The following is a 46,509-nucleotide window of genomic DNA, read 5'->3' on the forward strand; positions in this document are numbered from 1 at the left end:
AGTATTAGGCCCACCGACGACCCGCCGCAATGCTGCCTCATCGATCACCAGCCGCGCGTCGGCGGGCTTCCGCTTTCGCAAGATCAAGGACTGCCGCCGAATCCGCAATTGGACGCGGCGCTCGACCGCCTCGGGCGACTCGTATGAGAAGTACGTGTGGTCCAACGCCCGCGCGTACTCCGGTGTCTGAAACAGACCAGACACCATGTCAGGCCGATAGATGGTCAGCCGCTCGGCCGCAGACTCCAGACCGACGTAGACGTTGAACCCGGCCGGAATCAGATCCCCGTACTCGTGCCACCAAGATTTCGCATTGGCCTGCTGCGCCAGCCCTTTCAGCGGCTCGACATAGTCCGGCGCATCGTAGATCCGGCACAACTCCTCGATATCCCGCAACTGGACCCGATCGGTGGCACCACTCTCGAGCCGCTGCAAGCTGCCAGACCCGCGCTCGGCCAACTTGGCCGCCTGCACGATCGTCAGCCCGCATTGCTGCCGCAACTCCCGCAAGTACCGCCCGAGTTGGCGGCGAGGCAGATTCGTGGAGCGCTTCGACATAACCATCTCCTGGCGTCGGCTCCGAGACCGAATAAATTGTGCGCCGAAATCGGGTGGCGTGCTGGGCAAACGCGCAGATTTCCTACGCGCGCAAAAAATCCGGTTCCCAACCTGCGACCAGCGATGTCCGATAGGCATTACCCCAGTTCCCCGCCACTCCTCCGAGACCACCGCCGGGACCCGGGCCCAGCAACCGACACCACATCGGAAGGCCCCGTAATGCCTTGGGACACCTGGCCCCTACTGACCATCGCCATCCTCTGCGGCAGCACCATCCTCTGGTCGTGGTGGGGCTTCCACACCCAATCCCGCCCACCGCAGCCCACCCACCTACGCCCCTCCATCATCGGCGGCGGCTACCTCGAACTCCCCTGCCAAACCGCCCACACCTCCGGCCGCCACCGCCGCACATCCCCCGAACCCACCACAGCACAAGACATCTCCATCCCCTCACCAGAAGGCCCCTCACATGACCCCCGCCGAGGTAGCGGTTCTGTCCGCCCTCACCCCTGACCACACCCTCACTGCCACCCAAATCCAGCAGTTCGCCACCCTCACCAGCTGGCGCACCCGAAACGCCCTCGCCCAGCTGGAATCTCAGGGCCTGATCATCCCGACCCAACCTCGCGGCCGGTGGCGAATCACGCCGCGCGGACGCACGGCACTCACGATGAAAGCTCGCAGATTCGGCTGATGCGCCACCACACACGGATCCTGCACGTCGCGCAGGTTGCCGGAAAACCCGTTGACGGGTGCGGTGGCTGCTGCTAATTTTCGTGAGGCCGTGACAGAGAACGAGGAGGTGGTATCCGTGAACGCAGTATCGACATGGGTGCTCCCCTTTGGGGTCATGGTCGGGCGGTAGGTCGCCCGGGAGCGCCGTTTTGAGCACTCCCGAAAGGCACTATCGTGCAAATCATTTCTGAAAAGCGTTTCGATAACGGCGTTCTCGAGCGTGAATTCACCCTTGGCGAGATTCCCGGCATCCTGTGGACGCCCGAATCCGTATCCACTCCGGCACCGCTGATCCTGCTCGGGCATCCCGGTGGTCTCCAGAAGATGTATCCCCGGCTGGCTGGCCGGGGCTCGGCAAGCTGCGGCGGAGGGGTTCGCGTCCGCCACCATCGAACTCCCCTGGAACGGTGTCCGACCCGGTTCGGCTCCGTTCGAGCAGGCTCGCACTGACTTGCACAAGGTACTGGGTGCTGGTGAGCCGGTGACCGACGACATCATCGACCGGCTGGTCCTCCCGTTGGTCGACGCGTCGGTCCCGGAATGGCGGGCCGCCCTCGACGCCCTGCTCGAGCTGCCCGAGATCGGCGGTCCGGTCGGGTTCTCGGGCGGGATCATCTCGATCGGGGTCCGGCTGGCGGTGGTCGAGCCACGCATCTCGGCCGCCCTGCTCTTCGCCGGAAGTTACGTCCCCCAAGCCATTTTCGAGGATGCCAGGCAGTTCAGCATTCCATTGCAGGTCCTGCTGCAGTGGGACGACGAAGGCAACGACCGACAGATGGCGCTGGACCTGTTCGACGCCTTCGGTTCGAAGGAGAAGACCCTGCACGCCAATATGGGCGGGCACACCGGCGTCCCGCACTGGGAAGGGGACGCGGGCAACCGGTTCTTCGCCCGGCATCTGCGTCAGTGAACGTATCAGCCGGTTCAACCTGCCCGCCCTGACCACCGCCTGATTACCGTCTCGTTCTTCGGTTTTTGTCCCTAGAAGGTGATCCGTGCAGTCCGGGGGCCGGAACGCAAGTTCCGGCCCCCAAGTCGCGTCAGCTCAGGTCCGGCAGGGCACCCAACGCAACCACACTTCAGGTACATCCCTTTGCAAGCAATCCCGTTGCCAGTGATCGACCCGAGTAGTCTTCCCCCGAGTTACACGGCCTCGAGCATCTGTATCACATGTTGTGCCGAGCCCGCCGCCCAGAACGAAACGTCTTGCGCTGCGCAGGCGTGGTGTAGGCCATCAGCATTGACGTCAACTCCATCACCACCGCCCCCGGATCCAACAACGACCCGACCGCCTCGACCTCGGGTACCCCGGCCGCGGTGACCGGCGGCACGAAGGTGCTCGGGAAGAGAAACTCGACGCCTTCGGGAGTCGTGGTAACCGAATCACCAGTAGGCGTGCGCCATTCGACCTCCCGCTCCGGGTGGTGAATGACCTGCCAACCATTGGCGTTGTTGTCGGCCAGAGTCTTGAGCCGGTGATGCCGCCGACACCGCGCCCCCAGATTGTCTTCGGTGGTATGCCCGCCGGACTCGGGATCGGTGTGATCGAACCGGTCCTGATGGTCGAGATCGGTGACCGCGGCCGGGACGTGGCAGCCCGGGGCCCGGCAGATCCCATCCAGGGCACGCACACGCCGGACAACCTCGGCCCCCGGCCGGTACCGCAATTCCATTCCCGTTTCCGGCTTTTCAATCTTCTCTGTGATGATGTCGAAGCGGGCGTGACGGGCAACCCTGCGCGCCAGGTCGGCATCGATGGCCCCCAACCCCGCCAGCAGCGCCGGGTTGTCACGCAGACCGGCCAGCGTCTCTGCCGAAACACCCACCTGCACAAGGGCCTTACGCGCCTCCGGCACATCGCCATCGCCGACGGCGCGCGGACAATCGGGCCGCCCACACTGGCAGACCAGACGCCCCGTCCCATCGGCGAGAGCGACCAGGGCGGCGGCGCGACGCTGCCGGGTGTTGCGCGGATCCCCACTGCACACCTGCGTGGACGCCATCTCCCGCAGACGCTCGTAGAGGGTCTGCCCACCCACAGCCGGCAAGACCGCGTCCACAACCGCGGTGCCGTTGTCGGCGGCGGTAATGCTCACATACCGCTCCGCCTCGGCCCCTCGCGCCGCACGGCTTGCCCCTCGGGGTCGGCCTCCAGCAGCCATCGGCGCGCAGTGCGGCGAACCCGCTGCGGGACAGCGCCTTCCGCATACGCCACAATCTTGGGCTCCAGCTCGGCGAGCAGTTCTTCGGAGACATTGGTGAGCGTTTCACTGATCGCCCGCACACGAGCCAAGTCGATGCGCCCGGCCGCGAACGCTTCGCGGGTGGCCGGGTAACGGTGCTCCAGCCCGAGACCGAGCCCGATCAGATTGTCGGCCGACCGCTGCGACATCTTCAACGCGACCCCGATCTCGGTGGCCGTGCCCTCCCCCGCGTACAGCTGCCCGACCCCCAGATCGAGCTGCTCCTCACGCCGCATCCGATACAGCTCCGTCATCAACGCGGCCTCTTCGGCCTGCAGCACAGCTATTTCCGAGTGGACCGCGCGCAGCCGCTCCACCACCCCAAGGGCAGCGAAGGCGTCATCAGCGATTTCACTCATACCATCGATCATAGTTTCGAAAACCACGACACGGCAGCATGATCAGCGAGACATGCCGGGTAAATCACCGGCTACCAACATGATTCAATCATTGCTTAGTCACCGGAATATCGGACAGGTGCACATCGTGCGCGACGGCGGTCGCTTCCAGGCCATTCGAAGTGGGCTTGATGGTGGTCAGCTTCGCGCCCAGCGGCAGCTGTTGCAAAGGCACGGTGAAGGTGAGGGATTGACGGAGCGGGGCCAGTGGAATCGCCGGTCCGCCCGATCTGGGCTTGGCCGAGACCGGTGTGATCTCGATGCCGTTGTCGGTCGGCGTGACGGTGATGATGACCGTGGCGGGCACCGAAACCCCCGCCACCGAGAACTTCCCGGTCGCGCTCAATCCGTCCGGGCCGTCGGAGATCGACTCGAGTTCCTTCGGCGCGTAATGCTGCACCACGTCGTAGGGAACCAGCGCCGTCGCGGTCGCCGTCGCCGCGATGATGTTCGACGCGTGATTCTGCGTCAGGTCACTGATCGACGCGGTCACATCACTCAGCTTGACATCCACATCCTTGACCGACACCTGCTGCTGAGTCGTGTCCCCGATCCGAATATCGACCTCGCCGTACTTCCCCTCGACGGCCTGCGTCAGAAACGGAAACCCACCGATCCCGACCCCCGGCTGATTCGGCAGGTCGTACCGGGTCTTGATCTGCCGCGCAATCTCGTTCTGCGCCACCGTCACCGCCACCCGATCACCCACGACCAGCGCAATCGCCAGCACAACAACGGTTATCAGCAGTGCGCGCATGCGCTCATCCTCTCCGGCATCCCACCATCATGCTGTGAATCGCAGCCGAGGGTCACGCGTGTTAGCTCGCGGCGACCGTTCCACTGGGCAGCAGGTGGCGATCCACAAGCTTGTGCCAACGCCGGTGACGGTAGTGGTAGATCGCTGACGCCACGCGAGTGACCACGGGAGTCCAACGACCGGCATCGATCTCGACGGTGTCGGTGTAGCGGCAACGACCGGTGGACAACGGCTCGACGTGCAGGGTGTGGTTCCAGGTGGTGATGACACCCCCATGCTCGTGTGTGCGGATCGTTTTCGTGGCCTGGTCCACATCGATCACCTCGATGGTATGGCGATAGGCGGGAAAGACATGAAACGCGAACAGCCATCCCGTGCCACGTTCCCCGACGCGAAACGGCTCCACCCGCCCCCGCAGCGCAGGCACGCCGAACAGCCCGCGGCAGACGTACAGAAAAGTGGCCGGAGACTGCATCGCCACCCAGACGCGTTGCGCGTCGATCGGCAGTTCGGTGTGAATCTCGATGGTGCGCATGAACATTCCTCATTCCAGAATTAGGATCACCTAAATTCTGTGGAATGATTCGAGCACCGACTACTCGCATTCCGACGGGAGGCCACGGTGGCGCCAACCGATCGCTTTCGGCCACGTAGACAGCCGAAACAAGAGCGATCTACCGACACCCGCCGCTGGATCCTCGACGCGGCTGCTCAGGTTTTCGGCGAGTTCGGCTACGGCGCGGGCACGACCAATCGCATTGCCGAGCGCGCGGGAATCTCGATCGGCTCGCTGTATCGGTACTTCCCGAACAAGGACGCGATCCTGCGGGCGCTCATGGAGGAGCACGTGGACGCGGGAGCGGCGCTCTATCAGGAGCGACTCGCCGTGGGGCTACCTCTCGAACTGGAAGACTGCCTGCGGCTGATCATCAAGGCCACCATCGACAATCACCGCGACAACCCACGCCTGCATCGCGTGCTGTTCGAGGAAGCTCCCCGCGCCCCCGCCCTGCTCGCACGGCTACACGAATCCGAACAATTCGCTGTCACGTTGGTGACCGCACTCCTCGAACAGCATCCTCAGGTCACGGTCCCGGACGCCGCACTCAGTGCGCGCATGGTCGTCGTAACGGTCGAGTCGATGGTCCATCGCCTCATCACCGCGCCGAATCCCGTACCCGCACAACAGTTGGAGGACGAAACCGTCATCCTGCTGACGCGCTATCTCCGTCGATAACCCCGACCGCAGCTACATCAACGCGCCGCCGTCGACGCGGAGTTCCGTGCCGGTCATGTAGCGGCCGTCGTCGGAGGCGGCCATGGCTACGACACCCGCGATGTCTTCGGGCTTGCCCAGCGCGCCGCCCTCGATCCAGCCGGGGAGGCGGGCCATGAGGGACCAGTCGGCGGCGGCGGGGAGTTCGAGGCCGGAGGTGATGCCGGTGCTGATGCCGCCGGGGACGATATTGACTGCGCGGAGGCCCTTTTTGACGTATTCGAGGGCGATGGAGTGGGTCAACGCGTTCACGCCCGCCTTCGAGGCGGAGTAGGCGGCCATGTACGGGTTGGAGCCGAAGGCCGCGGTGGAGGAGAAGTTCACGATCACGCCGTGGCCGGAGTCGATGAGGGCGGGGAGGTTGGCCTGGATCATGAGGAAGGTGCCGGTCAGGTTGACCGCGATGACCTTGTTCCAGGATTCGAGGGGCATTTCGTGGGTGTGGGCGGCGCGCAGGATGCCCGCGGCGTTCACGAGAACGTCCAGGCCGCCGAGGAATTCGTGGGCCGCGGCGGTGGCGGTGCGGACGGCCTCCGGATCGGAGATGTCGAGGGTCAGGGTGCGCAGCCGCTCGCGCTGGTCGGCGGGGACGGCGTCGACGGTGGCGGCCAGTCCGGCCGCGTTCGCGTCGGCGGCGACCAATCGCGCCCCCTCTTCGAGCAATCGCAGGGCCACGCCCTGGCCGATGCCCGATCCCGCTCCGGTGACAAGTACTCGACGGCCTTCGTATCTGCGCGACATGGCGAGAAATTAGAACAAGTTTCACAGCCCGTCAATGGGTGGCGCGCGAGCATCGGGATAGCTAATTGCCATAGTGTTCTCATACTGGTCCGTCGTCCAAATGGCTAGACTCGTGCCCCGTATATGACTGGCAATTCGGTCGGGAAAACCTGATGGAGGATTCATGCGGTTGGCTGGTTGGCGGACGCGGGCATTCACCGCGGCCGTAGCGTCGACGGGTGCGCTGTTGGCTATGCCGGGCACTCCGGCCCACGCCGAAACTGCGGGCACGACGATCTCGGCCACCCCTGCTCCCGACGGCTTCCGCGGCCTGAGCAACGGCACCATCATCGACTACTGGACCACCCGCTCCAATGGCGAACCGGTGAAAGCCAGTGGCGCGCTGTTCGTTCCGCCCGGCCCCGCCCCCGCGGGCGGCTGGCCGATCATGGCCTACGACCACGGCACCTCCGGCATGGGACCGGGCTGCGGCGGGCAGACCGACACCACGAAGATGAGCCGCCCCAAGGAGGACCAGGTCCTCCAGTACTTCGTGAACAAGGGCTTCGCCGTGGTCGCCCCCGACTACCTCGGGCTGGGCCGCTTCGACACCGGCCCGCACCCGTACCTGGAGATCAGCACCGAGGCCGGTTCCACCGTCGACCTGCTGAAGGCCGCCCGCGCGACCGATCCGTCACTGGGGCGCACGTGGGCGGTGACCGGGTTCTCACAGGGCGGGCAGGCGGCGCTGGGCACCGCGCATCTGCAGGCGGCGGCCACTCCCGACCTCGACTTCCGCGGCACCATCGCGGTGGATCCGGAATCGGATCTGGAGAAGGTGACCCCCTTCGTCGGCCCGTGGGTGCCCGAGATTCCGGGCCAGGCGGGGACCGCGGTGAACGGCTTCGTGGTCAGCATGCTGGCCGGGCTGCGGGACACCCACCCCGAGGTCGATGTCGACAGCTACCTCACCCCGCGCGGCAAGCAGGCCCTGGACGAGTCGCAGAGCCTGTGCTTCCTCGACATCATGAAGGTGGTCGACGGCATGGGCATCGGCGACATGCTGTCGCGGCCGCTCAACGATCCGGTCTTCCAGACGGCCATGAACGAGTACATGACCGTGCCGGTCAACGGCTATGACGCGCCGATCCTGTTGCTGCTCAACGCCACCGACACCACCGTGCCCTCGCCGTTGCACGCCGCGCTGGCCGCGCAGTTCGCCGCCAACGGGGTGGACTTCCAGACCGTGGTCGGCACCGGCACGCACACCCAGCTGAACCCGCAGATGTGGGATGCCATCGGGGCGTTCACCGATCGGATCCTGGCGACGCCCGCGAAGTAGGCGCGAATTACCGCGGGAACCAGGAGAAGTCGGGCTCGCAGGTGATATCCCCGGCGGGCCGCGCACCGGTGGCCAGGTAGGTGTTCACGGCGTCGATCACGCACGGGCTCAGTCCCGGACGGAAGGCGCCGTGAACCCTGGTGTCCGCCAACGTGACCAGGCGTGAGTCGCTCAGATCCCGGTGCAGCGCAAGACCTTCCGGGTACGCGGTGCGGGTGTCGTGGACGGTCGCGATGATCAGAACCGGTGTCGCGTTGTGGATCTCGGTGGGCGGCTCGACCGGTTCGGGCCAGAACGCGCACGCGGTGATGTTGTTGGCGAACGCGCCGAACACCGGCTGCGTGCGGCGCGCGGCGTCGACATTCGCGTAGTACCAGGCCGGATCGCGCGGCGCGGCCTTGTCACCGCACATGATCGCGGCCAGTGCCGAGGCGTCCAGCGGCACCGCGGCGACGATCTTCGCCTTCAGGGCGTCCATATCGATGGGCCCGCCCGCCACACCGACGTCCAGCATGTGCACCACCTCGGCGAGGTTGGTGTTCAACTGCGGATTCACCAGCAGGGCCAGCAGCATCATGGGAATGGTGTGCTCGTCGACCAGGTAACCGCTGCCGTAGATCTCGTGCCCGACCGAGCGCCGGATGAGATCCTCGACGAAGGCTCGAACCTGCCCGGGGGTCGCGCCGAAGTGGTATTCGTCGTCGTGCCGGGCCGCCCAGCTCGCCCAGTCGTCGAGCGCGTATTCATTGAGCGCGCCCATGTCCTGGTACAGGCCGACGTAGTAGCGGTCCGGATCGATGGGACTGTCCAGGATCATGCGGTCGACGTGCTCGCCGAACATCTGCGTGTAGACCGACCCCAGGTAGGTCCCGTACGACGCGCCATAGAAGTTGAGTTTCGATTCACCGAAAGCGCTTCGGATGACATCCATATCGCGCGCGGTATTGCGAGTCGTCGTGTGCCGCGCCTTGTCCGGATCGGTGCCCACGCACGCGGCGGCCAGCGCCGCGCCCACGGCGGTGTCGCGCGCGAAGCCGAAAACATCGAATCCGGCCGAGAACAGCATCGACGGCACGGGAATCGTGCAGCTGACCGCATCCGAGCGTCCGACTCCGCGCGGGTCCATGCCCACCAGGTCGTACTGCGCGCGCACGTCCGGGGTGAGCATCCCCGCGATCGCGGCCGTATAGCGCAGCCCCTGGCCGCCCGGACCGCCCGGATTCGACAGCAGGATGCCGCGGCGGCGGCTCGGATCGGTGGCGGCGATGCGGGAAACGGCGACCGTCAGCGTGCGGCCGCCCGGATTGTCGTAATCCATCGGCACCCGCACGCCCGCGCACTGCGCGCCCTCGGCATCGAGTTTCGCGTCATTGCACGGCTGCCAGTCCAGGCTCTGGTGGTAGAACCGGTCCAGGCCGGGTGCGGTGTCGGCGTTCGCAGGTCCCGCCGGTAGCGCGACCGCGGCGGTGAGCAGGGTCGCTCCCAGGACGAGCCGTCGAATCCGCTGAGCCGGCATGCACTCTCCTTCGAGGTCGGGTTCCCGTTGGGCGACGCTACCCGGACCGACCATGAAAGACGGTGCGAGATGGCGGATTTGGTTCGACACACCCCCACCGCCACGCCAGCATTCGAAGGCTGGCAAATCATCAGCGAATGCGCTCGACAGACTTCGGCGATCAGGCCCCGCCGCCCCGTCGCTGGAGGAATCATGCCGATCACAGGTGCGTTCGCTCGCACCCTGGCCGCGACACTGGCCGCGGGAACACTGCTCAGCATCCCGGCAGCGCACGCCGCCCCCGCCGAATCCGGCTCGGGCGCGGGCACTCTGATCACCGCCACCACCGAACCCGACGGCTGGCACAACCTGTGGGGCGGCTCGGCGGTGGAGTACCGGACCACCCGCTCCAACGGCGAACCGGTGAAGGCCAGCGGGGCCGTGTTCGTTCCCTCCGGTCAGCCGCCCGCCGGGGGCTGGCCCGTCATGGCCTGGGACCACGGCACTACCGGACTGGGCCCGGGCTGCGGCTGCCAGGCCGATCCGGAGCGCGAAGTACTGCCCTACCGCCGCCGCGAGGAGGACGCGATCATGCGGTTCTTCCTGGCCAAGGGCTATGCCATGGTCGCGCCGGACTACCTGGGGCTCGGCCTGTTCGACACCGGCCCGCACCCGTATCTGGAGCTGAGCACCGAGGCGGGCGCGACCATCGACATGGTCAAGGCCGCCCGCGCCGCCCGGCCGGAACTCTCGCGCACCTGGGCGGTGAGCGGGGCGTCACAGGGCGGGCATGCGGTGCTGGGCAGTTCGAGCTATCAGGTGCGGACCACGCCGGAACTGGATTTCCGCGGCACCGTCGCCATCGACCCGGCCTCGGATGCGGAGAAGGTGCTGCCCATCGCCGGGCCGTGGGTGCCCGGTCCGTCCGGGCAGGACACCGACGCCTTCTTCGTGTCGATTCTGATCGGCATGCGGGCGGCCCGGCCCGACGCGCAGGTCGACAGCTACCTCACCGACTACGGTCGGCAACTGCTCGACAGCGTCCAGTACGAGTGCCTCGGCGAGCTCACCGATCGCATGGCGGGCGTGGTGCCCGGGGCCATCCTGTCGCGGCCGCTGTCGGAGGGACCGTTCCAGGCCGTGCTGCGCGACTACATGACCGTGGCCACCCGCGGCCATGACGCGCCGATCCTGTTGCTGATCAACGCGACCGACACCACCGTCCCCTCCCCGCTGCACGCCGCCCTGATGGCGCAGTTCGCCGCGAACGGGGTCGACTTCGGCTCGGTGCTCGGGACTGGCGGCCACACCGAGCTCAATCCGGCGATGTGGGCGGCCATGGACGCCTTCACCAACCGCATCTTCGCCGCACCCACGGTGTCTTGATAGGTTTTCCAGAATGTCCGAACCCGAGATCGCCGGTCGTGGAAAAGCGGCCCTGCTGGGCCCCGCCGAAGTGCGTGAGCTGGCCGAGCGCTTCGGCGTCCGCCCGACCAAGCAACTCGGACAGAATTTCGTCCACGACGCCAACACCATGCGCCGCATCGTGGCCACCGCGGGCGTCGGCCGCGACGACACCGTCCTCGAGGTCGGTCCCGGCCTGGGCTCGCTGACCCTGGCCCTGCTCGATGTGGTCGACCGCGTCATCGCCGTCGAGATCGACCCGACGCTGGCGGCCCATCTGCCGGAAACGGTCGCCGCCCGCGCTCCCGAGCTGGCGGACCGTCTGACGGTCGTTCCCATGGACGCCATGAAGGTCACCCACGCCGACCTCCCCGCCGAGCCGACCGCGCTGGTCGCGAATCTCCCCTACAACGTGGCGGTCCCGGTCCTGCTCTCCCTGCTGGCCGAATTCCCCAGCATCCGAACCACTCTCGTCATGGTGCAACTGGAGGTGGCCGATCGCCTCTCCGCCACCCCCGGCGGCCGCATCTACGGCGTCCCCAGCGTCAAGGCGGGCTTCTACGGCACCGTCCGCCGCGCCGGAACCGTTGGCCGCCAGATCTTCTGGCCGGTCCCCCAGGTCGAATCCGGCCTGGTCCGCATCGACCGCTTCCCCGAATCCCCATGGCCCCAGGACGATTCCTTCCGCCAGCGCGTGTTCGCCGTGGCCGACGCCGCCTTCGCCCAGCGCCGCAAGACCCTCCGCGCGGCCCTCGCCACCTGGGCCGGTTCCCCCGCCGAAGCCGAAAAACGCCTCACCGCAGCCGGAATCGACCCCACCGCCCGCGGCGAAACCCTCGACACCGCCGCCTACGTCCGCCTCGCCCAGCAGGGCTGAGCCCGCTAGCTGATGCCCAGGCGGGAGGTGCAGGCGGGCCAGGCACCCCAGCCCTGGCGGGCTCGGGTCACCTCGGCGATGGCGATTTGTTCTTCGCGGGTGGCCAGGTCGGCGCGCGGGGCGTACCGGGTGCCGCCCTGGCGTTCCCAGGTGCTCTGGTCGAATTGGATGCCGCCGTAGTAGCCGTTGCCGGTGTTGACGGCCCAGTTGCCGCCGGATTCGCATTTGGCCAGGGCGTCCCAGGTGCCGCCGTCGTGGACCTCGGGGACCTCGGTGCCGGGCTTGGCGCCCTTGCGGATGGTCTTGGGCTGGGCGGGGACGATGACGGTGGACTTGAGCGGATCCTTGCCCGCCTCACGGCCGTTCACGATGGAGACCGCGAAAGTCACGTCCTGGGTGCCGGGTACGCCGGGATTCTCGACGACCGTGCGGCTCATATTGAGCGTCGGGTCCTCGATGATGTTCTCCTGCGGGTCCAGCGGGACACGCTCGGTGCGGTTCTCGACGATCTTGCGGGTGACGGTGATCTTCATGCCGTCGCGCAGCGGGGTGGTGGCCACCGGTTCCACGAAGTCCTGATTGATCAGCGGGCGGCCCTGCACCTGGAGCAGTTCGCCGACGGTGGGGGCGGCGAGGCGGACCAGGGAGGCGGGAACGCCGTTGTCGGACAGCTCGACCGTGCGCGGGTTGGTGATGAGCAGCTGCGCGCCCTCGAGCGGCAGCGGGCTGGGGCGCGCGGGCGAGGTGAAGACATCGCCGGGCAGGTTCAGCTTGGTGACGGCCTCGGCGACGGTGAGCGCGGTGGTCCACGCCTTGGACGGCGAGCCGTCGATGATGAGCGAGACCTCGCGGGCCCGGTTCAGGGTGATAGTGGTGCCGTCGCCGATATGCGCTCCGGCCGAAGGCGATACGTCGTCGCGGTTGGTGAGTGCGTACCCGGCGTCCTCGAGCGCCCCGCGCACATCCCCGCGCATGGTGGATTCGACGAACTTCTCGCCGTCGACGACGAAGGTCACCTGTTTCTTGCTCATGATGGCCACCCCCGCGCCGACGATGAGCGTGACGAGCATCGCCGCGATGGCCCCGTACAGCATCGGGGAACGCGACGAGTTGATCTTCGTCAAAGCGTGCATCGGAAATCCCGGCATGGTCACAGTACGATAACGAGGGGGGCAGGGATTGACAACCACTACCGGCGGAACTGCGGGGGCGAAAATTACGACCCGATATCGAACCGCAGGTAAATCACGATCGGGCAAGATCATAGTGAGCCGCGACACACCATCACAACTCGTGTCGCCGACACGCAGAAATGGTGCGAACGCGAAAAAAGGTGTGCCGGATCAGATTCCGTAAACCCGGCGCGCATTGGCCGTGGTGATCTTGGCCAGCTGCGTCGGATCCTGTTCGCGAAGTTCGGCCAGCGCCCGCACGGTATACGGCAGCATGTACGACTCGTTGGGCGCGCCGCGGAACGGATGCGGGGTCAGGAACGGCGCATCGGTTTCGACCAGAATCAGTTCGTCCGGAACGAGTTTCGCCGCCTCGCGCAATTCGTGCGCGTTCTTGAAACTCACCGTGCCCGAAAAGCTCAGCACATAGCCCTCTTCCACGCAGGCCATCGCCATGTTCGCGTCCGAGGAGAAGCAGTGGAAGATCACCGTCTCCGGCGCGCCCTCGTCCAGCAGCACGGTCAGCAGGTCGTGATCGGCCTCACGATTGTGGATCATGAGCGGCTTGCCGAGGCGCTTGGCCAGGTCGATGTGCCAGCGGAAGCCCTCGACCTGATCCTCGATCTCGGCACAGCCGTCGAGCTTGCCGGGCCAGTAGTAGTCGAGCCCGGTCTCCCCCACCGCGACCACGCGCGGGTCGGCGGCCAGCCGTTCCAGCTCGGCCTTGGCGGCGTCGTCGAGATGGTTGGCGCGGGTCGGGTGCAGCGCGACGGCCGCGTAGACCCGGTCGTCCCAGTTGGCGGCCTGGACGGCGAAGCGGGCGGCCTCGAGATCGTCGGCGACCGTCACCAATTCCCGGACGCCCACCGCACGCGCGCGCTCCACCAGTGCCGCAACCGATTCCGGATCCTTTGCGCCGCAGGCGTCGATATGGGTATGCGCGTCGATGAGCGGCGACAGTGGCGCCGGCGGCTCGGGCGCAGGTCGGCGGCTACTCATGGGCACGACCTGGCACGGGGATATTCACGCGAGCGTCGAAGGGCACGCAGATAGAGTAGACACACCATGAGCGCATCCGACCGCCCCGCCTTTTACATCACCACGGCCATCGCGTACCCGAACGGCAATCCGCACATCGGGCACGCCTACGAGTACATCTCCTCCGATGCCCTGGCTCGCTTCAAACGGCTGGACGGCTTCGATGTGTTCTACATGACCGGCACCGACGAGCACGGCCAGAAGGTGCAGCAGGCCGCCAAGGCCGCCGGTCTCCCGGAGCAGGAGTACGCCTCGCGCAACTCCGATGTCTTCGAGGCCATGGACAAGGCGCTCGACATCTCCTTCGACCGCTTCATCCGCACCACCGACGCGGACCACCTGACCTCGGCGGCCGCCCTCTGGGAGCGCATGGTCGCGGCGGGCGATATCTACCTCGACACCTACGGCGGCTGGTACTCGGTGCGCGACGAGGCGTTCTACACCGACGAGGAGACCACCGTCCGCGAGGACGGCACCCGCATCTCCACCGACACCGAGACCCCGGTGGAGTGGACCGAGGAGTCGAACTACTTCTTCCGGCTGTCCAAGTATCAAGATCGGCTGCTGGCGCTGTACGAGACGCATCCGGAATTCATCGCGCCCACGACCCGGCGCAATGAGATCGTCTCGTACGTGAAGGCCGGGCTGAAGGATTTCTCGATCTCCCGCACCTCCTTCGACTGGGGTGTGCCGGTGCCGGGTGATCCCGAGCACGTCATGTACGTGTGGGTGGACGCGCTCACCAACTACCTGACCGGCGTCGGCTTCCCTGACACGGATTCCGCTGCGTTCCAGCGGTATTGGCCCGCGGACCTGCACATCATCGGCAAGGACATCTCGCGGTTCCACACCGTGTACTGGCCCGCGTTCCTGATGAGCGCCGGAATCGAGCTGCCCAAGCGGGTTTTCGTGCATGGCTTCGTGAATGCCAAGGGCGGCGAGAAGATGTCGAAGTCGCTCGGCAATGTGGTCGATCCGCTGGAGTTGGTCGAGACCTTCGGGCTGGACGCCGTGCGATTCTTCCTGCTGCGCGAGATCTCCTACGGGCAGGACGGGTCCTACAGCGAAGAGGCCATCGTCGGCCGGATCAACTCCGATCTGGCCAACGAGTACGGCAATCTGGCGCAGCGCTGCCTGAAGATGGTGGGCCGCGACTTCGGCGGTGTGACACCGACTCCGGGCGAGTTCACCGCGGACGACAAGGCCCTGCTGGAGCGTGCGGGCAACCTCTTGGCGAACGTGCGTGCCGAATTCGACCAGCAGCAGATCCATCTCGGCCTCGAGCAGCTGTGGCTCACCCTCGGTGAGACCAACCGCTACTTCTCCGCCCAGGCCCCGTGGACGCTGGCCAAGGCGGGCACCCCGGAGGACACCGCCCGCGAGGGCACCATCCACTACGTGACCATGGAAGTCCTGCGCATCGTGTCGATCCTGGTGCAGCCGATCATTCCCGCCTCGGCGGGCAAGATCCTGGACCTGCTCGGCGTCACCGACCGTGACTTCGCCGACATCGCCACCGCGCTGGTCGCGGGCACGGCGCTGCCGGAGCCGGAAGTGGTGTTCCCGAAGTACGCGCCGCCGAAGGCGTAGAGAAGTACACAGCGCAGCAGGCAGGGAACGAGTCCGGTGCCGCCCGCCCCCCTTCGGCGGGCGGTCACCGATTCACCCTGGCGCGAACACACGACTGCCCGATCCGCGGAATCGGATCGGGCATTAGCTGATCTCGCCGAAACAGCATCCGATCCGGTTGCGGGGGCGGTCAACCCGGGGAAGCGGCACGAATTGGGGTACCCACCTCGACCTGCACTTTCATCGGTTGCCGAGGACGGGCGCGATGCTGGAGGTGGCGGACGCTCGCGGGGTGAGCATGAACAGCTGATAGGGGCAGTTGTCCGGGTGCATGGCGTTATAGGAGTGCATGGTGAGCGAGATCTGGCCGCCGGTCTCCGGGTCGCGGACCAGCACCAGCGAATCGTTCCAGTCCTCCTCCCTCATATCGGTGTTCCACAATCGCTCGAACTCCGGATTGACGCGGCAGGCTTCGACGATCTCGGCGAGCCGTTCCGGAGCGACGCTGCCCGGCGCGTTCACCCGCAGGACGACTCGCCGACTGCCACCTGTCCGCCTACCTCCCGGTTCGCTGCATCCTGCGTGTTCACCTAAGCAGAACCGGCGCCGGAGCTCATTCCACGACCACGAACGGGTCGACCGTCGGCGTGCCGGGTGCCCGCGGGGTCAGCATGAAAAGCTGGTACGAGCAGTTCTGCGGGTGAAAGGCGTTGTAGGAACGCATGGTGAGGCGCATGGTCTCCGCGGTCTGGGGATTGCGAACCAGGACCAGAGAGTCGTTGAAGAGGTCCTCTTCCATCGGGGTGTTCCACATGCGCGCGAATTCCGGGTTGACGCTGCAGGTCTCGATGATCTGGGCGAGGCGCTCCGGAGCGACCACACCGGGCGACATGTAACGCAGGCCGAAAACCAGTCGGTGCACGATGGTGTCCCAGTTGACCAGCAGCTCACGAGCTTCCGGAACCGTCATGAACTGCTCGATGACATTGACCGGGCGTTCGGCGTCGGGGCTCGCGGGGGCCAGCCACGGGAACGCCCCGCTGGCCGCACGATTGGCCGCGAGGACCTCGTATTCGGGGAAGCGGTGGCAATACGCCGGGTAGGGCAGTGCCTCCAGGTGTTCGAGGTCCTCTTCGCGCAGTTGGGGTGGCCAAGTGCCGCGGGCGAAGGTGGAAACCCGGGGCAGGGTCAGCGAGACCACCTTTTCGAGCATCCACACCGGCACGTCCATGGCGGCGCACCAGTCCTCGAGCCGGTCCGCGGAGACGGTGCGCTCCCCGTTCTCGAGCTTCCGGTAGAGCGAGACGCTGACGAACATGCGCCGGGCGGTCTCCTCCTGCGTCAGCCCCTGAGCCTCCCGTCGGTGCCGCAGGTACATTCCGAGCAGCGGTTGCTCGGGAATCGGTGTGACAACGTCGCCCATCTACCTGGCCATCCCTTCAGCAATTGTTCAGCTATTTTCTACCGAAGTGGCCGACGAGGATCCAATTTTCCGGTCCCGCCAGCGTACGGAGCCCCACCGGGGCGACGACCCCGGACCGGCCCTCGGCACACGGATGGCGACAACTCCTTCGCAAATGCAACGATATGGATATGGACCCCCTCGATACGGAAGCCGGGTTGTCGTCGACGCAGCAGGAGTACTCCGATCGGCATCGGGCGGCACGGGAGGCGCTGCTGGTCTCGCAGCGGGGACGGCTGCTGGAGGGGATCAGCGAGTGTGTGGAGGCCAAGGGATACGGCGCCACCACCCTGACCGATATCGTGGCGCGGGCCCGGGTGTCGCGCAGCACCTTCTACGAGCACTTCGCCAGTAAGGAGGAGTGCTTCGTGGCGGCGGTGGAGGCGGGGGCGCTGCTGCTGTACACGCGGATCGCGGAGGAGACGGCGCGGCTCGAGCATCCGGATGCGCGTGCGCTGGTGCTGAATTCGCTGACCACCTATTGCGACGTGGTCATCGCCGAGCCGCATCTGGCGCGACTGGTGCTGGTAGAGGCGGTGAAGGCGGGCGGGGCGGCGGTGGCGCGGCACGACGCGTCGCTGGATCTGTTCACGGCGCTGTACCGGGAGTACCACCTGCGCGCGCTGACCGAGTTCGACGACGTGCCGCCGGTCAGCGACGGCCAGCTGGCGCTGATCGTGGACGCCATCGCCGAGCGCACCCGGCGGCTGATCGAGCGCGGGGAGATCGCGCTACTGCCGCAACACCTTCCGGACCTGCGGACCTTCGCCCTGGCCGTACTGCGGCTGCCGTCGGACGACTGAGGTCACCTGCCTGCAATGCCGCCCCGACCCGACGCCCGCGCCCGGTCGATAATGTGGATCTGAAGTGGACGCGGTTCAGCGAAAGAGGGTATGGATGCGCGACAGGCAGGTCCGGCCGATGGCCCGCGAACCGCAGGGGTCCATGCTGCAGCGCACAAAATTCGACGAACGCCACCGGGCCGCCCGGGACGCGGTGCTCACCTCGCAGCGCGGCCGGCTGCTCGAGGCCATGGTGGAATGCGTCGAGGCCAAGGGGTACAATGCCACCACGCTCACCGATATCGTCGCGCGCGCACGGGTTTCGCGCAGCACCTTCTACGAGCACTTCAGCAACAAGGAGCACTGCTTCGTCGAGGCGGTGCGCACCGGATCCGACATCATCGCGACCCGCATCGTGGACGAGCTGGCCATGCTGCCCACCGACGCCGGGGCCTACGAGCGCATCGAGTCGATCGTGGTCACCTTCTGCGAAACCGTGGCCTCCGAACCGGATTTCGCGCGGCTGATGCTGGTCGAGGCGTTCAAGGTGGATCAGGAATCTGTGGCGCTGCGCGATCTCGCGGTGGACCGTTTCGCCGATCTGTACCGCGTCTTCTACGCCCAGGCGCGCGCGACGGATCCGAGTCTGCCGGTGATCGCCGACGCGCTGTTCGCGCTGATTCCCGACGCCATCGGCGAGCGTACCCGGCGGGTCATCGTGGCCGAGGGTGCACAGCAGGTGCCCGAATTGGCGCCGCTGTTCGTGGAATTCGTGATCGCGGTGCTGGGACTTCCGCCGCGCGACCGCCACTGACCAGCGAAAAACGCTGCCGCTCAGACAGTTTCCGGATCGCCCCGGCGGCGGCCCGGGACTGCGACGCGGCCGGGTGAACTCACTCACAGCGAGACCCTCGGTTCGTCGCCCTCGTGCCATACGGATGACACATAACGAGCGGTAGCCAGGGATTGACCAATGCCGAGTACTTTGCGGTACCCCCACCTCAGCCCGCCTGCGGCGGCTCAGGCTGACGGCCGGAACTGCACGAAACCGCGCGTCACACTAAGCGTGCGTTCATGATTCGTCTCAGACAGCTACACGGAACGCTCCAGTTCCCCAAGCCAGTTACTCTCGGGTAGCCTCATCGCATCCGAGCTTGACGATCACGTTCTTCCCGCATTTCAACCTCCCAGTTTCAGGAGTTTCCCGTGCCGCAATCTCGATTCGAGTCCATCGGCGCTTATCTACCCGAGAAGCGTGTCACCACAGCAGCATTGCTTTCGCAATTGAAGGAAGTCCCCGAGTTCGATCTCGAACGCATCACGGGGGTCAAGGAGCGGCGTTTCCGCGACAACCGGCCCGGCCGCCGGGAGGACTCCTTCGTCCTGGCCATGAAGGCCGTCGAGGACAGTCTGTCCAGGTCATCCTATGCCGCAGGCGATCTCGACGTCATCATCTCCACCTCCATCACCCGCAGCAAACACGGCACCCGCATGTACATGGAGCCGTCCTTCGCCGGGGCGATCGGCCGCGCCATCGGAGCGCGCGAGGACGTCATCGCCTTCGATCTCTCGAATGCCTGCGCGGGCATGATGAGTGGCGTCTACATTCTCGACCGCATGATTCGCAGCGGCGCGGTGAAACGCGGCATCGTGGTCAGCGGCGAGGCCATCACGCCCATTGCGGAAACGGCCGTCAATGAGATTTCCAGCAAATACGATTTGCAATTCGCCTCGTTGACCGTCGGCGATTCCGGTGCGTGCGTGGTGCTGGACGAGGCCGTGGACGACAACGACAAGATCCACTACATCGAGTTGACCACCGCGTCGGAGTTCTCGCACCTGTGCCTGGGCATGCCCAGCGACAAGACCAATGGCGTGGCGCTCTACACCGACAACCGGAAGATGCACAACGAGGCGCGGTTCCTGCTGTGGACCGACACCCAGCGCAACTTCATGGAGGCGAAAGGAATCTCCTTCGCCGACGAGGGATTCGACTACATCATCCACCACCAGTTCGGCGCGGCGGCCATCCCGTTCATGAACGCCATTGCCGAGCGCGAGTTCGGCCACCCCATGCCGCCGGACCTGAATGTCATCGAGAAGTACGGAAACACCTCCAGCACTTCGCATTTCATCGTGCTGCACGATCAGCTCAGCCAGCAGGCCATCCCCACCGGGTCCAAGCTGCTGATGATCCCGGCCGCCTCCGGCGTGGTCGGCGGCTTCCTGTCCACCACCATCTCGTCGCTGAAGGTCTGAGGTTCCGCACATGGGCGTTCGCATCAAATCCACCGGAATCAGCCGGGACACTGACACTTTCAGCATCGTTGAGCTCAGCGGCCGGGCCGCGAAGGCGGCGATGGCGAGCGCGGGCATCGAGCCCGGGCAGGTCGGGGTCATGATCAACGCGGGCATCTTCCGCGACAGCAATACCGTCGAGCCCGCCGTGTCGGCGCTGATCCAGAAGGCAGCGGGCATCGGGCTGGACTATGTGAAGGAGGGACCCGCGGTCGTTCTCCTTCGATCTGATGAACGCGGGCACGGGCGTGCTCAACGCGGTGCAGGTGGCGCAGGCGGTGCTGGCCACCGGGAGCGCCGAGCATGTGCTGATCGTGTCCGGTGACACCCATCCGTCGATGACGCGGTCGGCCGCAGACGACGAATTCCCGTACGCCACAGCGGGTGCGGCGCTGCTACTGGAGCAGACCGACGAGCCGGAGGGCTTCGGCCAGGTGGTCACCCGGGCCGCCGCCGGTGCCCCGGGCCTGGAGTCCTACGTGGATGTCGAGACCATGGGCGACCGCGGCCGCGGGCTCATGACCGTGGATCGCGATCCGGACTACCTGGAACGCCTGCTGGCGGTGGCGGCCGAGGCCGCGCGGGCCGCGCTGGCGGGCAGCGATATCAACGAGACCACCACGGCGCTGATCGCCTCCACGCCCAGCGGCGAGTTCCCGGCGCTGCTGGCCGCCGAGCTCGGCATCGCGCCCGAGGCGGTGCTCACGCCGGATCTGTCGCAGGGCGATCCGCACACGGCGTCGCTGCCGCTGGCGTATCACGCTGCCGCCGAGGCGGATTCGCTCGCCGCCTACCGCGACGTGCTGTTCGTGGCGGCGGGCGCGGGCCCCTCGGCCGCCGCGGTCGTCTACCGGCTCCCGGCCCTCGCCGGAGCCGCGGCGTGACGAACGCGACCTATTGGCAGGCCATCGACCGCTTCCGCGCGGTCGTCGCCGCCGATCCGGACCGTGAGGCGGTGATCTACCCCGCGGGGAAGACCGCCTCCGGCCTGCCGGACTACCGTCACCTCACCTACCGTGAGCTCGACGAGTGGTCCGACACCATCGGCCTGCACCTGGCCGCCGCGGGCGTGGGCCGCGGCACCCGCACCATCGTGCTGGTGCTGCCCAGCCCGGAGCTCTACGCGATCATGCTGGGGCTGTTGAAGATCGGCGCGATTCCCGTGGTCATCGACCCGGGCATGGGGTTGCGCAAGATGCTCAACTGCCTGCGCGCCGCCGACGCCGAGGCGTTCATCGGCATTCCGCAGGCGCACGCGGCGCGGGTGCTGTTCGGCAAGTACTTCCGGAACGTGCGGGTGACTCTCACCGTCGGCCCGCGCTGGTTCTGGGGCGGCCCGACGCTGCGCAGTTGGGGAGCGCCGGCGGGCGCGGGCCGTCCCGGAGTCGCCGGCACGCAGGTGAACGCGGCGGTCACCGCGCGGCTCGAGGAGCTGCTGGCCACGCTGGCGGAATCACCGCGGCCCGCGGTGCGCCGCGGATTCGCCGGGGCCCGTTCACGATTCGCGGATCTGAACGCCCGACGCGACGCGCGCCGGGATGCGCACGCGCACGACATCGCGCCCTTCGACGCCTTCACCCTGCGCGAGCGGGTGCCCGCGCCCGCCGACGAGGTGCTGCTCATCGCGTACACCACGGGCAGCACCGGACCCGCCAAGGCCGTGGAGATGACCCACGGCAACCTCAGCGCCATGGTCGAGCAGGTGCATGCCGCACGTGGGCGGGTGGAGCCGGGGACCTCGCTGATCACGCTGCCGCTGGTCGGGATTCTGGACATGCTGCTCGGATCCCGGTGCGTACTACCGCCGCTGGTGCCCAGTCAGGTCGGGTCGACCGAGCCGACGCACGTGGTGGACGCCATCAACCGGTTCGGGGTGAAGACCATGTTCGCCTCGCCCGCGGTCTTGATCCCCCTGCTGCGGCATATGGAGCAGCACCGGACGCCGGTGCCGACGCTGCACAGCATCTACTCCGGCGGCGCGCCCGTGCCGGACCGGTGCATTGCCGGGCTGCGGCGGGTGCTGGCCGAAGACGCCGAGGTGTACGCGGGCTACGGGTCAACCGAGGCACTGCCCATGTCCACCATCGAATCTCGGGAACTGCTGGACGGTTTGGCCGAGCGTGCCAGGCTGGGCGACGGCACCTGTGTGGGACGGCCCGCCGAGGGGGTGCGGGCGCGGTTGGTCGCCATCACCGACGACGCCATTCCGACCTGGGCGGAGGCCGAGGCGCGTGCGGACGAGCTGACGGCGACCCGCGGCATCGGCGAGCTGGTGGTGTCGGGGCCGAACGTGAGCACCCGGTACTACTGGCCGGAGTCGGCGAACACCGCGGGCAAGATCCACGAGGGCGCGACGGTGTGGCATCGCACCGGCGATCTGGCGTGGATCGACGGCGAGGATCGAATCTGGTTCTGCGGCCGCAAGAGTCAGCGGCTGCTGACCGCCGACGGGCCGATGTTCAGCGTGCAGGTGGAGCAGGTCTTCAATACCGTCACCGGCGTCGCACGCACGGCGCTGGTCGGCGTGGGTACGCGGGGCACGCAGCTGCCGGTGCTCTGCGTCGAGGTTCGGCCCGGCGCGGACACCGCCGTGGTCGAGGCCGAATTGCGCAAGCGCGCCGCCGAATTCGATGTCACCGCACCGGTTTCCACCTTCCTGTTCCATCCGAAGTTCCCGGTCGACAGCCGCCACAATGCCAAGATCGGCCGCGAACAGCTCGCGGTCTGGGCGGCGGAGCAGCTCGGGAAGGACGATCGACGATGAAGGTGACTGTGCTGCGGGCGATTCCGGTGCTGGGCTGGGTTTACCTGGCACTGGGCCTGCTGCTGGCGGCGGGTGATCGCGCACCCGCCAACCGGCTGCTGCGGGCGGTGTTCTGGATCGACGCGTTCCTCAGCATCGTGGTGCACGCGGCCCAGATCCCGGCGGCCCTGAAGGCCACGGCGGGCACCGAGCATTCGGCGGTGAAGACGGCGGCCATGACCCAGATCTTCGGAATCACCTGGTGGAAGACTCAGGAGGCAGCGGCGTGAAGGCACTCGTCACAGGTGCGTCCGGATTCCTCGGCGGGGCCATCGTGCGCCGCCTGATCCGCGACGGCGACTATCAGGTGGCCATCCTGGCCCGGGCCACCAGCAATCTGCGGGACCTGTACGACGTGATCGACGAGGTCGAGATCATTACCGGCGATCTCACCGATCAGGTGTCCCTCGAACGCGCCACCAAGGGCGTGGACGTGGTGTTCCACAGTGCTGCGCGGGTGGACGATCGCGGCACGCGGGCGCAGTTCGTGGCCGAGAACGTCACGGCCACCGAAAATCTCGTGCGGGCGGCCAAGCGCAATGGCGCGTCCCGGTTCGTCTTCATCTCCAGCCCCAGCGCGCTCATGGACCGCGACGGCGGCGATCAGGTCGATATCGACGAATCGGCGCCCTACCCGCGGCGCTATCTGAACCTGTACTCCGAGACCAAGGCCGCGGCCGAGCGGCTCGTACTGGCTTCCAGCACAGCGGAATTCACCACCTGCGCGCTGCGGCCGCGGGCGATCTGGGGCGCGGGCGACCGGTCGGGGCCGATCGTGCGGCTGCGGGGCCGGGCGGCCGAGGGCACGCTGCCGGATCTGTCCTACGGCAAGCAGGTCAAGGCGTCGCTGTGCCATGTGGAGAACATCGCGGAGGCGTGCGTACTCGCCTCCCGGTCCGAGAACGTCGGCGGCAATGCGTATTTCATCGCCGACGCGGAGCAGACCGACGTGTGGGGGTTCCTGGGCGAGGTGGCCGGTGATCTCGGATATGCGAAGCCGACCCGGCAGCCGAATCCGAAGGTACTGGCCGCGGTGGTGGCCGCCATCGAAACCGTCTGGCGCATACCGTTCGTGGCCACCCGCTGGTCGCCGCCGCTGTCGCGGTACGTGGTGGCGCTGATGACCCGCACCGCCACCTACGACACCTCCGCCGCGACAAGGGATTTCGGGTATCAGCCGATCGTGGACCGTGATGCCGGACTGGCCGGATTCCTGGCCTGGCTGCAAACCCAGGGCGGCGTCGTCGCCCTGACCGAGAAGATCTAGGCAGGTAGGCACATGTTCCGCCGTCCCATCTCCCCCACCGAACTCATCTACTTCCCCATGCGGGATCTGGCTCCCCCGTTCCTGATGCAGCTGGTGGTGGAGGGCACGGGCAGCATCGATCCGGAGGCGCTGCGGCGCGCGGTGGTCACCGCCGCCGCGGCGAATCCGGGCGCGCGGCTGGTCCGGGAGGGCAGGCAGTGGGTCGACCGCGAGGTCGCGCCGAGCGTGCGGGTGGTCGAGCACACGCTGGAATACCCTGCGCTGGAGTCCGATCCGGTACTCACCAGCCCGATCGGGCCGACCCCGGACGCCACCGTGGAGGTGCTGCTGCTCACGGGCTCGCCGACCACCCTGGTATTCCGGGTCTTCCACGGCGTCATGGACGGCATGGGCATGGTCATGTGGGCCACCGACGTGCTGCGGGTGCTGCGCGGCGAGGAGCCGGTCGGCGCGCCCGACCCGATCGCCGATGCCGAACTGGTGCGCAAGGTCGGCGCGCCCGGGCGGCCCACGCTCATGCTGCCGAAGTTCCGCACGGCGCTCGGGCACGGGCGGCAGGAGCCGGGCGAGCACCGGCACCTGTTGCGCACCCGCACCATTCACGCCACCGGGCCCGGTGCGCTCATGCGGGTGGCGGCGCTGCTCGCCGAGGAGGGCGGCCCGGTCTCGCGCATCATGATCCCGGTCGACATCCGCCGCCACGACCCGGCGCTGCGGTCCACCGCGAATCTGGCGCTTCCGCTGTTCCTGGACGTGACGCCCGGCATGGACTGGCAGCAGCTCAACGAGATCAAGCGCGCGGGGCTGAAGGAGAACCGCGAGCTGAACCAGATGGACAACGGCGGGCTGAAGTATCTGCCGCAGGCGGCCGGTCGCGGTCTGCTGCGCACGCTGAACGTGCTGGGCGCGCGCACGGGGCTGAACCTGGCCTCGGCCACCGTCTCCCACATGGGCCGCTACGACCTGGACGAGCTCGCGGTCCCCGGCTTCAGCCCGACCGCCATCAAGGTGATGCCCCAGCACAGCGTCGCCATGCCGCTGCTCATGGGCATGACCGAATGCGGTGGACGTACCGAGCTGACCGTTTCGGTCCGCAACGGCCGCGGGATCCCCGAGCGCCTGGATGCCCTGCTGGACCGCATCGTCCGCACCTTGGAAAGCGAACTGACGCCGACGAATTCCGAAGCGACCCGCTGACCCACGCCTCACCCAGGATCGGAGTGCCCATGACCGCCGTCGACAGTTCCCCCGAGGTTGCCGAGGGCGTGGCATCGCGCGGCCCGATCGCGGCTTGGAGCCGGGTCGTGGTGACACGGCCGAAAACCGTGCTGGTGGTGGCGGTGTTGTTCGCGCTGTTGTGCGGACTGTTCGCGGCCGGATTGCAGCAGCGGGTGAGCTCGGCCGGATTCGTGGTTCCGGACGGGGAATCCGCTTCGGTGGACGCCTGGGTGACCGAGCGGCTGGGGCCGCAGAATCCGGATGTCATCGCGATCTACACCGCACCCGAGGGACAGTCGCTGGCTGACATCGGACCGCGGGTGACGGCGGCGATCGGGACGATCGATCCGGCGCTGCTGGATCGCCCGGTCGAAAGCTATTGGAACAGTTCGCGATCCCAGTTCCTGCGGTCCACCGATGGGCGACAGGCCGTCGCCGTGGTGTTCTCGGCGGGCAATGACAATCAGCGCGTCGCGGAGTATCCGAAAATCGCTGCTGCGCTGCGGGTTCCAGGACTGGATACCAAGCTGACCGGGTACAGCGCCCTGGCCGACACCATCAGCGAGCAGTCGCGCCACGATCTGGTGCTGGCCGAATCGATTTCGATTCCGCTGACCGCGCTGGTACTGGTGCTGATCTTCGGTGGCGTGGTGGCCGCCTCGCTGCCGGTGCTCATCGACACGTTGGCGGTGGTGGGCGCGCTCGGCACGGTCGGGATCATGGCGCGGCTGACCGAGGTCAGCGTGTTCGCCATGAACGTGGTGTCGCTGCTGGGGCTCGGATTGGCAATCGAATACGGGCTTTTCATTGTCGGACGGTTCCGGGAGGAGCTGAGGCGGGGCCGGTCGACCGAGGAGGCGGTAGCCCGCAGCCTGCAGACCGCCGGGCGCACGGTGCTGTTCTCGGCGCTGCTGCTCATGTGCGCGTTCGCGGGCACCTTCGTGTTCCCGCTGGCCGTGCTGCGATCGCTGGGCATCGGGGCCATCGCGGCGGTGGGGCTGGCCGCGCTGCTGTCGGTGACCGCGCTGCCCGCGATCCTCGCGCTGCTGGGTCCGCGCATCGGCAAGTGGAGCTGGCGGGCGGACGCCTTCGAGCGGTCGGAGGAACGGGCGCAACGGTTCTGGGGACGGGTCGTCACTGCGGTCATGCGCCGGCCGGGCGCGGTCGCCATCGCGGTCGGCGCGATCCTACTGGTGCTGGCGGCGCCGTTGACCGGGGTCCGGCTCGGCGACATCGACCACACCGCGCTGCCCGCCGGGAATGAAACCCGCACCGCCGTCGAGGATTTGAGCGCACATTTCCCGTCGGCCAACAGCGGCGCGACCATCCTACTGCGCGAAACCGATGGCAGCGCACCGACTTCGGCCGCCATCAGCACCGCGCTGCGGGAGATCGGCGGCGTCCGCGGCGTGCGCCAGGCCACGGCCCTCGACACCCGCGACAACACCACCGTCATCCACGCCGCCCTCGCCGCGCCGGACCGCTCCCCGCGAGCCCAGGACATCGTGCACGACCTGCGCGACCTGCGGTTGCAGGGACTGGAATTGCGGGTCGGCGGTGAGAGCGCCACCACCGTGGACAGCATTGCCGCCGTCCTGGACCGGCTCCCGCTCATGATCGCGGTCATGGTGGCGGTGACCCTGCTCATGCTGGCCCTGGCCTTCCGCTCGATCGTGTTGCCGCTCAAGGCCGTACTCATGGCGTTCCTGAGCCTGACGGCCACCTTCGGGGTGCTGACCTGGATCTTCGACAAGGGGCACCTGGCGGGCGTGCTGCACATCAGCGTCGGGCCGCTATCGGCAGGAATGCTGGTGCTGATCATCGCGGTGGTCTTCGGTCTCTCCACCGACTACGAGGTGTTCCTGCTCTCGCGCATGGTGGAGGCGCACGATGCCGGGGCCGATACCGAGGAATCCGTCCGCGTCGGCACCGTACAGACGGCTCGCGTGATCACCGCCGCCGCAACGCTTCTGGTACTGATCACCGGAGCCTTCACCCTCTCCCCGCTCACCCCCATGCGTTTCCTGGGCCTCGGCATGGTGATCGCGCTGATCATCGACGCCACCCTGGTCCGCATGCTGCTGGTCCCGGCTCTGGTCAAGCTGATGGGGCCCGCCAACTGGTGGGCCCCGGGAAATCGGAAAAAGGTTCAGCCGAAGAATTTGATCAGCGCGGGAGCCAGCACCGGCGCCTTGACCAGGTGAGTCTGCCCGGGCAGCACGCGATGTGACGCGCCCGGAATCACCTGGGCCAGTGCGGCATTGGCATTGCGCATCCACTCCGGGATCTTGCTGCCCGCGATGACCGTGACGGAATTCCGAAATCGGCCCAGCGGTCGGCGGGAAGCGTACGGCCGCGCTGGAATTCGGCGACGTATTGGATGTCATAGGCCATGGTCGGGGCCACCGTCTTCAGGTGGCTCCAGCCGGGGAACAGCGGGAACGCGGCGACCAGCAGGGCGGGCAGGCGCGCGCCCTGACGCATGAAGTATTTGACCGCCTCACCGTTCATCCCCTGCGACAGCATCGAATGCAGCTGCTCGATGTAGTCATCGGGCAACGGCGGGCGCGTGTCGTCGACCACGAACGGCACCTCGTAGAGCGCGACCTTGCGCACCGATCGCCCACTGCGCAGGTAATCCAGAATCAAGCCACCGCCGGATGAAATGCCGTACAGCATCACCGGCGCCCCGGCCAGGTCGACGATCGCGTCGAGATCCTCGAATTCGCGCTCGACGTCGAGCGGCAGATTCTCCCCGCTGCCGCCGCGCCCGCGCCGGTCATAGGTGTACACGGTGTACCTGCTCGAAAGCGCCTCGGCCAGTGCCTTGTTCGGCCCGAAGTCCTGCGCGGCGAGCCCGCCGTCCACCAGCACGACGACCGGGCCCGAACCGTATCGCGTATATGCGATGTGGGTGCCGTCCTTGGAGTCTGCGAAGCCTTTGTCGAGTTCCATGCGTCCACGGTCGCAGTTCCGCCCGGCCGGGGGAATTGCCTGGTTCGCACGGCAGCGATGCCCCTGCGGAATGAATGCGGGACGGGCATACTCGGGCGCATGGTCGAGCCGCTACCTCAGACCCCGGAGGGCGTGGAACTGCGGCATTTACGCGCCTTCGTGGCGGTCGCCGAGGAGTTGAACTTCGGCCGGGCAGCACAGCGGCTGTATGTCACCCCAGCCCGACCCACGTGCTCGTGGACCGGCTGCGCGCGCACGGCAATGCCATCCGGCACGACAGCTTCGCGGTGGAGGGGCATGCCTTCCAGATCTACTGGTCGTTCCATCCGGAGGCGGCCGAGGCCGTCCAGCGGGTCGGGGATTTCCTGCGGAACCCGGTGCCCGCCACGCCCTGAGCATCCGGCCTCGGCCCGCGGAGACGGGCGCACAACCCCCTTCGTCATGCGCGCGTCTCGACGGGCCGACACCCGACGATCAAGGTCGAAGTCGCACCGGCAATTCGGTCAGACCTCGCACGATCAGGCTCTTGCGCCAGACCGGCTCCGCACCCGCGGCCGGCTCCAGGTCCGGGTAGGCGGCGAGCAGGCGGGTGAGCGCGATACCGGCCTCCATGCGCGCCAGCGGCGCGCCGACACAGCGGTGGATGCCGTATCCGAAGGCGAGGTGGTTCTTGTCGGCGCGGTCCAGGTCGACCGTGTGCGGGTCGGCGAAGCGGGACGGGTCGCGGTCGGCCGCCGCCATGGACACCAGAATGCGCTGTCCGGCAGGGATTTCCACGCCGCCGAGGGTGACCGGGACCGTGGTGTAGCGGAAGGTGGCCTCGCTCGCGGGCGACTCGTAGCGCAGCACTTCCTCCACGAAATCCGGTACCCGCGCGGGATCCCGGTCCAACGTCTCTCGAACGGCCTTGTCGGACAGCAGGATCGCGACCGCGTTCGAGATGAGATTGACCGTGGTTTCGAAACCGGCGACCAGCAGCAGGAATACCATGCTGATCAGCTCGCGGTGCGACAGCCGGTCGCCCTCCTCGCTGGCGGTGATGAGCTCGGAGAGCAGGTCCTCGGCGGGCTCGGCGCTCTTGGCGCGGATCAGCTGGTCGATATAGGCGACGAACTGTTGCACCGCCGCACCGCGGGCCGCGGGGGTCTCGTCATTCGATACCAGGGTGGTCGACCAGGCGCGGAAGTTGTCGCGCTCCGCGCTGGGCACCCCGAGCAGCTCGCAGATGACCAGCATGGGCAGCGGAAAAGCGTAGCGGTCCAACAGGTCCAGATCGACGGTGGCGTCCGCGGCCAGCTCGGCGAGCAGCGCGTCGGCCAGTTCGGTGACGCGCGGGGCCAGCTCACGCACCGCGCGGCTGCTGAAGGCGCGATTCACCAGTGCCCGCAGCCGGGTGTGCTCGGGCGGGTCGTAGAACACCATCATGTCGCCGAACATCTGCGCGCCCGCACCGTCACCACCCAGCGCGGCCCGCGCACCCGCCGAATTCAGCGCCTTGCTGATGCCCGGGTCCAGGAACGCGGCCTTGGCCACCTCGTAATCGGTGATGAGCCAGCCGGTTCCGCCATCGGGGAACCGCACGAAATGCGCCGGGCCACGCCCGCGCAACTCGTCGTAGGCGGCGTGGGGACGCTGATAGAAATCAGCGGTCAGCGTGAACGGCGCGATGGCCGATTCACTTGCCGTGACAGTGTTCTCATGCCCCATGATCGGCGACTCTAACAGCGCCCGACCTTTCCCGCCCTGCCATCGCGCTGCATACACTCGCAGTGCATATGCCTTGCCCGGCGGCACTATTCGGCGGATCGGGCCGCCAGCACCGCGTCGTAGAGTTCCCGCCGCGAGGCCCCGGTCGCCGCCGACACCTCGGCGCAGGCGTCCTTGAGCCGCAACCCGGACGCGATCAACGCCTCCACCTGACCTACCAGGTCGGCGGGCTCCGCCGAAACCGGTTGCGCGCCTTCGAGAACCACCGTGATCTCCCCGCGCACGCCCTCGACCGCCCAAGCCGCCAGTTCGCCCAGGCTGCCGCGCACCACTTCCTCGTAGGTCTTGGTCAGCTCGCGGCACACCGCCCCGCGCCGATCCGGCCCGAGCACCTCGACCGCGTCGGCCAGGCAATCCGCGAGCCGATGCGGAGCCTCGAAGAAGGCGACCGCCCGCGGTTCGGCCGTCAGGGTCCGCAGCCACTCCTTGCGCTGCCCGGACTTGCGGGGCGCGAACCCGTCGAAACAGAACCGCTCGACCGGCAGCCCCGACAATGCCAGCGCCGTGGTCACCGCCGAGGGCCCCGGCAGACAGGTGATCGGCAGATCCGCTTCCACACACGCCGCCACCATCCGATAACCCGGATCGCTCACCGACGGCATCCCGGCATCGGTCACCAGCAGAACGGTCTTCCCGGCCCGTATCTCCTCGAGCAGCATGGGAATCCGCGCGGTCTCCACGTGGTCGTAGAAACTCACCACCCGCCCCGAGATCTCCACCTCGAGCGCCTTCGCCAACGATTTCGTGCGCCGCGTGTCCTCGGCGGCCACCACATCGGCCGACCCCAGCGCATCCCGCAATCGCTGCGACGCGTCCCCGATATCCCCCATCGGCGTAGCCGCCAAGACCAGCCGCCCCACGGTCCCCGGCTCCACGCCCATGCAAATCCGCCTCTCCACGATTGCCGCTCGCACCGCGCACCGGCACACCGGCCGCCGAATGCCGCCCTCCGAACCTACCGCCGCGCCCACGACCAGCGACGTCTGGGGCGAACCCCACCCCGCGCCCGGGTCGCGGGCCCCGCGGGTTCGGCGACGGGCTGGGCAGCGGGGCAGGACTCGGGGGCACGCACCGCTTACGATCGACGGCGTGACCCAGGTGACCGACGCGCGACCGGCAGCGGAGGGGGCGGAGACGGCGGCGCTGTCCAGTCCGGCTCCGCTGCTGCCCTCACCCGATTTCGGGCCCACGGATTGGGCTCGGGGGTGGGTGGTCACGCTGGTGCTGACGGCCATCACCGCCATCACCCGGTTCCTGCTGCTGAACTATCCGACGGATCTGCACACGCCCGTCTTCGACGAGAAGCATTACGCGCCGCAGGCGTGGCAACTGCTCACCAATGGCGGGGTGGAGGACAACCCGGGCTACGGGCTGGTGGTGCATCCGCCGGTCGGCAAGCAGATGATCGCGCTCGGGGAGGCGATCTTCGGGTACGGGCCGTGGGGGTGGCGGTTCACCGCCGCCGTCTCGGGAACGCTGCTGGTGCTGTTGGTGATTCGCATTGTGCGACGGATGACGCGGTCCACGCTGATCGGCGCGTTCACGGGCATTCTGCTGATCTGCGACGGGCTCACCTTCGTGTCGTCCCGGATCGGGATGCTCGACATCTTCCAGGCCCTGTTCGTGACGGCCGCCTTCGGCTGCCTGGTGGTCGATCGCGACGACATCCGGGCCCGCATCGCGCTGGTCGCCGCCGAGGGGCGAATAGACGACTCCGAATTCGGACCGCGATTCGGCGTGCGCTGGTGGCGCTGCGGCGCGGGCGTGCTGCTCGGGCTGGCATGCGGCACCAAATGGTCCGGGGCGTACTGGATCATCGCCTTCACCGCGCTGTCGCTGGTCTTCGACCTCTCGGCGCGACGCGGCTACCGGGTGCGATTGCCCTGGTCGGGCGTTGCGATCCGCGACTTCGTGCCGACCGTCTACGCGCTGTGCGTCATCCCGGTCCTCGTGTACCTGGCCTCCTTCTGGGGGTGGTTCGCCAGTGAGACCAGCTACGATCGGTACGCGGTCGGCGTGCGGGTCGGACGCGACGGCTTCTTCTCCTGGGTGCCGAGCGCGCTGCGCGGGATCTGGTTCTACGGCGGCGAGGTGCTCACCTTCCACAAGGAGCTCACCAATTCCGCGGACAATCACCATCCGTGGGAATCCAAGCCGTGGACCTGGTTCATGGGGCTGCGGCCGATGCTCTACTACTACGCCGACACCAACGTGACCGGCTGCGGCCAGGCCACCTGTGTGAAGGCCGTGATGGCGATCGGCACCCCGGCACTGTGGTGGCTGTGCTTCCCCATGCTGGCCTGGGCCATCTGGCGCAGCGCGGTGCGCCGCGACTGGCGCTATGCCGCCGTGCTGGTCGGCTACGGCGCGGGCATCCTGCCGTGGTTCCTGGATCTGAACCGGCAGATGTACTTCTTCTACGCGGTGCCGCTCGCGCCGTTCCTGGCCATGGGCGTGGCGCTGGCCCTGGGCGACATCCTCGGCCACGCGCCACCCAGCGGCCGACGGCTCTCGGGCGCGCCGGGCTGGCAGCAGACCTTTCTCCCGTCGAGTGAACGGCAGGGCTTGGGCCTGCTGGTGGTCTGCCTCTACCTGGCCATGGTCATCGTCAATTTCATTTGGCTGTGGCCGATTCTGACGGCGCAGCCCATCACCCCGGGCAGCTGGCACGAACACCTGTGGCTGCCGAGCTGGCGGTAGGGATCAGCCGACGGTCCGGGTTTCGCCGAGCGCGGCGTGCAAGTAACGGACCGCCGCGTCGTCGTCGAGGCCCAGCCGCCGGATCACCGCGACGTACTCCGTCGCGGCGCGCCCGGCCAGGTCCCGGGTCGGGTCGCCCGAGGAGGCGATGAAAGAGCCCAGCCGCCCCCGGGTTTCGAGGACGCCGTCCTGCTCCAGCTCACGGTAGGCGCGCGCCACCGTGTTCGGGGCCAGCCTCAGCGTCGCCGCCAGCGCCCGCACCGTGGGGATCTTCGTCCCGGCGGCGAGCTCGCCGGAGCGGACCCGGGCGATGATGCCCTGCCGCAGTTGCTCGTACGGCGGGACCGTCGAGTGGTGGTCGACCGGGATGTCCAGCATGGCTTCATCACACCTCGTCACGCGACAGCGGGCAGGACAGGCAGCGCGGACCGCCACGGCCGGAACCCAACTCGGAGCCGGGGATGCGCAGCACCTCGATTCCGGCGTCTTCGAGCCGCGCATTGGTGTTCTCATTGCGTTCGTAGGCCACCACCACGCCGGGGGCCAGGGCGAGGGTGTCGTTGCCGTCGTCCCACTGCTCCCGTTCGGCGGTGACACCGTCCAGACCGGTGTCGACCACCCGCAGCTTCCCGATGCCCATGGCCTCGGCGGCCACCCGCAGGAAGGGATCCGGGCCGGAGATGCTCACGCCGTGCCCCTCCTCCTTGCGAATGGTGAAGGCGCACAGTTCATCCTGGATGGCCGGGTACATCACCACCGCGTCGACGTCCACCATGGTGCAGACGGTGTCGAGATGCATGGTCGCACGGGTCTGCTCGATCGGCACCACGAGCACGGTGTGGGCCAGATCGTCCTCGAACAGACTGCGCGCCAGGGCTTCCGCACCCGCGGCCGTGGTGCGCTCGCCCACCCCGACCGCCACCACGCCGGGCGCGAGCAACAGCACATCGCCGCCCTCGATGGGCGCCTGATGCGATTCGTAGGCCCGCCGCACACCCAGGAAGCGGGGGTGGAACGCGTAAATCAGGTCGGTGAGCGAGGTTTCGCGCGCCCGCGCCGGCAGCGCGAGGGAGGTGATGGCCACCCGCGGCCCGACCCAGAACGAGGAATCACGCGTGAACAGCAGGTTCGGCAGCGGATCGATGACGAAGTCGTGCCCGTGGTGCATGCGCCGCACCAGCGAGGTGGCGTCCGGGCCGAAGGGCAGTTCGTCGAATGTCATGCCGGACATCAGGATCTGGGCCAGCTCGGGCGCGGGCACCCGGCGCAGATGCGCGGCCAGCTCGTCGGCGAGTACGTGGCCGAGTCGCCGCGCGTCCACCGCGCCCGAAATGCCCTGAATGCGCGCGGCCCCGCTCGTCTCGAGAGTCTGGGTCAGCACCTCGGCGAGCAGCAACACCTCCACCCCGCGCCCGCGCAACACCCCGGCGAAGGCGTCGTGCTCCTGCTGCGCGCGCTCCACCCAGGGGATGGCGTCGAACAGCAACTGGTCGTTATTGCGCGGGGTGAGCCTGCGCAGCTCGTCGCCCGGGCGGTGCAGAAGCACCGTGCGCAGCGCGCCGACCTCCGAGGTCACGGAAAACGGTCGCGCCGTGGGTGCGGCCTTTGTTCCCATGACACGACGGTAGTTCCCTTCGGCACGGATGGCATGCAATTCGCACCGGCGAAAAACCTGGAGTAATGTTCAGGTGTGCAGACCGCGTCGTGGCAGGCGAAGGAGCTGACCCCCGGTCAGCTGGCCCAGCGGGCCGGAGTTTCGGTGTCCGCCTTGCATTTCTACGAACGTGAGGGCTTGATCACAGCCCGCCGAACCAGCGGCAACCAACGCCGCTACCCCCGGGAAACCCTGCGCCGCGTGGCCTTCATCCGCATCTCACAGCGTGTCGGCATTCCGCTGGCCGCGATCCGTCGCGCCCTCGACAATCTGCCCGACGGCCGCAACCCCAGCCGGCGGGACTGGGAAACGCTGTCCACCACCTGGCGCGCCGACCTCGACGACCGCATCGAACAGCTGATCCGCCTGCGCGACAACCTCACCGGCTGCATCGGCTGCGGGTGCCTGTCGCTGGGGGTGTGCAAGATCTTCAATGCCCACGACCACCTCGGCGACGAGGGCCCGGGCGCGCGCGTGCTGGACACGCACGCGGCCGAGAACTGCACCAAGCCCGGGGTCTGCGGCCCCGATTCCGCGTAGCGCCGCACCCCGTCATTTCGGGGCGTTGGAAACCTCCGCCCGGGGCAGGAACGTGGTGAACAGGTCGTTGGCGCGCCGCATGACGAACTCGTAGGGCCAGGCGAACTTGCGGGCCCACCAGTAGCCGAAGCGGATGTCGAACTGGGTGTGGATGAGATAGGTCCCCTTCTCCACACCCTTCAGGATCGTCTCGGCCACCTCTTCGGGCGACTTGGCGTGGCGGCGGAAGCGCTTGATCCAAGCCTGGATTCGCGGATCGTCGCGGTCCACCCCGATCACGTCCACGGACTGCACCAGCAGCGTGTCGACCGCGCCCGGGACGACCAGGTGCACGGTGATGCCGTGCCGCTCCAGGTCGAAACGCAGCACCTCCGACACGCCGCGCAGGCCGAACTTGCTGGCGCTGTAGGCGGCGTGCCACGGGAAGGCGAGCAGTCCGGCGGCGGAGGAGACATTGACCAGCGCGCCACCGCGTTTCGCCTCGATCATGGGCGGCACGAAGTTCTCGATGACATGGATGGGGCCCATGAGGTTCACATCGATCATGCGCTTCCAGTGCCGGTGCTCGAGGTTCTCCACCGTGCCCCAGGCGGAGATGCCCGCGATGTTCATCACCACGTCCAGCGAGCCGATCTGGTCGTGTACCTTCTCGGCGAAGGCGGTGACGGCGTCGTAATCGCTGATATCCAGGGCCGCGGCCACCTCGACGATGCCGCCGCCGGACCGGATGGATTCGACGGTCGCGTCCAGCCCGTCGGTGTTCACGTCGGTGAGCACCAGCCGCGCGCCCTTGCGGGCGGCGGCCAGCGCCGTGGCCCGGCCGATGCCGCTCGCCGCGCCGGTTATCAAGGTTTTCTTGCCGCTCAGGCCACGATCACGCACGCCAATCCATCCTTATTCGACAGCCCTGTCAGCCCGCACGCTACTACGCGAACACAATTGTTCGCGAGTCGGGCGAGTACCCGTTACGCCCCTATTTTCCTGGGCACTCGCGCCGAAGTCAGGCATTCGACACGGGGTCGGGGAAAGTTAGGGAATCGTGCCCGCACGGCGACCCGGCGGGTACGGGTCAGGAACCGGGCAGGACCGACCGGCTCGCACCCGGCAGGTCCAGATCGAGTGCGATCCGCCCCGCCGCCAGATGCTCCTCGACCTCCTCGGCCGGCATCGGCCGCGCGATCAGAAAGCCCTGCGCGCGATAGCAGCCCAGCGCCACCAGCGTGCGCGCCGCCACCGTGGTCTCCACGCCCTCGCCGACCACCCCGAGGCCGAACGAACCGGCAAGGCCCACAATCGATTTCACGATCGCCAGGTCGTCGGCGCTGGCGCCCAGCCGCTGCACGAAGCCGCGATCGATCTTCACCGCGTCCACCGGCAGCGCCTTCAGATGCGACAGCGAGGAATACCCGGTGCCGAAGTCGTCGATGGCGATCTGCACGCCCATCCGCTTGAGCCCGCGCAGCGTCACCTGGGTGCGCGCGAGATCCTGCACCACAACGTGTTCGGTGATCTCCAGGCACACCGAGGAGCCGTCGATCCCGTACCGGCGCAGCACCCCCTCCATGGTCTCCACGAAATCCAGGCTCACCAGCTGCACCGGCGACACATTGATGCGAATAACCACATTCGACGCCAGCCCGCGCCGCCGCCAGCTCGCGAACTGCTCGGCCGCGGTGCGAATCACCCACCGCCCCAACTCACCCGCCAGATTGGTGGCCTCCGCGACACCCACGAACGCACCAGGCGGCAGCAGCCCGCGGGTCGGATGCTGCCAGCGCACAAGAGCTTCCAGCGCCACCACCCGCCCGGTCCGCAGATCCACCTCGGGCTGATAGTGCAGCACCAGCGACCCGTCGGCCACCGCCCCGCGCAGGTTCAACTCCACATCGTCCTGCAGCTCGAACTGCGCCCGCATGGCATCGGTGAACACCGCCACGCCATTGCCACCGCTCGACTTCGCCGACAGCAGTGCGTGATTGGCGCGCCGCAGCACATCCGACACGGTGGTTTCGCCCGGAATCCCCAGCGCCACACCCACACTCGCCCCGCGGCTCACGGTCTCCCCGCCCACCGTGACCCGCCGCCCGATCAGCTGCTGAATCCGGCTCGCCTCCCGCTCGGCCGCGGCGGCATCCATCGGCTTGGCCGGCACGATGACGAACTCGTCACCGCCCAGCCGGGCGATCATGTCGCCGACATCGAGATTCTCACGCAACCGCGCGGCAAGCGTGCGAATGAAGTTGTCCCCGGCCGTGTGCCCGAGGAAGTCGTTGAGCGCCTTGAGCCGATCGAGATCCAGGAAGAACGCCGCCACCGGTCCGGCGCACCCGGACCCGAGTCTCTCCTCCATGTGCTCGAGCAGCGCACGACGATTGGCCAGCCCGGTCAGATCGTCGTGCATGGCGATGAAGCGCAACCGTTCCTCGGCGACCACGCGCGCCTGCAACTGCGCGAACAAGGCGGCAATCGCCTTGAGGACATTGAGCTCTCGGGTACTCCACTCCCGATCGCCCTCCTTGATGAAGCCGAGCATTCCCGTCGCTCGACCGCGCGACACCAGCGGCACGGCGGCAGCGGAGACGGCTTCGATACCGGAGGCTTGTTGGATAAGCCGCTGATAGTCGGCGAATTCGGAGGTCGGCCTGATGATGATCGGATCGGTGATTTCGCCGAATCGCGTCAAGACCGCATCCGGATCGTCGAAGCTGGCCACCTGCAACGGGTCACCCTCGGTGAGCACCGGCCGCTGGGGCCACTCCGCAATGAGAACCGATGCCTGCCGGGCTTCATCGGTAAAGCGGAGAAAACTGAAATCGACGTCGAAATGCTCCACCAACCAGGAAAGCACCCGTTCGCTCGCGGCCGCCATCGTAGAGACATCGACCGCCATCAACTCCGAGGCGACCTGGGTCACCAGTGAGTCGAGCGTTCGCCGAGGCACGTTCTCTCCGATCTCACTCGCCGCGCGGGTCCGCACCCGGTACGGGACGTCGCCTGCTGCGAACCGTGGGCTCGGCCGCATACCCAAAACGCAGTACCGACGCCACCGTTTCGTGCCCGGGGACTTCCAACAGTTCCAGGAAGCTTCCTTGAAGTGACGTTAGTGTATCGGCGAACTCCGGGGAAACCGTTCGTAGTTCCTCGGGGCGTCGGGCATACAGGAATACCGGCGACACGGGCTGGACCGCCAGATCGTGGCGTTCGGCGGCGATCCAGAGACGCTGCAACGCCGCCCCGGCATCGGCATACGCGAGCAGTCCCGATCGGTCGTCGTGCGACAACGCCGGGATGGTGAGGGCCACCACCGCCGAACTGGACCGGACCTTCTCCAGTGTCGCTCCGACCAGCGCTTGGCCGCCCGACCACGCGTGCAACTGGGCCATCACGTCCGCGCGGCGGGCGATATCGAGCTTGACCAGTTCATCGGGCGCGAGATCCAGCGTGCGCAAATCCATCCCGGTTCGCAGATCATCACCGGGCCAGCGCAATTCGGACATCATCTCCGCGTGCAATGCCGGCGTCAGGTAGCGGGCCCGCTCCGATTCAGCGAGAATCCGCGCCGCGGTTTCGATGCGGTCCCGGTCGGTGACCATATGCAACTCCGCACCGGCACGTCGCGCGGTCGCGACGAGCGCGTCCAGCACCTCGGCCGGAATCGGCGAGCCAGTTCCGTCGCGCCTATTGGTATGTCTTGCGAGCAATGCCGAATAGTCACGCGCCAGTTCCGGATCGGTGCCCGAACCCCACCGCAGTACGGCGGTGAGCGAATCCGGGCCGCCCGAATTCAGTTCGCTCGCGCCGAGCAGACCGTACACGGCGGCGGCGGCGCGTGCGTTGTACAACGCGGCGCCGACCGCCACCGCACTCGCCCGGTAGCCGATATCCATCAGCGAAGAGTGTTCGGGCGCAAGTTCGATCGTCAGCTCACCGGTGCCGACCCGCAGCGTCCAGGGCTGTGCGTTCCCGCCCGAGGGCGCCCGTTGAGCACATTCGAGCACAGCCGCCAGATCGGATTCCGGGGCGGGCTCGGAGGGATCGTCCGGCCACACCAGCTCTTCGGGCAGCTCCGGCTCGGCGATCTCATCCAGGCATTTCTCTATGTCGACCCGGGTACGCCCCGATGGGAGCTTGTGCCCGAGCCCGATCCGCCGCACCGCCGCCGCCACGTTGGAACCGCCGCTCTGCACATCGGACGCCAGTTGCGGCCAGCTGTTGAGGGTCTCGCCGATCTCCACCATGCTCGCGGCGAGCGTGGCGGAAAGGTTGGAACCGTCCAGTATTCGGACGGCATAGGGCGCCTTCGCCCGGGTGGACAATCCCCGCAGCTCCGCGGCGGTCACGCCACCGAGCAAGCCGTGGAAGGGCTCACGGCCCGGCTCCAGGTCGAAGCGCTCGACATCGAGCAGGCCGCGGTCGCTGGAATGCATGACCAGGGGCAGCCGGTGTCGGCGAGCGCCCTCACGCACGGCGAGCTTGATGTCGAACGAATCGCATTCCTCGACAACGATGTCCAGGCCGGTGAGGAAGGCATCCATATTCTCGTCGTCGAGTCCGCCCGGGAAGACCTCCACCGGCAGGTAGGGATCGAGTTCGGCGATCCGCCGGGCCGCGACCACGGCCTTGTTCACCCCGATGTCGAACAGTGTGCCGGGAATACGGTTGAGATTCGACAGCTCCATGATGTCGAAATCGGCCAGCCGCAGTAGACCGCAGGTGCCCTCCATGGCCAGCACATGGGCGACGGCGTGCCCGACGCTCTGGCCGACGACACCGATCGCCTGGGCGCCGAGGATGTCCTGTTCGGCGCGGGTGAGGTTGTTGCGGTTCCGGTCGAGTCGAACAGCGCGCAGCAGTCGCGGGCCGGGGAGCGCGAGGATCCGATGCCGCCACGGGTAATAAACCCATCTATCCGATTCGGATGTTTCGGACAATTCCGGCGGATCTACCAGGCTCGCGAACTCGGCCCGGAGCAAATCCCGAATGTCCAAGGATTCGATCGCCGGATCCGAACGCAGCTCAGCTAATCGAGAGGCATCCACGGCATTGAATTCGTCGAGCAGGAGCGGTCGATAATCAATGCCTCCAACGCCATGTTCGATCATGATTACGCGAGCCCTTTGGCCGGGGCCCAGAAATCGGGCGGCATCAGATCATTTTTCCGCATTTCCGACAATTCGACCTCCAGCAACCGCGCCTGCGATTCGGTGGCGACAGCGCGATACGTCTTCATATCCCACCAGACCGCGAACGTGCGATAGCGCTCGTCCGGATACGACGACGGCGGAATCCACCAGGCCACGTTCGCGCCGCTGCTGCGATAGAGCCGCAAGGCATGCTCGGGCGCATGGCTGGTGACATAGCGGACGCCCAGCAGCATCGCGGCGTGCACGCACGCCCGGGCCATCCACTCGGCGAGGGCGTGACGATACTCCGAATCACGGGCAGCCCAACCGGCCTTGCATTCGATCACGCCGTACGGGATCTGGTCCGCGACCAGATGGCGGAACGCCGGTCCGCCCTTCAGACCGGCCCAGCTGGCCACCGCACGCATCTCGTCGACGTGCTTGTGCGGACCCTCGGCTCGAACGCCGGCGACGACCCGGCCATCCGAGTCCAGCGCGACGAAGAACAGGGAAGTGGAACGACCATCGATCACGGTGTCGTAATCGAGCGCTTCCGCGGAATCGAACCGGCGATACGCTTCGAGCGCGCCATCCATGTACCGACGCCACAGGTCAGGGTCCGCCTCCGGCGGACCGACCAGAACGGTGTATCCCGTTTGCGTCTCCCGAAATCGGAGCATGTCAGCGCCGGGACCTTCCACCGGGGCCTGCACGATCGGTTCGACTGCCATACAGTTCCACTCCACTAAACAACTGACCCGCGACTGCCGCGTCGTCGCCGATACGGTCGTGTATCGACGGTCGTCGGACGTGGGCGCCTAGGGGAGTATCCGTCAGCCAACTGAAATTGTCCAGGCGTCCGGCAAATCCCCCGAAACCCGAACGCGTCTCCGGAAATCTCGCCAGGTCAAACCATTGCTATCAGTCATGAATTCCAGCGACAAGACCAGTCGGTTCCCAATCAGTTAACGATTGGCAATCACACCAGGATGGAGATGAAAAGCTCCAGTTCGGCCGGGCCGGACCAGATCTCGATCTCTTCACGGTAGGCCCGGGTTATCTCCGCGGACGCGGTCGCGTCGTCGACCTGAGCCCACACATCCTCGGCCGGATCGTGGTAGTCGCCGTTCGGGCGGAAGCGGGCGTAGACGCCCTTGGGGACGCGGATGAGAACGTCACCGACGGGGACGTCGGCGGGGCCGGGGTACTCGTAGGAGACCAGCACGTTGTAGTTGCCCGCGGGGTCGGGGACGTAGACCGTGGCCAGCGGGCGATCCACACCGCCGCGGTCGCGCAGGCGGTCGCGCAGGAACTCGATGAGCTCGCTGTTGGAGACCTTGAAACTGGGGCGCACCCGCGGGACCACCAGGCCGCCGTAGACGCCGCCGGGGCGGACCACGATCGAATAGGTCATGAGGGCTCGACCGCCAGGTAGAGGTCGATCTTGTAGGCGTGCGGATAGGTCTCGAAGTCGCCGGTGTGAATGCGCTTGATCTGCTTGTGTTCTTCCGCGTAGGCGATCTGGGTCCACAGGTCGGTCATGACCTGCGGGAAGTTCCCGACCGAGGAGAAGCGGGCGTAGGTGCCGCGCGGTAGGCGGGCCACCACGTGGCCGCGGGTCACCTCGTCGAGGGAGGCGCACTGGTAGCCGACGATCTGGGTGTTGTAGGTACCGAGCTCGCACGCGTAGTCGGTGTAGGCCGAGGCCAGCGGTCCGCCCAGTTCCTGGTGCAGGACGGCGGCCCAGGCCACCTCCAGATCGTGGTCGCGCAGTTCACCGAGGGCACGTTTCGGGCTGCGCACCGGCAGCCCGGCAACCCACGTTTCGTCCCGCTCGACGATCTCGAACTGCATTGGTATGGAACTCTCTCGGAGGTGTGATTCACAGCCAGTCGGCCAAGCCTTCGCCATGCTATCAATCACCCCGGAGCGTGCTCGACGACACGACAGCGGCGCCGCGGCGAGTGCGATCCGGCGGCTCAGGCGGCCGGACCGTCGTCGCGACGGCGGCGGTGCGGGCGGGCCATCGGGGCGTGCCAGTGCCGGAACAGGGCGATCAGGCGCAGGATCACGGCGCCGGCACCGGCCAAACCGCCTGTCCAGTAAGTGTATTGGCCGTAGTGCAGCAGCGTCGCCGTCACCGCGGAACCGAGCAGCGCGGGGACGGCGTAGAGCTCGCCGTCGGAGAGCACGCTCGGGGTGACGCCGGCCAGCACGTCGCGGATCACGCCGCCGCCGACCGCCGTGACCACGCCCAACGCGGCCGCCGAGGTGGCCGACATGCCGTATTGGAAGGCGGTGACGGTGCCGGTCACACAGAAGATGCCCAGGCCGATGGCGTCGGCGACATTGAGCGGGGTGCGGGTCACGCGCATCGGGGGATGCCAGAAGAAGATGAGCAATGCGGCCAGCAGAGCGATTCCGGCGTAGGAGAGCTGGACGAAGGCGACCGGCGGGGTGCGTCCGATGATCAGGTCGCGAATGACGCCGCCACCGGTCGCGGTCGCCACGGCCAGTACCGCGATGCCGACCACGTCGAAACGGCGACGCACCGCGAGCAGTGCGCCCGAGGCGCCGAATGCGAACACGCCCACCAGGTTTCCCGCACTCTGCGCCGCGTCGGCGGCGGAGCCGAGTTCGACGAGATCACTCATTGCGTGGCCGGTTCCCTTCCTGGTCGCTAACTCTCGGCTACCGGCGCTCAGTATGCCCCGCCCACCACATCGCCGCGTCGCCGCACGGTTCGACCCGTGGTGCGCTTGAATCTCAGGGTGTGCCGCACAATTGCCCAGCTCGACGCGGAACTTACCGCGTGCCGCGCCTGCCCCCGCCTGGTGGCCTGGCGGGAGCGGGTGGCACACGACAAACGGGCCGCTTTCAGTGACGAGAATTACTGGGGCAAGCCGGTTCCCGGCTACGGGGCGGACGATGCCCGGCTGCTCATCGTCGGCCTCGCGCCCGCCGCGCACGGCGGCAATCGCACCGGGCGCATGTTCACCGGGGACCGCAGCGCCGATGTGCTGATCGCGTGCATGCATGCGGCGGGCCTGGCCAACCAGCCGACGAGTGTCTCCGCCGACGACGGCCTGCGACTGGTCGGCACCCGATTGACCGCGCCGGTCCATTGCGCGCCGCCCGACAACAAACCCACTCCCGGCGAGCGCGACAACTGCCGCCACTGGCTCCTCACCGAACTGAACCTGCTCGCACCGACTCTGCGCTCGATCGTGGTGCTCGGCGGCTGGGGCTGGCAGGCCCTGCTGCCCGCCCTGGCCGAATCCGGCTGGGCGATACCCAAACCCCGCCCCAAGTTCGGCCACGGCGCCCACGTCGAGCTCGCGCCCGCCCGTCCCGATCGCTCACCCCTCCACCTGTTCGGGACGTACCACCCATCGCAGCAGAACACCTTCACCGGCCGCCTCACCCCGGCGATGCTAGAGCAGGTCCTCACCGACGCCGCCCACGCCGCGAGCGACCGGAACGGCTAGGATTCGGTCGTGAGCAGGGCCGATGATGAATTCGAGGGGGCGGCCACCGACGGTGCGGCCGGCGGCGTGAAGATGCGCCGCAGCCGGGCCGAGACACGGTTGCGATTACTGGACGCGGCGTTCGAGGCCTTCGCGGAGGAGGGGTTCGGGCGGTGCTCGGTCGAGCAGGTATGCGAGCGGGCCGGATTCACGCGCGGGGCGTTCTATTCGAACTTCACCTCGCTGGAAGAGCTGTTCCTGGCCATGTGGGAGCAGCGCTCGGCGCGCATGCTGGCGGACGCGGCGGCCATGCTGGATACGCCGGGCGGGGTGGCGCAGGATCCCCGCCGCGCCGTGGAGCAGGTGCTGGCGTCGGTTCCGCTGGACGACAAGTGGTTTCGCATCACCTCGGAGTTCACCGCACACGCACTGCGCAATCCGGAACTGCGGCAGGTGATGGTGGCGCGCGAGGAAGCCATCGGAGCGGCACTCATCCCGGTGGTGGTGACGCTCATGCGGCGTAACGGCCGGCGGGTACCCGATCCCGCCGGGCTGGGCCGCGCGCTGGTCGCCGTGCACGATGGCACGCTCGCCCAATGCCTGCTGGAGCCGGACAATCCGGCGGTCCGGGAGTACCGGATCGAACTGTTCCTGCGCGTGCTCGACTCTTACAGCGAGCCCGTCGACTGACCGTCGACCCTCGCCAGGGCGGCCCGCAGCTCCCGCACGCTGTCGTCGCGGAATTCGGGCAGCTCGTGCTCGATGCCGTGCAGCACATCGATGGCGTGATCGGCACACGACCAGAACTCGAGCTTCGCGATCAGCCTCTCGTCCAGCGACCGCCCGCGGTAATCCTGCACGCGCCGAACGAATTCCGCCCCCGCGCCCGACCACAGATAGCACAGGTCATAGTCCGGATCCCCGATCCGGACATCCCCGAAATCGATGACCCCGGTGATCCGATCCCCCGTCACGAGCAGATGATCGAGACTCACATCCGCATGAGTCAGCACCGGCTCATATTCGAAATTCCCGTCCACGGACAGATATTCGCCCCACAACTCGACCAGCCGCCACCCCTCCGCTTCCGGCAGCAACGGAATCACCTGCGCCCGAACCAGATCCAGATCCTCCGCAAATTCGGTCCGCGGATCCCATTCCGGCACACCGAGCTCCCGCGCCCGCTCCGCCGAAAAAGCATGCACGGCATCCACGAATTCAGCCACCGCCCGCGCCGTCTCCCCCCGCTCCAGCAGCCCCCGAGCCCGCCACTCCCGCCCACCCAACACCTCCCCCGGCACCTCCGGATACACACAGCACTCCCCCGGCCCGATCGGATTCACCGCAGTGAACAGATACCGCGGTATCTCCAACCGCACCCCCACCGCCAACTCCGCCAACAACCGCGCCTCCCGCGCAATCCCCTCCGCCCCGTCCTCCCCTTTCGGCATCCGCACCACGAACCGCTCCCCCGCGACCACCGCCGACACCGCCAAATGATCCTGCCCCTCCCCCAACACCCGCAGCCGCCCCCGCCCCAACTCCGCCCACCCCGCCCCCACCAACATCCCCCGCACCCTCTCCTCCCAATCCCCCAGCTCCCGCCCATACCCACTCATATCCACCCACCCATCCTACGAAAACCATCCCCAACCAGCCGATTCGTCCCCACCCCACCCCACCTGCTAAAGTTCTCCATCGCGGGCCGGAAACGACCCCGCGGGGCTATAGCGCAGTTGGTAGCGCGTCTCGTTCGCATCGAGAAGGTCAGGGGTTCGATTCCCCTTAGCTCCACCAATCGTGTCATTGCACGAACCGACTCCATTGGGGCTGGTACCGCAGAAGCGGTACCAGCCCCAATGTCGTTTCCGGGTTGGGGGATGCGGAAGGTGGGGACTGAGCTCGGCGGGGCCAGATAGACTGGTGCGCTGGAGGATCGGCGTGAACCAGAACAGTTTCGCCGCGTCGAGGAGGGGTACGCACGTGAAGTTCCGGCGTAGGAACGTCGAGGCACTCGGCGATCTGGTCTGCGGAAACCTCGGTGCCGACGATCCTGCTCTCGACCAGGCGGCGCGGTACTTCCCGTATCGGTCGAGCATGTACCTCACTGAGTTCTTTCAGGAACTCGATACCGACTGGGTACATGACGGCAGCACAAGGCTGCTGAGGTTGTCGCCTGTTGGGACGGTGTACCTGATGCGAGTGTCAGCGCAGATTACGTCAGCGATCTTGACTAGGGCGCGGAGGTCGTCGGGCTCGAAATGGTCGATGTTCGGGGCGATCACCTCGTTCACGCATTCGGCGTAGGCGAGATTCATCAGGCGGTTGATCACCGCGCCACCCGGCCGGTCCGGGTCCCCGTAGTACACCAGGATCATTGACCATCCGCGCTCGGCGGCAAACGTGTGGATCCGCGCCTCGTCTTCGGCCCATCCCTCGCCGGACAAGTCCGGTCGGAGGAATCCGATCACGTAGTTGCTCATGGTCGTACCCCTGCATAGTCGCGGTACACCGGCCGGGTGATCGCGAGACGGCCGCGGTCCGTGCAGTGCCACCCTGCTGGGCCTTGCCGGGTGCTCATCGCCAGCCCAGTGCGCGACAGTCGCAGCAGCGCCCGGTGCACCGAGGTCTCGGGCAACCTGGTCGTCCGGCAGAGTTGCCGCACGGTCAGCGCGTGCGGAGGGTCGAGGCTCGCCAGTGCGCCAAGGACTTTCGCCTCGGATTCGGTGAACGCCATCGGTCACCACCCTCTGCTGATCGGCACGTAGGGGCGTGGTGGCTCGGCTGCCAGGCGCGCTTGAATGTCGGCGACGGTTAGCCGCTTCGGCCGCCGGGTGCGTTCGGCGTCCGGCAGCGAATGAGCGGCGAGGAAAACCAGCACTAGTGTCC

General features: G+C 67.4%; 46 protein-coding genes, 1 tRNA gene and 2 pseudogenes. 23 read left to right on the forward strand and 26 right to left on the reverse strand.

Annotation, left to right across the window (positions count from 1 at the left end; all coding sequences use genetic code 11):
* Positions 1-558, reverse strand: a 558-nt coding sequence (locus NS2_RS16785; RefSeq protein WP_186817602.1) for a Scr1 family TA system antitoxin-like transcriptional regulator, incomplete at its 3' end; no start/stop codon positions are given.
* Between the two features lie 909 nt (positions 559-1,467).
* Between NS2_RS16785 and NS2_RS16790 the strand changes: the two are divergent.
* Positions 1,468-2,203 (forward strand): annotated as a pseudogene (locus tag NS2_RS16790) (alpha/beta hydrolase).
* A 256-nt stretch (positions 2,204-2,459) separates the two neighbouring features.
* Here NS2_RS16790 and NS2_RS16795 read toward each other — a convergent pair.
* The 4 genes from NS2_RS16795 to NS2_RS16810 form a co-directional block, all read right to left on the reverse strand.
* The gene (locus tag NS2_RS16795; protein ID WP_052086574.1) at positions 2,460-3,389 is read right to left on the reverse strand and encodes an HNH endonuclease signature motif containing protein; all 930 of its coding nucleotides are present in this window, start codon (positions 3,387-3,389) and stop codon (positions 2,460-2,462) included.
* Positions 3,386-3,895 carry a DUF222 domain-containing protein gene (locus tag NS2_RS16800; RefSeq protein WP_158544155.1) on the reverse strand — a complete coding sequence of 170 codons (510 nt, stop codon included), beginning with the start codon at positions 3,893-3,895 and terminating at the stop codon, positions 3,386-3,388. Before NS2_RS16800 ends, NS2_RS16795 begins: the two co-directional genes overlap by 4 nt.
* Before the next feature lie 88 nt (positions 3,896-3,983).
* Positions 3,984-4,691 (reverse strand): LmeA family phospholipid-binding protein, encoded by a 708-nt coding sequence (locus tag NS2_RS16805; protein ID WP_033088495.1) that lies wholly within the window; start codon positions 4,689-4,691, stop codon positions 3,984-3,986.
* 61 nt (positions 4,692-4,752) lie between these two features.
* Positions 4,753-5,226, reverse strand: coding sequence for an Rv1443c family protein (locus NS2_RS16810; protein ID WP_033088518.1), 474 nt, complete (start codon positions 5,224-5,226; stop codon positions 4,753-4,755).
* A gap of 87 nt (positions 5,227-5,313) precedes the next feature.
* Between NS2_RS16810 and NS2_RS16815 the strand changes: the two genes are divergently transcribed.
* A complete protein-coding gene (locus tag NS2_RS16815; protein ID WP_033088496.1) occupies positions 5,314-5,928 on the forward strand; it encodes a TetR/AcrR family transcriptional regulator in 615 nt (204 codons plus the stop codon).
* Positions 5,929-5,940: 12 nt separating this feature from the next.
* Here NS2_RS16815 and NS2_RS16820 read toward each other — a convergent pair whose 3' ends face one another.
* Positions 5,941-6,708: an SDR family NAD(P)-dependent oxidoreductase gene (locus NS2_RS16820; RefSeq protein ID WP_033088497.1), complete on the reverse strand. Its 768-nt coding sequence runs from the start codon at positions 6,706-6,708 to the stop codon at positions 5,941-5,943.
* 163 nt (positions 6,709-6,871) lie between these two features.
* Here NS2_RS16820 and NS2_RS16825 point away from each other — a divergent pair, with 163 nt between their 5' ends.
* Positions 6,872-8,029, forward strand: coding sequence for an alpha/beta fold hydrolase (locus NS2_RS16825; RefSeq protein ID WP_045437958.1), 1,158 nt, complete (start codon positions 6,872-6,874; stop codon positions 8,027-8,029).
* 7 nt (positions 8,030-8,036) lie between these two features.
* Here the strand turns inward: NS2_RS16825 and NS2_RS16830 are convergent, their stop codons facing one another.
* Positions 8,037-9,545 carry an alpha/beta fold hydrolase gene (locus tag NS2_RS16830; RefSeq protein WP_033088520.1) on the reverse strand — a complete coding sequence of 503 codons (1,509 nt, stop codon included), beginning with the start codon at positions 9,543-9,545 and terminating at the stop codon, positions 8,037-8,039.
* 192 nt (positions 9,546-9,737) lie between these two features.
* Here NS2_RS16830 and NS2_RS16835 point away from each other — a divergent pair, with 192 nt between their 5' ends.
* A complete protein-coding gene (locus NS2_RS16835; RefSeq protein WP_036550746.1) occupies positions 9,738-10,910 on the forward strand; it encodes a lipase family protein in 1,173 nt (390 codons plus the stop codon).
* Positions 10,911-10,923: 13 nt separating this feature from the next.
* A complete protein-coding gene (gene rsmA, locus NS2_RS16840) occupies positions 10,924-11,805 on the forward strand; it encodes a 16S rRNA (adenine(1518)-N(6)/adenine(1519)-N(6))-dimethyltransferase RsmA (RefSeq protein WP_033088499.1) in 882 nt (293 codons plus the stop codon).
* Positions 11,806-11,810: 5 nt separating this feature from the next.
* On the opposite strand, the gene NS2_RS16845 is transcribed toward rsmA, so the two are convergent.
* Both NS2_RS16845 and NS2_RS16850 read right to left on the reverse strand, forming a co-directional pair.
* On the reverse strand, positions 11,811-12,938 hold the full coding sequence (locus NS2_RS16845) for a resuscitation-promoting factor (protein ID WP_033088521.1): 1,128 nt from the start codon (positions 12,936-12,938) through the stop codon (positions 11,811-11,813).
* 210 nt (positions 12,939-13,148) lie between these two features.
* Positions 13,149-13,976: a TatD family hydrolase gene (locus NS2_RS16850; RefSeq protein ID WP_033088522.1), complete on the reverse strand. Its 828-nt coding sequence runs from the start codon at positions 13,974-13,976 to the stop codon at positions 13,149-13,151.
* 66 nt (positions 13,977-14,042) lie between these two features.
* Between NS2_RS16850 and metG the strand changes: the two genes are divergently transcribed.
* Positions 14,043-15,605 (forward strand): methionine--tRNA ligase, encoded by a 1,563-nt coding sequence (metG, locus tag NS2_RS16855; protein ID WP_033088500.1) that lies wholly within the window; start codon positions 14,043-14,045, stop codon positions 15,603-15,605.
* A 219-nt stretch (positions 15,606-15,824) separates the two neighbouring features.
* Here the strand turns inward: metG and NS2_RS16860 are convergent, their stop codons facing one another.
* Together NS2_RS16860 and NS2_RS16865 are read right to left on the reverse strand one after the other, a co-directional pair.
* Positions 15,825-16,106 (reverse strand): hypothetical protein, encoded by a 282-nt coding sequence (locus tag NS2_RS16860; RefSeq protein ID WP_033088501.1) that lies wholly within the window; start codon positions 16,104-16,106, stop codon positions 15,825-15,827.
* Positions 16,107-16,197: 91 nt separating this feature from the next.
* The gene (locus NS2_RS16865; protein ID WP_033088502.1) at positions 16,198-17,007 is read right to left on the reverse strand and encodes a helix-turn-helix domain-containing protein; all 810 of its coding nucleotides are present in this window, start codon (positions 17,005-17,007) and stop codon (positions 16,198-16,200) included.
* Between the two features lie 170 nt (positions 17,008-17,177).
* Here NS2_RS16865 and NS2_RS16870 point away from each other — a divergent pair, with 170 nt between their 5' ends.
* The 10 genes from NS2_RS16870 (at position 17,178) to NS2_RS16910 (ending at position 27,618) form a co-directional block, all read left to right on the forward strand.
* On the forward strand, positions 17,178-17,849 hold the full coding sequence (locus tag NS2_RS16870; protein WP_045437975.1) for a TetR/AcrR family transcriptional regulator: 672 nt from the start codon (positions 17,178-17,180) through the stop codon (positions 17,847-17,849).
* Between the two features lie 94 nt (positions 17,850-17,943).
* Positions 17,944-18,642, forward strand: a complete 699-nt coding sequence (locus NS2_RS16875) for a TetR/AcrR family transcriptional regulator (RefSeq protein ID WP_081985999.1) — start codon at positions 17,944-17,946, stop codon at positions 18,640-18,642.
* A gap of 392 nt (positions 18,643-19,034) precedes the next feature.
* Entirely contained in the window at positions 19,035-20,087 is a 1,053-nt protein-coding gene (locus NS2_RS16880; RefSeq protein WP_033088503.1) for a 3-oxoacyl-ACP synthase III family protein, read from the forward strand.
* A gap of 10 nt (positions 20,088-20,097) precedes the next feature.
* Positions 20,098-20,451 (forward strand): hypothetical protein, encoded by a 354-nt coding sequence (locus NS2_RS37550; protein WP_228102656.1) that lies wholly within the window; start codon positions 20,098-20,100, stop codon positions 20,449-20,451.
* Positions 20,357-21,010 carry a hypothetical protein gene (locus tag NS2_RS16885; protein WP_228102657.1) on the forward strand — a complete coding sequence of 218 codons (654 nt, stop codon included), beginning with the start codon at positions 20,357-20,359 and terminating at the stop codon, positions 21,008-21,010. Before NS2_RS37550 ends, NS2_RS16885 begins: the two co-directional genes overlap by 95 nt.
* Positions 21,007-22,890 (forward strand): AMP-binding protein, encoded by a 1,884-nt coding sequence (locus tag NS2_RS16890; RefSeq protein WP_036577686.1) that lies wholly within the window; start codon positions 21,007-21,009, stop codon positions 22,888-22,890. The genes NS2_RS16885 and NS2_RS16890 overlap by 4 nt, the downstream gene beginning before the upstream one ends.
* A complete protein-coding gene (locus NS2_RS16895; protein ID WP_033088504.1) occupies positions 22,887-23,159 on the forward strand; it encodes a hypothetical protein in 273 nt (90 codons plus the stop codon). The genes NS2_RS16890 and NS2_RS16895 overlap by 4 nt, the downstream gene beginning before the upstream one ends.
* Positions 23,156-24,196 (forward strand): SDR family NAD(P)-dependent oxidoreductase, encoded by a 1,041-nt coding sequence (locus NS2_RS16900; protein WP_147207210.1) that lies wholly within the window; start codon positions 23,156-23,158, stop codon positions 24,194-24,196. The genes NS2_RS16895 and NS2_RS16900 overlap by 4 nt, the downstream gene beginning before the upstream one ends.
* A gap of 12 nt (positions 24,197-24,208) precedes the next feature.
* The gene (locus tag NS2_RS16905; RefSeq protein ID WP_033088506.1) at positions 24,209-25,393 is read left to right on the forward strand and encodes a hypothetical protein; all 1,185 of its coding nucleotides are present in this window, start codon (positions 24,209-24,211) and stop codon (positions 25,391-25,393) included.
* Between the two features lie 86 nt (positions 25,394-25,479).
* A complete protein-coding gene (locus NS2_RS16910) occupies positions 25,480-27,618 on the forward strand; it encodes an MMPL family transporter (protein ID WP_052086578.1) in 2,139 nt (712 codons plus the stop codon).
* A gap of 37 nt (positions 27,619-27,655) precedes the next feature.
* Here the strand turns inward: NS2_RS16910 and NS2_RS16915 are convergent, their stop codons facing one another.
* The gene (locus NS2_RS16915) at positions 27,656-28,369 is read right to left on the reverse strand and encodes an alpha/beta fold hydrolase (RefSeq protein ID WP_222594874.1); all 714 of its coding nucleotides are present in this window, start codon (positions 28,367-28,369) and stop codon (positions 27,656-27,658) included.
* Positions 28,370-28,501: 132 nt separating this feature from the next.
* Between NS2_RS16915 and NS2_RS37555 the strand changes: the two are divergent.
* A pseudogene (locus NS2_RS37555) lies at positions 28,502-28,606 on the forward strand (LysR family transcriptional regulator); the annotation flags it as partial.
* Positions 28,600-28,764, forward strand: a complete 165-nt coding sequence (locus tag NS2_RS36075; RefSeq protein ID WP_155239141.1) for an alpha/beta hydrolase family protein — start codon at positions 28,600-28,602, stop codon at positions 28,762-28,764. The pseudogene NS2_RS37555 and the gene NS2_RS36075, both read left to right, overlap by 7 nt.
* Before the next feature lie 79 nt (positions 28,765-28,843).
* Here NS2_RS36075 and NS2_RS16925 read toward each other — a convergent pair whose 3' ends face one another.
* Together NS2_RS16925 and rsmI are read right to left on the reverse strand one after the other, a co-directional pair.
* A complete protein-coding gene (locus tag NS2_RS16925; RefSeq protein ID WP_081986002.1) occupies positions 28,844-30,076 on the reverse strand; it encodes a cytochrome P450 family protein in 1,233 nt (410 codons plus the stop codon).
* Between the two features lie 86 nt (positions 30,077-30,162).
* The gene (rsmI, locus tag NS2_RS16930; protein WP_033088507.1) at positions 30,163-31,017 is read right to left on the reverse strand and encodes a 16S rRNA (cytidine(1402)-2'-O)-methyltransferase; all 855 of its coding nucleotides are present in this window, start codon (positions 31,015-31,017) and stop codon (positions 30,163-30,165) included.
* Positions 31,018-31,225: 208 nt separating this feature from the next.
* Between rsmI and NS2_RS16935 the strand changes: the two genes are divergently transcribed.
* Positions 31,226-32,836: a dolichyl-phosphate-mannose--protein mannosyltransferase gene (locus NS2_RS16935; RefSeq protein WP_370737299.1), complete on the forward strand. Its 1,611-nt coding sequence runs from the start codon at positions 31,226-31,228 to the stop codon at positions 32,834-32,836.
* 3 nt (positions 32,837-32,839) lie between these two features.
* Here NS2_RS16935 and NS2_RS16940 read toward each other — a convergent pair whose 3' ends face one another.
* Together NS2_RS16940 and NS2_RS16945 are read right to left on the reverse strand one after the other, a co-directional pair.
* Complete coding sequence (locus NS2_RS16940; protein ID WP_033088508.1) at positions 32,840-33,214, reverse strand: GntR family transcriptional regulator; 375 nt, start codon at positions 33,212-33,214, stop codon at positions 32,840-32,842.
* Positions 33,215-33,221: 7 nt separating this feature from the next.
* Positions 33,222-34,451 carry an arginine deiminase gene (locus NS2_RS16945; RefSeq protein WP_045437952.1) on the reverse strand — a complete coding sequence of 410 codons (1,230 nt, stop codon included), beginning with the start codon at positions 34,449-34,451 and terminating at the stop codon, positions 33,222-33,224.
* A gap of 75 nt (positions 34,452-34,526) precedes the next feature.
* On the opposite strand from NS2_RS16945, the gene soxR reads away from it, so the two are divergent.
* The gene (gene soxR, locus NS2_RS16950) at positions 34,527-35,030 is read left to right on the forward strand and encodes a redox-sensitive transcriptional activator SoxR (protein ID WP_033088510.1); all 504 of its coding nucleotides are present in this window, start codon (positions 34,527-34,529) and stop codon (positions 35,028-35,030) included.
* Positions 35,031-35,042: 12 nt separating this feature from the next.
* On the opposite strand, the gene NS2_RS16955 is transcribed toward soxR, so the two are convergent.
* The 7 genes from NS2_RS16955 to NS2_RS16985 all read right to left on the reverse strand — a co-directional run bounded on the left by NS2_RS16955 (position 35,043) and on the right by NS2_RS16985 (position 42,807).
* Positions 35,043-35,912 (reverse strand): SDR family oxidoreductase, encoded by an 870-nt coding sequence (locus NS2_RS16955; protein WP_096490728.1) that lies wholly within the window; start codon positions 35,910-35,912, stop codon positions 35,043-35,045.
* Positions 35,913-36,099: 187 nt separating this feature from the next.
* Positions 36,100-37,920: a putative bifunctional diguanylate cyclase/phosphodiesterase gene (locus tag NS2_RS16960; protein WP_045437968.1), complete on the reverse strand. Its 1,821-nt coding sequence runs from the start codon at positions 37,918-37,920 to the stop codon at positions 36,100-36,102.
* A gap of 64 nt (positions 37,921-37,984) precedes the next feature.
* Positions 37,985-40,132, reverse strand: a complete 2,148-nt coding sequence (locus NS2_RS16965) for an Rv1355c family protein (protein ID WP_033088512.1) — start codon at positions 40,130-40,132, stop codon at positions 37,985-37,987.
* A 2-nt stretch (positions 40,133-40,134) separates the two neighbouring features.
* Entirely contained in the window at positions 40,135-40,884 is a 750-nt protein-coding gene (locus NS2_RS16970; RefSeq protein ID WP_083414827.1) for a hypothetical protein, read from the reverse strand.
* 248 nt (positions 40,885-41,132) lie between these two features.
* On the reverse strand, positions 41,133-41,567 hold the full coding sequence (locus NS2_RS16975; RefSeq protein ID WP_033088513.1) for an effector binding domain-containing protein: 435 nt from the start codon (positions 41,565-41,567) through the stop codon (positions 41,133-41,135).
* A complete protein-coding gene (locus tag NS2_RS16980) occupies positions 41,564-42,007 on the reverse strand; it encodes a GyrI-like domain-containing protein (RefSeq protein ID WP_033088514.1) in 444 nt (147 codons plus the stop codon). The genes NS2_RS16975 and NS2_RS16980 overlap by 4 nt, the downstream gene beginning before the upstream one ends.
* Before the next feature lie 125 nt (positions 42,008-42,132).
* Positions 42,133-42,807: a trimeric intracellular cation channel family protein gene (locus NS2_RS16985; protein ID WP_033088515.1), complete on the reverse strand. Its 675-nt coding sequence runs from the start codon at positions 42,805-42,807 to the stop codon at positions 42,133-42,135.
* A 117-nt stretch (positions 42,808-42,924) separates the two neighbouring features.
* Between NS2_RS16985 and NS2_RS16990 the strand changes: the two genes are divergently transcribed.
* Positions 42,925-43,641, forward strand: a complete 717-nt coding sequence (locus NS2_RS16990) for a uracil-DNA glycosylase (protein WP_033088531.1) — start codon at positions 42,925-42,927, stop codon at positions 43,639-43,641.
* 72 nt (positions 43,642-43,713) lie between these two features.
* Complete coding sequence (locus NS2_RS16995; protein WP_033088532.1) at positions 43,714-44,310, forward strand: TetR/AcrR family transcriptional regulator; 597 nt, start codon at positions 43,714-43,716, stop codon at positions 44,308-44,310.
* On the opposite strand, the gene NS2_RS17000 is transcribed toward NS2_RS16995, so the two are convergent.
* Positions 44,289-45,188, reverse strand: coding sequence for a phosphotransferase (locus tag NS2_RS17000; protein ID WP_183121214.1), 900 nt, complete (start codon positions 45,186-45,188; stop codon positions 44,289-44,291). The genes NS2_RS16995 and NS2_RS17000 overlap by 22 nt on opposite strands.
* A gap of 153 nt (positions 45,189-45,341) precedes the next feature.
* On the opposite strand from NS2_RS17000, the gene NS2_RS17005 reads away from it, so the two are divergent.
* Positions 45,342-45,417: transfer RNA gene (locus NS2_RS17005), tRNA-Ala, on the forward strand.
* A gap of 320 nt (positions 45,418-45,737) precedes the next feature.
* Here NS2_RS17005 and NS2_RS36080 read toward each other — a convergent pair.
* A complete protein-coding gene (locus tag NS2_RS36080) occupies positions 45,738-46,103 on the reverse strand; it encodes a hypothetical protein (protein WP_033091773.1) in 366 nt (121 codons plus the stop codon).
* Positions 46,100-46,357 (reverse strand): helix-turn-helix domain-containing protein, encoded by a 258-nt coding sequence (locus tag NS2_RS38460; RefSeq protein ID WP_071812170.1) that lies wholly within the window; start codon positions 46,355-46,357, stop codon positions 46,100-46,102. Before NS2_RS38460 ends, NS2_RS36080 begins: the two co-directional genes overlap by 4 nt.
* Between the last annotated feature and the right edge of the window lie 152 nt (positions 46,358-46,509).

Origin of the sequence: Nocardia seriolae NBRC 15557 (assembly GCF_007990715.1) — a bacterium.
GTDB lineage: Bacteria > Actinomycetota > Actinomycetes > Mycobacteriales > Mycobacteriaceae > Nocardia > Nocardia seriolae.

Excerpts from the sequence above, each read along its gene's own strand:
- NS2_RS16800 (WP_158544155.1), bottom strand. The coding sequence starts at position 3,895 with ATGAGTGAAATCGCTGATGACGCCTTCGCTGCCCTTGGGGTGGTGGAG.
- NS2_RS16805 (WP_033088495.1), bottom strand. The coding sequence starts at position 4,691 with ATGCGCGCACTGCTGATAACCGTTGTTGTGCTGGCGATTGCGCTGGTC.
- NS2_RS16810 (WP_033088518.1), bottom strand. The coding sequence starts at position 5,226 with ATGCGCACCATCGAGATTCACACCGAACTGCCGATCGACGCGCAACGC.
- NS2_RS16820 (WP_033088497.1), bottom strand. The coding sequence starts at position 6,708 with ATGTCGCGCAGATACGAAGGCCGTCGAGTACTTGTCACCGGAGCGGGA.
- NS2_RS16825 (WP_045437958.1), top strand. The coding sequence starts at position 6,872 with ATGCGGTTGGCTGGTTGGCGGACGCGGGCATTCACCGCGGCCGTAGCG.
- NS2_RS16830 (WP_033088520.1), bottom strand. The coding sequence starts at position 9,545 with ATGCCGGCTCAGCGGATTCGACGGCTCGTCCTGGGAGCGACCCTGCTC.
- NS2_RS16835 (WP_036550746.1), top strand. The coding sequence starts at position 9,738 with ATGCCGATCACAGGTGCGTTCGCTCGCACCCTGGCCGCGACACTGGCC.
- rsmA (WP_033088499.1), top strand. The coding sequence starts at position 10,924 with ATGTCCGAACCCGAGATCGCCGGTCGTGGAAAAGCGGCCCTGCTGGGC.
- NS2_RS16845 (WP_033088521.1), bottom strand. The coding sequence starts at position 12,938 with ATGCACGCTTTGACGAAGATCAACTCGTCGCGTTCCCCGATGCTGTAC.
- NS2_RS16850 (WP_033088522.1), bottom strand. The coding sequence starts at position 13,976 with ATGAGTAGCCGCCGACCTGCGCCCGAGCCGCCGGCGCCACTGTCGCCG.
- metG (WP_033088500.1), top strand. The coding sequence starts at position 14,043 with ATGAGCGCATCCGACCGCCCCGCCTTTTACATCACCACGGCCATCGCG.
- NS2_RS16865 (WP_033088502.1), bottom strand. The coding sequence starts at position 17,007 with ATGGGCGACGTTGTCACACCGATTCCCGAGCAACCGCTGCTCGGAATG.
- NS2_RS16870 (WP_045437975.1), top strand. The coding sequence starts at position 17,178 with ATGGACCCCCTCGATACGGAAGCCGGGTTGTCGTCGACGCAGCAGGAG.
- NS2_RS16875 (WP_081985999.1), top strand. The coding sequence starts at position 17,944 with ATGCGCGACAGGCAGGTCCGGCCGATGGCCCGCGAACCGCAGGGGTCC.
- NS2_RS37550 (WP_228102656.1), top strand. The coding sequence starts at position 20,098 with ATGGGCGTTCGCATCAAATCCACCGGAATCAGCCGGGACACTGACACT.
- NS2_RS16885 (WP_228102657.1), top strand. The coding sequence starts at position 20,357 with ATGAACGCGGGCACGGGCGTGCTCAACGCGGTGCAGGTGGCGCAGGCG.
- NS2_RS16895 (WP_033088504.1), top strand. The coding sequence starts at position 22,887 with ATGAAGGTGACTGTGCTGCGGGCGATTCCGGTGCTGGGCTGGGTTTAC.
- NS2_RS16905 (WP_033088506.1), top strand. The coding sequence starts at position 24,209 with ATGTTCCGCCGTCCCATCTCCCCCACCGAACTCATCTACTTCCCCATG.
- NS2_RS16915 (WP_222594874.1), bottom strand. The coding sequence starts at position 28,369 with ATGGAACTCGACAAAGGCTTCGCAGACTCCAAGGACGGCACCCACATC.
- NS2_RS16925 (WP_081986002.1), bottom strand. The coding sequence starts at position 30,076 with ATGGGGCATGAGAACACTGTCACGGCAAGTGAATCGGCCATCGCGCCG.
- rsmI (WP_033088507.1), bottom strand. The coding sequence starts at position 31,017 with ATGGGCGTGGAGCCGGGGACCGTGGGGCGGCTGGTCTTGGCGGCTACG.
- NS2_RS16940 (WP_033088508.1), bottom strand. The coding sequence starts at position 33,214 with ATGCTGGACATCCCGGTCGACCACCACTCGACGGTCCCGCCGTACGAG.
- NS2_RS16945 (WP_045437952.1), bottom strand. The coding sequence starts at position 34,451 with ATGGGAACAAAGGCCGCACCCACGGCGCGACCGTTTTCCGTGACCTCG.
- NS2_RS16960 (WP_045437968.1), bottom strand. The coding sequence starts at position 37,920 with ATGGCGGTCGATGTCTCTACGATGGCGGCCGCGAGCGAACGGGTGCTT.
- NS2_RS16965 (WP_033088512.1), bottom strand. The coding sequence starts at position 40,132 with ATGATCGAACATGGCGTTGGAGGCATTGATTATCGACCGCTCCTGCTC.
- NS2_RS16970 (WP_083414827.1), bottom strand. The coding sequence starts at position 40,884 with ATGGCAGTCGAACCGATCGTGCAGGCCCCGGTGGAAGGTCCCGGCGCT.
- NS2_RS16975 (WP_033088513.1), bottom strand. The coding sequence starts at position 41,567 with ATGACCTATTCGATCGTGGTCCGCCCCGGCGGCGTCTACGGCGGCCTG.
- NS2_RS16980 (WP_033088514.1), bottom strand. The coding sequence starts at position 42,007 with ATGCAGTTCGAGATCGTCGAGCGGGACGAAACGTGGGTTGCCGGGCTG.
- NS2_RS16985 (WP_033088515.1), bottom strand. The coding sequence starts at position 42,807 with ATGAGTGATCTCGTCGAACTCGGCTCCGCCGCCGACGCGGCGCAGAGT.
- NS2_RS16995 (WP_033088532.1), top strand. The coding sequence starts at position 43,714 with ATGCGCCGCAGCCGGGCCGAGACACGGTTGCGATTACTGGACGCGGCG.
- NS2_RS17000 (WP_183121214.1), bottom strand. The coding sequence starts at position 45,188 with ATGTTGGTGGGGGCGGGGTGGGCGGAGTTGGGGCGGGGGCGGCTGCGG.
- NS2_RS36080 (WP_033091773.1), bottom strand. The coding sequence starts at position 46,103 with ATGAGCAACTACGTGATCGGATTCCTCCGACCGGACTTGTCCGGCGAG.
- NS2_RS38460 (WP_071812170.1), bottom strand. The coding sequence starts at position 46,357 with ATGGCGTTCACCGAATCCGAGGCGAAAGTCCTTGGCGCACTGGCGAGC.